General features: G+C 67.9%; 54 protein-coding genes and 1 riboswitch (1 of these 55 running past the window's edge). Of the genes, 25 read left to right on the top strand and 29 right to left on the bottom strand.

Going from position 1 to position 53,931, the window contains the following annotated elements; all coding sequences use genetic code 11:
• Positions 1–806: the 3' portion of an adenosine deaminase gene (locus ACF8O7_RS09025; RefSeq protein WP_277849559.1), read on the top strand. The gene continues 244 nt to the left of window position 1, outside the view; only the last 806 of its 1,050 coding nucleotides appear in the window; the start codon falls outside the window, past its left edge; its stop codon occupies positions 804–806.
• Positions 807–812: 6 nt separating this feature from the next.
• On the opposite strand, the gene ACF8O7_RS09020 is transcribed toward ACF8O7_RS09025, so the two are convergent.
• Entirely contained in the window at positions 813–1,253 is a 441-nt protein-coding gene (locus ACF8O7_RS09020) for an HIT family protein (RefSeq protein ID WP_046241129.1), read from the bottom strand.
• Positions 1,254–1,714: 461 nt separating this feature from the next.
• Between ACF8O7_RS09020 and ACF8O7_RS09015 the strand changes: the two genes are divergently transcribed.
• The 3 genes from ACF8O7_RS09015 (at position 1,715) to dcd (ending at position 4,866) form a co-directional block, all read left to right on the top strand.
• On the top strand, positions 1,715–2,821 hold the full coding sequence (locus ACF8O7_RS09015) for a BMP family ABC transporter substrate-binding protein (RefSeq protein WP_392443153.1): 1,107 nt from the start codon (positions 1,715–1,717) through the stop codon (positions 2,819–2,821).
• A 111-nt stretch (positions 2,822–2,932) separates the two neighbouring features.
• Complete coding sequence (gene guaD / locus ACF8O7_RS09010; protein ID WP_151020264.1) at positions 2,933–4,225, top strand: guanine deaminase; 1,293 nt, start codon at positions 2,933–2,935, stop codon at positions 4,223–4,225.
• A 68-nt stretch (positions 4,226–4,293) separates the two neighbouring features.
• On the top strand, positions 4,294–4,866 hold the full coding sequence (dcd, locus tag ACF8O7_RS09005) for a dCTP deaminase (protein WP_013803686.1): 573 nt from the start codon (positions 4,294–4,296) through the stop codon (positions 4,864–4,866).
• Between the two features lie 307 nt (positions 4,867–5,173).
• On the opposite strand, the gene nadB is transcribed toward dcd, so the two are convergent.
• From nadB to ACF8O7_RS08985, 4 genes are all read right to left on the bottom strand, one after another.
• A complete protein-coding gene (nadB, locus tag ACF8O7_RS09000) occupies positions 5,174–6,676 on the bottom strand; it encodes an L-aspartate oxidase (protein ID WP_392443150.1) in 1,503 nt (500 codons plus the stop codon).
• A gap of 10 nt (positions 6,677–6,686) precedes the next feature.
• On the bottom strand, positions 6,687–7,820 hold the full coding sequence (gene nadA, locus ACF8O7_RS08995; protein ID WP_392443148.1) for a quinolinate synthase NadA: 1,134 nt from the start codon (positions 7,818–7,820) through the stop codon (positions 6,687–6,689).
• A 144-nt stretch (positions 7,821–7,964) separates the two neighbouring features.
• Positions 7,965–9,716: a sensor domain-containing diguanylate cyclase gene (locus tag ACF8O7_RS08990; protein ID WP_016449011.1), complete on the bottom strand. Its 1,752-nt coding sequence runs from the start codon at positions 9,714–9,716 to the stop codon at positions 7,965–7,967.
• Between the two features lie 15 nt (positions 9,717–9,731).
• Complete coding sequence (locus ACF8O7_RS08985; protein ID WP_392443145.1) at positions 9,732–10,679, bottom strand: delta(1)-pyrroline-2-carboxylate reductase family protein; 948 nt, start codon at positions 10,677–10,679, stop codon at positions 9,732–9,734.
• A 101-nt stretch (positions 10,680–10,780) separates the two neighbouring features.
• On the opposite strand from ACF8O7_RS08985, the gene ACF8O7_RS08980 reads away from it, so the two are divergent.
• The 3 genes from ACF8O7_RS08980 to ACF8O7_RS08970 all read left to right on the top strand — a co-directional run bounded on the left by ACF8O7_RS08980 (position 10,781) and on the right by ACF8O7_RS08970 (position 13,809).
• A complete protein-coding gene (locus ACF8O7_RS08980) occupies positions 10,781–11,137 on the top strand; it encodes a hypothetical protein (RefSeq protein ID WP_392443143.1) in 357 nt (118 codons plus the stop codon).
• A 108-nt stretch (positions 11,138–11,245) separates the two neighbouring features.
• Positions 11,246–12,127, top strand: coding sequence for a neutral zinc metallopeptidase (locus ACF8O7_RS08975; RefSeq protein WP_016449008.1), 882 nt, complete (start codon positions 11,246–11,248; stop codon positions 12,125–12,127).
• A 185-nt stretch (positions 12,128–12,312) separates the two neighbouring features.
• On the top strand, positions 12,313–13,809 hold the full coding sequence (locus ACF8O7_RS08970) for a DEAD/DEAH box helicase (RefSeq protein ID WP_016449007.1): 1,497 nt from the start codon (positions 12,313–12,315) through the stop codon (positions 13,807–13,809).
• A 78-nt stretch (positions 13,810–13,887) separates the two neighbouring features.
• Here ACF8O7_RS08970 and ACF8O7_RS08965 read toward each other — a convergent pair whose 3' ends face one another.
• Positions 13,888–14,733 carry a symmetrical bis(5'-nucleosyl)-tetraphosphatase gene (locus tag ACF8O7_RS08965; RefSeq protein ID WP_016449006.1) on the bottom strand — a complete coding sequence of 282 codons (846 nt, stop codon included), beginning with the start codon at positions 14,731–14,733 and terminating at the stop codon, positions 13,888–13,890.
• A gap of 24 nt (positions 14,734–14,757) precedes the next feature.
• On the opposite strand from ACF8O7_RS08965, the gene ACF8O7_RS08960 reads away from it, so the two are divergent.
• The 3 genes from ACF8O7_RS08960 (at position 14,758) to ACF8O7_RS08950 (ending at position 18,049) form a co-directional block, all read left to right on the top strand.
• A complete protein-coding gene (locus ACF8O7_RS08960) occupies positions 14,758–16,071 on the top strand; it encodes a hemolysin family protein (RefSeq protein WP_016449005.1) in 1,314 nt (437 codons plus the stop codon).
• A gap of 100 nt (positions 16,072–16,171) precedes the next feature.
• A complete protein-coding gene (locus ACF8O7_RS08955) occupies positions 16,172–16,465 on the top strand; it encodes an H-NS histone family protein (protein ID WP_016449004.1) in 294 nt (97 codons plus the stop codon).
• Positions 16,466–16,840: 375 nt separating this feature from the next.
• Positions 16,841–18,049: an FAD-dependent monooxygenase gene (locus ACF8O7_RS08950; protein ID WP_343740274.1), complete on the top strand. Its 1,209-nt coding sequence runs from the start codon at positions 16,841–16,843 to the stop codon at positions 18,047–18,049.
• 18 nt (positions 18,050–18,067) lie between these two features.
• Here the strand turns inward: ACF8O7_RS08950 and ACF8O7_RS08945 are convergent, their stop codons facing one another.
• Positions 18,068–19,369 carry a nitrate/nitrite transporter gene (locus tag ACF8O7_RS08945; RefSeq protein ID WP_160853130.1) on the bottom strand — a complete coding sequence of 434 codons (1,302 nt, stop codon included), beginning with the start codon at positions 19,367–19,369 and terminating at the stop codon, positions 18,068–18,070.
• A gap of 91 nt (positions 19,370–19,460) precedes the next feature.
• Entirely contained in the window at positions 19,461–20,336 is an 876-nt protein-coding gene (gene kynA / locus ACF8O7_RS08940; protein WP_126312428.1) for a tryptophan 2,3-dioxygenase, read from the bottom strand.
• A 163-nt stretch (positions 20,337–20,499) separates the two neighbouring features.
• Here kynA (ACF8O7_RS08940) and ada point away from each other — a divergent pair, with 163 nt between their 5' ends.
• Positions 20,500–21,408, top strand: a complete 909-nt coding sequence (gene ada, locus ACF8O7_RS08935; protein WP_126312445.1) for a bifunctional DNA-binding transcriptional regulator/O6-methylguanine-DNA methyltransferase Ada — start codon at positions 20,500–20,502, stop codon at positions 21,406–21,408.
• Positions 21,405–22,415 (top strand): DNA-3-methyladenine glycosylase, encoded by a 1,011-nt coding sequence (locus ACF8O7_RS08930; protein ID WP_126312429.1) that lies wholly within the window; start codon positions 21,405–21,407, stop codon positions 22,413–22,415. Before ada ends, ACF8O7_RS08930 begins: the two co-directional genes overlap by 4 nt.
• Positions 22,416–22,432: 17 nt before the next feature.
• On the opposite strand, the gene kynU is transcribed toward ACF8O7_RS08930, so the two are convergent.
• The 9 genes from kynU to ACF8O7_RS08885 all read right to left on the bottom strand — a co-directional run bounded on the left by kynU (position 22,433) and on the right by ACF8O7_RS08885 (position 31,576).
• Complete coding sequence (kynU, locus tag ACF8O7_RS08925) at positions 22,433–23,737, bottom strand: kynureninase (protein ID WP_016452599.1); 1,305 nt, start codon at positions 23,735–23,737, stop codon at positions 22,433–22,435.
• Positions 23,738–23,789: 52 nt separating this feature from the next.
• A complete protein-coding gene (gene kynB / locus ACF8O7_RS08920; protein WP_126312430.1) occupies positions 23,790–24,419 on the bottom strand; it encodes an arylformamidase in 630 nt (209 codons plus the stop codon).
• A gap of 4 nt (positions 24,420–24,423) precedes the next feature.
• A complete protein-coding gene (locus ACF8O7_RS08915; protein ID WP_016448996.1) occupies positions 24,424–25,821 on the bottom strand; it encodes an amino acid permease in 1,398 nt (465 codons plus the stop codon).
• 99 nt (positions 25,822–25,920) lie between these two features.
• Positions 25,921–26,706: an AraC family transcriptional regulator gene (locus tag ACF8O7_RS08910; protein WP_126312431.1), complete on the bottom strand. Its 786-nt coding sequence runs from the start codon at positions 26,704–26,706 to the stop codon at positions 25,921–25,923.
• A gap of 12 nt (positions 26,707–26,718) precedes the next feature.
• The gene (locus ACF8O7_RS08905; protein WP_126312432.1) at positions 26,719–27,339 is read right to left on the bottom strand and encodes a LysE family translocator; all 621 of its coding nucleotides are present in this window, start codon (positions 27,337–27,339) and stop codon (positions 26,719–26,721) included.
• Positions 27,340–27,444: 105 nt separating this feature from the next.
• Complete coding sequence (locus ACF8O7_RS08900) at positions 27,445–27,822, bottom strand: RidA family protein (protein ID WP_013803668.1); 378 nt, start codon at positions 27,820–27,822, stop codon at positions 27,445–27,447.
• 176 nt (positions 27,823–27,998) lie between these two features.
• Positions 27,999–28,859: a tryptophan 2,3-dioxygenase gene (kynA, locus tag ACF8O7_RS08895; RefSeq protein WP_126312433.1), complete on the bottom strand. Its 861-nt coding sequence runs from the start codon at positions 28,857–28,859 to the stop codon at positions 27,999–28,001.
• Positions 28,856–30,061 carry an amino acid aminotransferase gene (locus ACF8O7_RS08890; RefSeq protein ID WP_193615988.1) on the bottom strand — a complete coding sequence of 402 codons (1,206 nt, stop codon included), beginning with the start codon at positions 30,059–30,061 and terminating at the stop codon, positions 28,856–28,858. The genes kynA (ACF8O7_RS08895) and ACF8O7_RS08890 overlap by 4 nt, the downstream gene beginning before the upstream one ends.
• A 75-nt stretch (positions 30,062–30,136) precedes the next feature.
• A complete protein-coding gene (locus ACF8O7_RS08885; protein WP_126312435.1) occupies positions 30,137–31,576 on the bottom strand; it encodes an amino acid permease in 1,440 nt (479 codons plus the stop codon).
• Positions 31,577–31,714: 138 nt separating this feature from the next.
• On the opposite strand from ACF8O7_RS08885, the gene ACF8O7_RS08880 reads away from it, so the two are divergent.
• Complete coding sequence (locus ACF8O7_RS08880) at positions 31,715–32,185, top strand: Lrp/AsnC family transcriptional regulator (protein WP_016448991.1); 471 nt, start codon at positions 31,715–31,717, stop codon at positions 32,183–32,185.
• A gap of 24 nt (positions 32,186–32,209) precedes the next feature.
• Here the strand turns inward: ACF8O7_RS08880 and ACF8O7_RS08875 are convergent, their stop codons facing one another.
• Positions 32,210–32,530: a YkgJ family cysteine cluster protein gene (locus ACF8O7_RS08875; protein ID WP_026062772.1), complete on the bottom strand. Its 321-nt coding sequence runs from the start codon at positions 32,528–32,530 to the stop codon at positions 32,210–32,212.
• 195 nt (positions 32,531–32,725) lie between these two features.
• Between ACF8O7_RS08875 and ACF8O7_RS08870 the strand changes: the two genes are divergently transcribed.
• Genes ACF8O7_RS08870 through ACF8O7_RS08860 form a run of 3 tightly spaced genes read left to right on the top strand, consistent with a single transcriptional unit; the run spans position 32,726 to position 35,231 of the window.
• A complete protein-coding gene (locus ACF8O7_RS08870) occupies positions 32,726–33,082 on the top strand; it encodes a FeoA family protein (protein WP_016448989.1) in 357 nt (118 codons plus the stop codon).
• Positions 33,079–35,022: a ferrous iron transporter B gene (locus ACF8O7_RS08865; RefSeq protein WP_074921604.1), complete on the top strand. Its 1,944-nt coding sequence runs from the start codon at positions 33,079–33,081 to the stop codon at positions 35,020–35,022. Before ACF8O7_RS08870 ends, ACF8O7_RS08865 begins: the two co-directional genes overlap by 4 nt.
• A 14-nt stretch (positions 35,023–35,036) precedes the next feature.
• Positions 35,037–35,231 (top strand): hypothetical protein, encoded by a 195-nt coding sequence (locus ACF8O7_RS08860; protein ID WP_047474007.1) that lies wholly within the window; start codon positions 35,037–35,039, stop codon positions 35,229–35,231.
• A gap of 62 nt (positions 35,232–35,293) precedes the next feature.
• Here ACF8O7_RS08860 and ACF8O7_RS08855 read toward each other — a convergent pair whose 3' ends face one another.
• From ACF8O7_RS08855 to ACF8O7_RS08840, 4 genes are all read right to left on the bottom strand, one after another.
• Positions 35,294–35,641 carry a YkgJ family cysteine cluster protein gene (locus tag ACF8O7_RS08855; protein ID WP_016448986.1) on the bottom strand — a complete coding sequence of 116 codons (348 nt, stop codon included), beginning with the start codon at positions 35,639–35,641 and terminating at the stop codon, positions 35,294–35,296.
• A gap of 94 nt (positions 35,642–35,735) precedes the next feature.
• Complete coding sequence (locus ACF8O7_RS08850) at positions 35,736–35,954, bottom strand: hypothetical protein (RefSeq protein ID WP_016448985.1); 219 nt, start codon at positions 35,952–35,954, stop codon at positions 35,736–35,738.
• Positions 35,955–35,995: 41 nt separating this feature from the next.
• Positions 35,996–36,928 (bottom strand): ornithine carbamoyltransferase, encoded by a 933-nt coding sequence (gene argF / locus ACF8O7_RS08845; RefSeq protein WP_016448984.1) that lies wholly within the window; start codon positions 36,926–36,928, stop codon positions 35,996–35,998.
• Between the two features lie 10 nt (positions 36,929–36,938).
• The gene (locus ACF8O7_RS08840; protein WP_034365360.1) at positions 36,939–38,135 is read right to left on the bottom strand and encodes an aspartate aminotransferase family protein; all 1,197 of its coding nucleotides are present in this window, start codon (positions 38,133–38,135) and stop codon (positions 36,939–36,941) included.
• A gap of 349 nt (positions 38,136–38,484) precedes the next feature.
• Between ACF8O7_RS08840 and ACF8O7_RS08835 the strand changes: the two genes are divergently transcribed.
• Complete coding sequence (locus ACF8O7_RS08835; RefSeq protein ID WP_012204103.1) at positions 38,485–38,802, top strand: DUF3579 domain-containing protein; 318 nt, start codon at positions 38,485–38,487, stop codon at positions 38,800–38,802.
• A gap of 235 nt (positions 38,803–39,037) precedes the next feature.
• On the opposite strand, the gene rpsT is transcribed toward ACF8O7_RS08835, so the two are convergent.
• Positions 39,038–39,337 carry a 30S ribosomal protein S20 gene (rpsT, locus tag ACF8O7_RS08830; RefSeq protein ID WP_016448982.1) on the bottom strand — a complete coding sequence of 100 codons (300 nt, stop codon included), beginning with the start codon at positions 39,335–39,337 and terminating at the stop codon, positions 39,038–39,040.
• A gap of 181 nt (positions 39,338–39,518) precedes the next feature.
• Here rpsT and murJ point away from each other — a divergent pair, with 181 nt between their 5' ends.
• Together murJ and ACF8O7_RS08820 are read left to right on the top strand one after the other, a co-directional pair.
• Positions 39,519–41,084 (top strand): murein biosynthesis integral membrane protein MurJ, encoded by a 1,566-nt coding sequence (gene murJ, locus ACF8O7_RS08825; protein WP_126312436.1) that lies wholly within the window; start codon positions 39,519–39,521, stop codon positions 41,082–41,084.
• Positions 41,085–41,134: 50 nt separating this feature from the next.
• Positions 41,135–41,980: a SirB1 family protein gene (locus ACF8O7_RS08820; protein ID WP_016448980.1), complete on the top strand. Its 846-nt coding sequence runs from the start codon at positions 41,135–41,137 to the stop codon at positions 41,978–41,980.
• A 19-nt stretch (positions 41,981–41,999) separates the two neighbouring features.
• Here ACF8O7_RS08820 and ACF8O7_RS08815 read toward each other — a convergent pair whose 3' ends face one another.
• Positions 42,000–43,058, bottom strand: a complete 1,059-nt coding sequence (locus tag ACF8O7_RS08815) for an AI-2E family transporter (RefSeq protein WP_016448979.1) — start codon at positions 43,056–43,058, stop codon at positions 42,000–42,002.
• A gap of 17 nt (positions 43,059–43,075) precedes the next feature.
• Positions 43,076–44,128: a phosphoribosylformylglycinamidine cyclo-ligase gene (purM, locus tag ACF8O7_RS08810; protein ID WP_016452588.1), complete on the bottom strand. Its 1,053-nt coding sequence runs from the start codon at positions 44,126–44,128 to the stop codon at positions 43,076–43,078.
• A 323-nt stretch (positions 44,129–44,451) separates the two neighbouring features.
• Between purM and hda the strand changes: the two genes are divergently transcribed.
• The 4 genes from hda (at position 44,452) to folK (ending at position 48,010) form a co-directional block, all read left to right on the top strand.
• Positions 44,452–45,150, top strand: coding sequence for a DnaA regulatory inactivator Hda (gene hda / locus ACF8O7_RS08805; protein WP_026062235.1), 699 nt, complete (start codon positions 44,452–44,454; stop codon positions 45,148–45,150).
• Between the two features lie 88 nt (positions 45,151–45,238).
• On the top strand, positions 45,239–45,940 hold the full coding sequence (locus tag ACF8O7_RS08800) for an HAD family phosphatase (RefSeq protein ID WP_016448977.1): 702 nt from the start codon (positions 45,239–45,241) through the stop codon (positions 45,938–45,940).
• Positions 45,937–47,520: a polynucleotide adenylyltransferase PcnB gene (gene pcnB / locus ACF8O7_RS08795; protein ID WP_126312437.1), complete on the top strand. Its 1,584-nt coding sequence runs from the start codon at positions 45,937–45,939 to the stop codon at positions 47,518–47,520. The genes ACF8O7_RS08800 and pcnB overlap by 4 nt, the downstream gene beginning before the upstream one ends.
• Complete coding sequence (gene folK / locus ACF8O7_RS08790; protein ID WP_016448975.1) at positions 47,495–48,010, top strand: 2-amino-4-hydroxy-6-hydroxymethyldihydropteridine diphosphokinase; 516 nt, start codon at positions 47,495–47,497, stop codon at positions 48,008–48,010. Before pcnB ends, folK begins: the two co-directional genes overlap by 26 nt.
• Positions 48,011–48,094: 84 nt before the next feature.
• Here folK and ACF8O7_RS08785 read toward each other — a convergent pair whose 3' ends face one another.
• Positions 48,095–49,063 (bottom strand): tripartite tricarboxylate transporter substrate binding protein, encoded by a 969-nt coding sequence (locus tag ACF8O7_RS08785; RefSeq protein ID WP_193615987.1) that lies wholly within the window; start codon positions 49,061–49,063, stop codon positions 48,095–48,097.
• A 100-nt stretch (positions 49,064–49,163) separates the two neighbouring features.
• On the bottom strand, positions 49,164–50,216 hold the full coding sequence (locus ACF8O7_RS08780; protein ID WP_016448973.1) for a CDP-6-deoxy-delta-3,4-glucoseen reductase: 1,053 nt from the start codon (positions 50,214–50,216) through the stop codon (positions 49,164–49,166).
• Positions 50,217–50,284: 68 nt separating this feature from the next.
• Between ACF8O7_RS08780 and ACF8O7_RS08775 the strand changes: the two genes are divergently transcribed.
• Entirely contained in the window at positions 50,285–51,304 is a 1,020-nt protein-coding gene (locus tag ACF8O7_RS08775) for an SDR family oxidoreductase (RefSeq protein ID WP_016452584.1), read from the top strand.
• A 1-nt stretch (position 51,305) separates the two neighbouring features.
• Here ACF8O7_RS08775 and ACF8O7_RS08770 read toward each other — a convergent pair whose 3' ends face one another.
• Entirely contained in the window at positions 51,306–51,980 is a 675-nt protein-coding gene (locus tag ACF8O7_RS08770) for a DUF4124 domain-containing protein (RefSeq protein WP_126312438.1), read from the bottom strand.
• Between the two features lie 96 nt (positions 51,981–52,076).
• Complete coding sequence (locus ACF8O7_RS08765; RefSeq protein WP_016448970.1) at positions 52,077–52,718, bottom strand: hypothetical protein; 642 nt, start codon at positions 52,716–52,718, stop codon at positions 52,077–52,079.
• 278 nt (positions 52,719–52,996) lie between these two features.
• Positions 52,997–53,165: riboswitch (FMN riboswitch) on the top strand.
• 109 nt (positions 53,166–53,274) lie between these two features.
• Between ACF8O7_RS08765 and ACF8O7_RS08760 the strand changes: the two genes are divergently transcribed.
• The gene (locus tag ACF8O7_RS08760) at positions 53,275–53,817 is read left to right on the top strand and encodes a 6,7-dimethyl-8-ribityllumazine synthase (protein WP_016448969.1); all 543 of its coding nucleotides are present in this window, start codon (positions 53,275–53,277) and stop codon (positions 53,815–53,817) included.
• Positions 53,818–53,931 lie beyond the last annotated feature (114 nt).

The raw sequence follows: 53,931 nt of genomic DNA, 5'->3' as shown, positions 1-53,931 counted from the left end.
AGCAGGATTTCTACGACATGGGCCGCGCCTACCTGACGCGCGCCGCGCAAGACAACGTGGTCCATGCCGAGATCTTCTTCGACCCCCAGACCCACACCCAGCGCGGCGTGGGCATGGAGACCGTGATCAACGGCCTGTACCGCGCCTGCCGCGATGCGGAGATAGAGCAGGGCATCTCGTCGGCGCTGATCCTGAGCTTTCTGCGCCACCTCAGCGAGGAGGACGCCTTCGCCACGCTGGAGGCCGCGCTGCCGCTGCGCGACCGCTTCATCGGCGTGGGGCTGGACAGCAGCGAGGTCGGCAACCCGCCCGAGAAGTTCGCCCGCGTGTTCGCGCGCTGCCGCGAGCTGGGCCTGCACCTGGTCGCGCATGCGGGCGAGGAGGGACCTCCCGCCTATATCTGGGGCGCGCTGGACGTGCTGCATTCCGAGCGCATAGACCACGGCGTGCAGGCCGCGCGCGACGAGGCCCTGATGCAGCGCCTGGTGCGCGACGGCGTGCCGCTGACCGTGTGCCCGCTGTCCAACCTCAAGCTGTGCGTGGTGGCCGACCTGGCGCAGCACAACCTGCCGCAGTTGCTGGAGGCGGGTCTCAAGGTCACGGTCAATTCCGATGATCCGGCCTACTTCGGCGGCTACGTGAACGAGAACTACCTGCAGCTGTTCGCCGCCACGGGCATGAACTCGCAGCAGGCCTGGCAGTTGGCGGTCAACAGCTTTGACGCCAGCTTCGTCACGCCCCAGCAGCGCGCCCACTGGATGCGCCAGCTGGAGGCCGTGTTCGCCAAGTACGCAGCCCTGGCCTGAGTCCGCTCAGGCCAGCGCCTTCCTGAGGCGCTCGGCATGGTCCTGCAGCGCCTGCATGCCGGGCTCCTTGCGCGGCCAGCCCAGGCCCACGCCGTCGCCCTCGTGGCGCGGCAGCACATGCAGGTGGAAGTGGAAGACGGTCTGCCCGCCCGCCGCGCCATTGGCCTGGAACAGGCTGATGCCTTCGGGGTCGAACGCTGACTGCACGGCCTGCGCCACGCGCTGGGCCGTGCGCATCACGGCGCCGGCCTCGTCGGGCGTGAGGTCCAGCAGGGTCACGGCATGGCGCTTGCTGGCCACCAGCACATGGCCGGGATTGACCTGGCCGATGTCCATGAAGGCGATGGTCTGCTCGTCCTCGAACACCTTGGCGGACGGGATCTCGCCCGCCACGAGGCGGCAGAAGATGCACTGGCCCGGGGGCGAGGTATCGACGAACATCGGCATGGTCTTGTACTCCTTGGTGGTTGCTTGGGGGTGGAATTTGCCGACGATCTTAGAGCGTGTTAAGCACTTTTAAGTACCCGCGTTGGTTCTGCGCGCTGGTGATCGCAAGGCGCAGTGCGCCGCCAAGGCTGGAGCCTTGGCAAGCGCTGCAACGCCGCGAGCGCCTGCGCGCAGAGCCAACCCTTCGGGAAAGCCGGGAAATGGGCCCGGCCCTTCGTTGCAGCACACTTGCGGTATGGCAACCGCGGCGCGCGCTGCGCCTCGTTCCGGGCCCATTTCCCGGCTTTCGCGGGCACTTAAAAGTGCATAACACGCTCTAGTAGACGGTATCTGCCGCCCCTTATGGAGGCCATAAGCGCAGGCCCAGGCAGCCCCCGGGGCCGCTGCCTATAATCGCGCCCCGCACCGGCCGCTGCCCACGGCAGGTGCGTTTTCATTTCCGGGCCATGTAGAGGAACACCATGTACAAAAACCTCGCAGCCGCAGTCGCGGCCGCAAGTCTTGTATCCACGGCCTTGTCCCAAGGCCATCCCGCCCCTTCATCCCCCGCAGGTTCCGCGCCCCTCAAGGCCGCCTTCGTCTATCTGACGCCCGTGCTCGACGCCGGCTGGACGCGCCAGCACGACGAGGGCCGGCGCGCATTGCAGGCGGCCCTGGGCCCGCGCGTGCAGACCCGCGCCGTGGACAGCGTGCCCGAGGGCCCCGACGCCGAGCGCGTGCTGCGCGACCTGGCCGCCAGCGGCAACCAACTGATCTTCACCACCAGCTTCGGCTACACCGAGTCCGTGATGCGCGTGGCGCGCGACTTCCCGCAGGTGAAGTTCGAGTCGGTCACGGGCTTCAAGCGCGCCGACAACGTGGCCACCTCGAATGCGCGCTACTACGAGGGCCGCTATCTGTCGGGCATTGCCGCAGGCCGTGCCAGCAAGACGGGCGTGGCCGGCTTCGTGGTCGGCTTTCCGATTCCCGAGGTGCTGCAAGGCATCAACGCCTTCACGCTGGGCATGCGCTCGGTCAATCCCAAGGCCACGGTCAAGGTGGTCTGGCTGGATACCTGGTTCGACCCGCCGCGCGAGCGCGATGCGGCCATGGCACTGTTCAACGGCGGCGTGGACGTGGTGTCCTTCCAGGTCGCATCCACCGCCGTGATGCAGGCCGCCCAGGAGCGCGGCCGCATGGCGATTGCCTACCACTCCGACATGCGCAAGGACGGGCCCGACGCCCAGTTGCTGGCCGTCACCCACCAGTGGGGTGACTACTACACGGCGCGCGCCCGCGCCGTGCTGGGCGGCAGCTGGAAGAGCCAGGACACCTGGGGCGGCGTGCGCGAGGGCATGATCCGCGTGGAGGGCTTCGGCCCCAGGCTGCCGCCCGCCGTGCGCGAGGAAGTGCTGCAGCGCCAAAAGGACATGGCCCAGGGCCGCCTGCAGCCCTTCAAGGCCGGCGACCAGCCGGTGCGCGACAACCAGGGCCAGGTGCGCATTCCAGCCGGCAAGCAGCTGGACGATGCGCAGATCCTGCAGATGAACTGGCTGGTGGAAGGCGTGCAGGCCACCCTGCCCAAGTGAGATGTATCCCCTGGCTGCCGCCCTGGCGTAAACCCTAGGGTGGCGCCTGCCGATGGCGCCTATAGCGCTGCGGATATGGCATCTGCCTGTCCGCCCGCTAAGCTTGGCGGCATGCAAATCTACCGTTCCTCATTGCTGCGTTTTGCCGACGATGGCCAGGCGCTCTACGACGAAGACGGCCTGCTGGCCGTCGCCCCGGATGACAAGGGGCAGCAGCGCGTGGTCGCCGCCGGCAGCTGGCAGGCGCTGCAGGCACAGTTCACCGGACAGCCGGGCGCTGAAGTCACCCATCTGCCGGGCCGCATCCTGGCGCCAGGCTTCATCGACCTGCACATCCACTATCCGCAGACCGATGTGATCGGCGCGCCCGCCGCCGGCCTGCTGCCCTGGCTGGAGAAATACACCTTTCCGCACGAGTCGGCCTTTTGCGAACGCGCGCATGCCGACAGCGTGGCCGAGTTCTTCCTGGACGAGCTGCAGCGCAACGGCGTGACCACGGCGCTGGCCTTTGCCACCTCGCACCCGGGGTCGGTCGATGCGCTCATGGGCGCGTCGCAGGCGCGCGGCATGCGCATGATCACGGGCAAGGTGCTGCAGGACCGCCACAGCCCCGACGGCGTGCGCGACCAGACCGAGCAAAGCCTGATCGACACCGAAAACCTGATCCAGCGCTGGCATGGCGTGGACCGCCTGGGCTACGCCATCACGCCGCGCTTTGCCCCCACCAGCACGCATGAGCAGCTGCGCGGCGCGGGCGAGCTGGCCGCACGCTACGCCGATGTCTGGATCCAGTCGCACGTGGCCGAGAACCTGGACGAGGTGCGCTGGGTGGCCGAACTCTTTCCGAAGGCCCGCAGCTATCTGTCGGTCTACGACGACTTCGGCCTGATGCGCGAGCGCGCCGTCTACGCGCACTGCATCCACCTGGACGATGAAGACCGCGCCCTGATGCGTGAACGCAGCACCGCCGCCGCCGTGAGCCCCACCAGCAACCTGTTCCTGGGCAGCGGCTTCTTCGACTTTGCGCGGGCCGACGCCGCGCAGTTCCTCTACGGCCTGGCCAGCGACGTGGGCGGCGGCATGAGCTTCAGCCCTTTCCGCACCATGCAGGCCGCCTATGTGGCGGGCCGCGAGGGCCAGACCAAGCAGGGCCTGAGCCTGTCGCCCGGCAACCTGTGGTGGCAGCACACGGCGGGCGCGGCGCGCGCATTGGGGCTGGCCGGCCAGGTGGGCAATCTGCAGCCGGGCTGCGAAGCCGACTTCGTGGTCATCAACCCGGCCTGCACGCCGCTGCTCGAGCGCAAGACCCGCCAGGCCGAGAGCCTGGACGAGCTGCTGTTCGCCATGATCATCCTGGGCGATGACCGCCTGATAGAGCGCACCGTCGTTTCTCAAGCAAAATAGCGCCTTTGCGCCAGTGCCCGGCCGGGTGCTGGCGCCTGACAAGGACAGCTAGGGAACGAGGAATTGCCATGAGCATCAAGAGCGACAAGTGGATCCGTCGCATGGCCGAGGATCACGGCATGATCGAGCCTTTCGAGCCGGCCCAGGTTCGCAACGTCGATGGCCGCAAGATCATCAGCTACGGCACCAGCAGCTATGGCTACGACATCCGCTGCGCACCCGAATTCAAGGTGTTCACCAACATCCACAGCACCGTGGTGGACCCCAAGAACTTCGATGAGAAAAGCTTCGTCGATTTTGAGGGTGACAGCTGCATCATCCCGCCCAACAGCTTCGCGCTGGCGCGCACGGTCGAGTACTTCCGCATCCCGCGCAACGTGCTGACCATCTGCCTGGGCAAGAGCACCTACGCGCGCTGCGGCATCATCGTCAACGTCACGCCGTTCGAGCCCGAATGGGAAGGCTATGTGACGCTGGAGTTCTCCAACACCACGCCGCTGCCCGCCCGCATCTACGCCGGTGAAGGCTGCGCCCAGGTGCTGTTCTTCGAGAGCGATCCCGACGATGTCTGCGAGGTCAGCTACCGGGACCGTGGCGGCAAGTACCAGGGGCAGGTGGGCGTGACGCTTCCCAAGGCCTGACGGCTTTGGCCCGGCAGACAAGGCCCGCAGCGAAAGCTGCGGGCCTTTTTCATCGCCGGGCCGCCCCAAGATGAAAAGCGGCCCCCTTGGGGGGCAGCGGACCTTGCGCAGCAAGGGTAGCGTGGGGGGCATTTTTCATCGCCGGGCCGCCCCAAGATGAAAAGCGGCCCCCTTGGGGGGCAGCGGACCTTGCGCAGCAAGGGTAGCGTGGGGGTCATTCTTCATCGCCGGGCCGCCCCAAGATGAAAAGCGGCCCCCTTGGGGGGCAGCGGACCTTGCGCAGCAAGGGGAGCGTGGGGGTCATTCTTCATTCCACCAGCGCCGGGGCGGCGTCGATGCGCGAATGCGCGCCGCAGCTCTCGCGCCGTGCGGCGGCGGCCGTGGCCATGAGCCAGCAGACATCGAGCTGGTTGCGCAGCGCATGGCCTGCGGCAGGTGCCAGCCTTTCCCGCCATGCCGCAATGCGCTGCACGGCCTGTGCCAGGCCCTGGTCGCTGCGCTGTATGCCCACGCAGTCCTGCATGAGCTGGCGCAACTCCTGCGCGACGGCTGCCGTGTCCTGCTCCTGTGCGCCGGCCTGCAGGGTTTCGGTCGGCCGGGCCGGCGCCGGGGCAGCAGCCGGCTGCTGCGCGATGGCCCGGGCGGCCGCGCGGCCCATCACCACGCATTCGAGCAGCGAATTGCTGGCCAGCCGGTTGGCGCCGTGCAGTCCGGTGCGCGCCACCTCGCCGATGGCGTGCAGGCCATCGACATCCGTGCGCCCGTCGATATCGGCCAGCACGCCGCCGCAGGCGTAGTGGGCGCAGGGGGCCACGGGAATCGGCTGCGTCGCAATGTCGATGCCATGGCTGGCGCACAGGGCCATCACGCCCGGGAAATGCGACTGCAGCCAGGCGCGGGGCCTGTGGCTGATGTCCAGGTGCACGAAGGCCAGGCCATGGCGGTCCATCTCGTGCCGGATGGCCCGGGCCACGATGTCGCGCGGCGCCAGTTCGGCCCGCTCGTCATGGGCAGGCATGAAGCGCGTGCCGTCCGGCAGGCGCAGCAGGGCGCCTTCTCCGCGCAATGCCTCGGAGACCAGGCCGGCCGCACGGCCGCCCACCTGCAGGGCCGTGGGATGGAACTGCATGAACTCCAGGTCGCCTACGCGGCAGCCTGCGCGCCAGGCCATGGCCACGCCATCGCCCGTGGCGGTGGCCGGGTTGGTGGTGGCGGGATAGACCTGCCCCAGCCCGCCGGTGGCCAGCACGGTATGCGCGGCATGCCAGCGCTGCTGGCGGCCATCGGGCAGGCGCACCAGCGCGCCTGTGCAGTGCGCAGGCTGTCCTTCCGTCAGCAGGTCCAGCGCGCTGGTGTGCTCATGCAAATCGATGTTCGCGCGCTCCCGGCAGGCACGCAGCAGGGCGGCGTGCACGGCCTGGCCGGTGCAGTCGGCGGCATGCACGATGCGGCGGCGGCCGTGGCCGCCCTCGCGCGTGAGGTGCAGGCCACCGCTGTCGTCGCGCGTGAAAGGCACGCCGTGGGCCACCAGCCAATCGATGGCGGCAGGCGCCTGCTCAAGGATGGCGCGCACGGCCTGTGCATCGCACTGGCCTGCGCCCGCGACCAGGGTGTCCGCCACGTGTTCGTCGATGCTGTCCTGTGCATCCAGCACGGCGGCAATGCCGCCCTGGGCCCAGGCGCTGGCACATTCCTCGGCCGCGCCCTTGCTGAGCAGGGCCACGCGCAGATGCGGCGGCAGCGACAGGGCGGCGGCCATGCCTGCCAGGCCGGCGCCGATGATGAGTACGTCTGTGCAAGGCTGTGTCATGGCGCTGTCCTCAGGCGGGACCGAAGTGCTGGAAGAGCGCCGCATCGCGCGCAAGGTCGCCGCTGGCGCGCACGGGCTGGCGGTGGCCGGCCGCGAAAGCCAGCATGCGTTCTATAGGGCGGCGCGCGGCCTGGGCGATGGCGGGATCCACCTCGATGGCGCACAGGCCCTGCTCCAGGGCCAGCTCCACGCCCTGCAGGCTGTTCATCGCCATCCACGGGCACATGGCGCAGCTCTTGCAGGTGGCGCCCTGGCCGGCCGTGGGCGCGGGCAGGAAGGTCTTGCCCGGGTAGCGCATGCGCATGTCGTGCAGGATGCCCTGGTCGGTGGCGACGATGAAGGTGTCGGTGGGCAGCCGGCCAGCCGCGTTGATGAGCTGGGTGGTGGAGCCCACCACGTCCGCCTGGGCGACCACGGCGGCCGGCGACTCGGGATGCACGAGGATGGCGGCCTGCGGATACTCCAGTGCCATGGCGGCCAGTTCGTCGGCCTTGAACTCGTCATGGACCAGGCAGGAGCCATGCCACAGCAGCATGTCGGCGCCGGTCTGGCGCTGGATGTGGGCGCCCAGGTGGCGGTCGGGCGCCCAGAGGATCTTCTCGCCGCAGGCATGCAGGTGGGCCACGATGTCCTGTCCCACCGACGATGTGACCACCCAGTCGGCACGCGCCTTCACCGCCGCGCTGGTATTGGCGTAGACCACGACCGTGCGGTCCGGGTGGGCGTCGCAAAAGGCGCTGAACTCGTCTGCCGGGCAGCCCAGGTCCAGTGAGCAGCTGGCGTCGTCGTCGGGCATGAGCACGCGCTTTTCCGGGCTGAGGATCTTGGCGGTCTCTCCCATGAAGCGCACGCCGGCCACGATCAGGGTGCTGGCCTGGTGCTGGGCGCCGAAGCGCGCCATCTCCAGCGAATCGCCCACGCAGCCGCCGGTCTCGCGCGCCAGGTCCTGCAGTTCGCCATCCACGTAGTAGTGGGCCACGAGCACGGCATCGCGCTCGTGCAGCAGGGCGCGTATGCGCTCGGTGGTCCGAAGGCGCTGGGCGCGGTCCAGTTCAGGGGGAATGCGGGCCCATGCCTCGCCGATGCCGCACTGGCCGGCGTGGGAGAAATGGGGCTTGTCGTACTGCACGGATTTGAGCTGCATGGTGGCCGTCCGGGACTGTGGAAAAGGTCTGGTGATGGCTGCGAATAATATGCTCAATTTGAGTATTAGTGTGATGTTTTTTCCCGCACTGGTGTTTTGCGGCAGGCGGCAAGCCGAGGGGGCAGAAAGCGGCGCGGGGCCGTCTCAGCGCTGAAGCTGCACGTTGTTGCGGCCTGCGCCCTTGGCCTCGTACAGCGCTTCGTCGCCACGGCGCAGCATGGCGGCGGCCGTGTCCGTGGTGCCGCGCAGCGTGGCCACGCCCACGCTGGCGGTGACGGGCTCGCCGTGGGCCATGGGCGTGGAGGCCAGCAGTTCGCGCAGTTGCTCTGCAATGGCCACGGCCGCGTCGGCCGTGGTGTCGGGCAGCAGGGCCAGGAATTCCTCGCCCCCCATGCGGGCCAGCACGTCGGACTCGCGCAGCCGCATGCGGAAGGCGCGCGCCAGGGTGCGCAGCACGGCGTCGCCCATGTCATGGCCATGCTGGTCGTTGATGCGCTTGAAGTGGTCCACGTCGATGACGAGCACGCTCAAGGGGCGGCCGCTGCGGCGCGCCAGCGCCATGGCGAAGTCCAGCTGGAAATCGAAGCCCCGGCGGTTGAGCAGGCCCGTGAGCGGATCGCTGCGCGCCTGGTGCTCCAGCTCGGCATTGGCCTGCTGCAGCTGCAGGGTGCGCTCGCGCACCTGGCGCTCCATGGCCTCGTTGGCCGAGCGCAGCTGGGCAATGCTGCCGCGCAGCGCCTGCGAGAGGCGGTGCACTTCGCGGCTGCTGTGCAGCTGCGGAATGTCCGGCGCCGCGCCGCTGCCATCGATGCCGTTGGCCGCGCGGGCCAGGCGCTTGAGGTCCTGGCTGAGCCTTCGTGCCACCAGCCAGGCGATGACGGCGGCCACCAGCGCCGCCGCCAGGCCGCCGGCCAGCACCTGGTGCATGGCCTGGCGCGCGGGCGCATAGGCGCTGTCGTGCGGCTGGCGGGCCACGATGTGCCAGCCCATGGCCGTCACCCGGTTGTGGGCCTGCAGCGGCACGGTGGCCGTCAGAAAGCTCTGCGGGCTGTCCTGCCAGCGCGCCACCTGCACGGGCAGCAGCGTGGCATCGGACGTATCGGCAGACACGGTATGGGCCACCGGCAGGCGCTGGTCCAGCGCCTGCAGCGGCTCCAGGCTGTCGCCCGGGGCGTGGATGATCTTGCCGTGGCGGTCAAAGATGAAGAGGCCGATCTGGCGATCCCCGCTGTCGGCCTGCTGCAAGGTCTGCATGGTCTCTCGCACCCATTCCCAGCTGCTGTGCATGCACAGCACGCCCTGCGTGAGTCCGCCCACGCGGATGGGCGCTGCAAAGTCCATGAACCGGCGCGGCGCGCCGTCGGCCGGGGGCGCAAGCAGCGCGGCCATGCGCGGCGAGGAGGCACGCACGTCGCCCACATGCACGCGCTGCAGCCCCGGCTCGAACCAGGGCCGGTCGCTGACATCGTGGCCCACCAGCAACTGGTCGGTGGCGCTGCGCACCGTGCCCTCGGCGTCGGCCACGCCTATCCAGAGGTTGGACGGCGTCAGCGAACGGGCGCGGTTGAGCAGCGCTCCCACGCCCGGGGAATCCAGCCCTTGCACCCACAGCTCCGGCGAAGCGGCCAGCACCTCCACGGTATGGGCACGGCTGAACAGCCCTTCAGACAACTGCCGCGCCGCGTTGGAGGCCATGGCATGCAGCGAGGCGCTGACCTCGCGCTCCATGCGCCAGCGCAGCAGTTCGCCGAAGGCCAGTGACATCAGCACCGTCACGCCCACCAGCAGCGAGCCGAAGACCAGGGCCAGTTGCGTGCGCAGGCCCAGGCGCTGCCAGCGGCCGGGCTCGGTGCTTGGGGGCGGGGCGGGGGAATCCGGGGGGGAAAGCTCGTTCAACGCAGAAATCCGTCGTCAACTGTTCTGAAGCGCAGCCCGGCGCATTGCCAGGCGGGTGGCCGCAAGGTCCCAGCCCCCCCATCCGCAGGATTTGAACAGCACCGGCACCTGCGGGCGAAGCCATTGCTCGCGCACCACCTGCTCCAGCGTGGGCAGGGCGGCCACGTCCATGCCCGCCTGCAGCAGATCACCCGCTTCGTGCAGCGCATCTGCGGTATCGACGACGACGCGGCCCGCCTGCGCAAGGTCCAGGCACAGGCTGGGCGCCAGCTCCACCATCTGCGGCGTGAAGGCGCCCACGGCCGAGACAAAGGCATCGGCGCGCGGGGCTGCATGCAGCACCACGGCGCGGGCCGGCGTGCAGGTCACGATCAGCGGGCAATGGCGCGCGGCGGCCTCCAGATCCTGCACGGCACTGGCCTGCAGGCCCATGGCATGCGCCTGGCTGACCAGTGACTTGGCGCTCTCGGCGCTGCGCGATGCCACCTGGACCTCGCGCACGCCCAGGCCTGCTGCAAAGGCCTGCATATGGGCCAGGCCCTGCACGCCGGCGCCCACGATCAGCAGCGGGCCCTGCGGATTGGGAGCCAGCCTTTGCGCGGCCAGCAGCGATACGGCGGCCGTGCGCCGCGCCGTGACCGTGGGGCCGTCCAGGATCAGGCGGCGCTCGCCCGTGGCCACATCGAAGACCACCACATCGCCCTGGATGGTGGCGCGCGGCGTGCCGGAATTGCCGGGCGTGAGGCTGATCAGCTTGGTCATGGCCACCTGCCCATCGGTGGCGGGCATGCAAAACAGGCTGCCTCCTGCGGGCAGCGGCATCACGATGCGCGGCGGCACCTGCACTGCCCGGGGCTGCAGCAGTACAGCCGCGATCTCTTCGGCCAGCTCCTTCCAGGGCAGCAGGGCGGCCGTGGCCTGCGCGTCTAGGGCGGCGGAGGAGTGCGTGCTGGAATGGCTCATGGCCGCGACTGTACACAGTAGGCGCGCGCAGGCCAATGCGCGATGTGTCCGGTGGTGCACCCAGGCCCGCGCAGGCCTGCGCAGGCACTACGATGTCGCCTATGTCACAAAAGCCTTCTTATCCGCGCGAGGAGCCCAGCTGGGACGGTTCGGCGCGGCCCGAAGCTCCCCGCAAGGAATCGGCCCCGCGCTACGAGCAGCAGCGGCGCGGGCCCGCGCCCGAACCGTGGCAGCGCGAGGAGCCTCCCAGCGAACAGGCACCTGCGCCCCGCAGGCCCGGCGAGCCTGCACGCGAGCGGCGCAGGCACGGCGGATGGGGGCTGGGCCTGGCGGTCGTCGTCGGCCTGTGCATCGTCGCCGCGCTGCTGGCCGGCATGGTGCTGGTGGCGCGCGAGCAGGTACTGCGCAGCCAGGCGCCGCCGGTCACTGCCCCCATGGCGGTGCAGCCCGTGCGCTGATACACGCCGTATCATTGCCGGGACTGCGGACGCTGCGGCCCCGCAGGTTCCGACGTAATATCGCCGCCCGATGCTGCAGGCCGCAGCACAGATCCAGGAGCGAACACCATGAGATGGGAAGGCAACCGCGAGTCGGACAATGTGGAGGACCGCCGTGATGACGGTGGTGGTGGCGGTGGTGGTCCCGTCTTTGGCGGGCGCAGCATCGGCATCGGCACCATCGTCATCGCCCTGGTCGGTGGCTGGGTGCTGGGCATCAATCCGCTGACCATCCTGGGGGCGCTCAGCGGCGGCGCGCCGGTGCAGGTGCAGCAGCCCCAGGGGCCGGCCCACAAGCCGCCGGCCGACGACCAGCTCGCCCGCTTCGTCTCCACCGTGCTGGCCGATACCGAGGATGTGTGGCGCGAGGTGTTCCGCCAGGGCGGAGCCCAATATGCCGATCCCAAGCTCGTGCTGTTCCGCGGCGCCACGCCCACGGCCTGCGGCACGGGGCAGTCCGCCATGGGGCCGTTCTACTGCCCTGCCGACCAGAAGGTCTATATCGACCTGGGCTTCTACGAGACGCTCAAGAACCAGCTCGGCGCGCCCGGCGATTTCGCCCAGGCCTATGTGATTGCCCACGAGGTGGGCCACCACGTGCAGAACCTGCTGGGCATCAGCGCCCAGGTGGACCGTGCGCGGGGCCGCGTCAGCAAGGTCGAATACAACCATCTGTCGGTCAAGCTGGAGCTGCAGGCCGATTGCCTGGCCGGCGTCTGGGCGAACCGCGCGCAAAGCGCACGCCAGATCCTGGAGCAGGGCGATGTGGAGTCGGCCATGAATGCCGCTTCCAAGATCGGCGACGACGCCCTGCAGCGCGCCGGTGGCGGCGCCGTCGTGCCCGACAGCTTCACGCATGGCACCAGTGCCCAGCGCCAGCGCTGGTTCAGCACCGGTCTGCGCACCGGCAGCGTCAAGTCCTGCGACACTTTCTCGGCCGCTTCGCTTTGAAAAATGCCCCCCGAGGGGCGCTTTCCCATCTCGAGGCGGCGGCCCGGCGATGAAAAAATGCCCGCATAGCGGGCCCTCGTACCGGGTTTTTGCGGGTTGCGCTCACGCAACGCCATGCTTGTCCAGGTGCCAATTGGCGTTATTGCAACGCACAAATCGCGCTAGGTGCGACAATAGCGTCCTCAATGACAAGCTCTTTCTCCAATCTCCAACTGGCCGAGTCCCTGGCGCGCGCCGTGGCCGACATGGGCTACGAGTCCATGACGCCCATCCAGGCGCAGGCCATTCCGGTTGTTCTGACCGGCAAGGATGTCATGGGCGCAGCCCAGACCGGCACGGGCAAGACGGCAGCGTTCTCGCTGCCGTTGCTGCAGCGGCTGATGCGCCACGAAAATGCCTCCGCTTCGCCTGCACGGCACCCCGTGCGGGCGTTGGTGCTTTTGCCCACGCGCGAACTGGCGGACCAGGTGGCTCAGCAGATCGCCCAGTACGCCAAGTACACCAAGCTGCGCAGCACCGTGGTGTTCGGCGGCATGGACATGAAACCGCAGACGCTGGAACTGAAAAAGGGCGTCGAGGTGCTGGTGGCCACGCCGGGCCGGCTGCTTGACCATATCGAAGCCAAGAACGTGGTGCTCAACCAGGTCGAGTACGTGGTGCTCGACGAGGCGGACCGCATGCTGGACATCGGCTTCCTGCCCGACCTGCAGCGCATCCTGTCCCATCTGCCCAAGACACGCACCACCTTGCTGTTCAGCGCCACCTTCTCGCCCGAGATCAAGCGCCTGGCCGGCAGCTACCTGCAAGACCCCGTCACCATCGAAGTGGCCCGTCCCAACGAGACGGCGTCCACGGTGGAGCAGCGCTTCTACAGCGTCAGCGACGACGACAAGCGCTATGCGCTGCGTTCGCTGCTCAAGCAGCGCGAGATCCGCCAGGCCTTCGTCTTTTCCAACAGCAAGCTGGGCTGCGCCCGCCTGACGCGGGCGCTGGAGCGCGACGGTTTGCGCGCAACGGCGCTGCACGGCGACAAGAGCCAGGACGAGCGCCTGAAGGCGCTTGAAGCCTTCAAGCGCGGCGAGGTCGATCTGCTGGTGTGTACCGATGTCGCGGCCCGCGGCCTGGACATCAAGGACGTGCCGGCCGTCTTCAACTACGACGTGCCCTTCAACGCCGAAGACTATGTGCACCGCATCGGCCGCACGGGCCGCGCAGGCGCCTCCGGCATTGCCGTGACCCTGGTGACCAGCCACGATGCGCGCCTGGTGGGCGAGATCGAGAAGCTCATCAAGAAGAAGATCAACGTCGAAACCTGCCCCATGGAAGATTTCCGCGGCAGCGCACCGCGTGGTCACCGTTTCGACGAGCTGCCGCGCCAAGGCGCTGGCGGCGGGTACGGTCGTGAACGGGATCGCGGTGGCGAGCGTGGCGATCGCGGTGCCGATGCAGCACGGGGCAGCACGGGCTTCGGCCATCGCGGCTCGCGCATGGCCCAGCGCCCGGCGCATTCCGACCCCTTCTTCGACAAGCCCTATGAGCCTTCGGCCAGCGCCGACGCCAACTGGGAAAGCCAGCGCGCTGCGCCCAAGGCCGGCGGCAACATCAAGCCCAAGCGCAAGCTGGCGGCGCTGTTCAAGGCACCGGTCGCGCCCGCCGCGCCCGTCGCCACCTCCGAGGTCTGAGCGCCGCACACGCGGCCTGCCTCCCGAATAACGCCTGCCTTGCAGGCGTTTTTTCATGGGTGCACGGGCTGCTCCCGATCAGCCTGGGGCCTGGGCCTGCGGGCAATCCACCTGGATCAGCTCCCTGTCCGCCAGATGGTCGCCGAAGCGCATCATGCTCAGGCAGCCACCCCAGACGCAGCCCGTGTCCAGCGCCACCAGATCGGGCCGGTTGATATGGCCCAGCGTGGACCAGTGGCCAAAGGCAATGGGCACGCCCGCCGTGGCGCGGCCCGGCACATCGAACCAGGGCATGAGTCCTGGCGCCGCCTGCTCTGCCGACTCCGTGCTGTCGAAATCCATGACCCCCTGAGCGCTGCAAAAACGCAGCCGGGTCAGCGCGTTGACGATGACACGCAGCCGTTCCCAGCCCTGCAGATCCGGCGACCAGCGATCGGGCTGGTTGCCGTACATGGCTTGCAGGAAATCCGGCAATTGCGCGCTGCGAAGTACCGTGTGCACCTCGCCTGCAAGGTCCATCACTTCCTGGGCGGTCCACTGCGGCAGCACGCCTGCGTGGACCATCAGCAGCTCATCGCCATGCACCGTGCGGTGGCTGCGCGCCAGCGGCTGCTGTCGCAGCCAGTCCAGGAGTTGGTCACGATCGGGCGCTTGCAGCACCTGGGCCAAGGTGTCGCGGCGGCTGTTGCGGCGCACGCCGTGGGCGGCGGCCAGCAGGTGGAGGTCATGGTTGCCCAGCAGGGCGCGCATGGAGTCGCCGGCGGCCATGCAGGTGCGCAGTACCTTGTCCGATGCCGGGCCGCGATTCACCAGGTCGCCGAGGATGTACAAGGTATCGCGGCTGGCGGAGAAATCCACGCGTTGCAGCAGGCGCTCAAAGGCGTCGTGGCATCCCTGGATATCACCGATACAGTAAAGTGCCATGGTCTTCTTTCTGATATACGAACCATGGATTTTCTGCTGATCGCGTTGCTTACGCTGCTCAATGGGGTGTTTGCAATGTCCGAATTGGCACTGGCCTCCAGCCGCAAGGCTCGGTTGGTGGCACTGGCTGAAACAGGCGACAAGGGGGCGGTGGCGGCACTGGCCTTGCTCGACAACCCCACGCAATTTCTTTCTTCGGTGCAGGTGGGCATCACCTCCATCGGCCTGCTCAACGGTATCCTGGGTGAGGCGGCCTTCAGCGACGGACTGGCCGCATGGCTGCTGGGCCTGGGCGTTCCAGAGCGCGCAGCCAGCATTTCGGCAACGGCAGTCGTCGTGACCGTGATCACCTTCGTCACCATCGTTTTCGGCGAGCTGGTGCCCAAGCGCATCGGCCAGCTCTATCCCGAAACCGTGGCCATCGTGGTCTCGCGGCCCATGACGTGGGTGGCGTCGGCAGCCAAGCCTTTTGTGCGGCTGCTGGCCTTCTCCACCCGCGCCATGCTGACCTTGCTGCGCATCAATGAATCGGCGGCACGCTCCGTGACCGAGGAGGAGATCGCGGCCAGCCTTGCCGAGGGCCGCGATGCCGGCGTCATCGAGGCCAGCGAACACCAGATGGTGCAGAACGTCTTCCATCTCGATGACCGCTCGCTGACGTCGATCATGGTGCCGCGCGGCGATGTGCAATGGCTGGATGCCGACATGACCGTCACCGAGGCATTGCAGGCCTCGGCCGATGACCACGCAAAGGGCGGCCATTCCTGGTATCCGGTGTGCCGCAATTCCCTTGATGACGTGGTCGGCATCATCAGCGTGGCGCGCCTGCTGGCATTGGGTCCCGATGCGGCGGGCTCCACGCTCTACGAGCATGTACTGCCGGCCTCGTTCCTGCCCGAGACGCTCAGCGCCATGGAACTGCTGGAGCAATTGCGTGCCCGATCCGGGCGCATGGTGTTCGTGGTGGATGAATATGGCGTGGTGCAGGGCATCATGACGCCGCGCGATTTGCTGGAGGCGATTACCGGCGAGTTACAGCCTGTGACCGAAACGGAAGCATGGGCCATGCAGCGTGGGGATGGCTCCTGGTTATTGGACGGGCTGATGCCCATATCGGAGCTGAAGGCGCGCCTCGATATTCGTGACCTGCCCGATGAGCACCGTGGCCGATACAACACCGTTGCCGGCCTTCTCATGGCGGAAAGCGGTCATTTGCCGGTTCTGGGAGAGCGGATCAGCTGCGCGGGCTGGATCTTCGAGGTGATTGATCTCGATGGCAAACGCATTGACAAGGTGCTTGCCATTTCGGAATTATCCGAAGGCTCCTCGCTGCAATAGGCAACTGCGATATTGTGGATTTTGCTTACATGCGTCTTGCCCTGTAGGGCGATTATGTTTTTATAATGAAAGCTCTTAAACAACTTTCAAGGCGCACACCATGAGCTCTTACAAGGAATTGCTGAAGCAGCGACAGGAACTGGAGCAACAGATCCAGGAAGCGCGCAAGCGTGAACTGTCTGACGCCGTGGGCAAGGTTCGCAATTTGATTGCCGAATATGGCCTGACTGCGGATGACGTCTTTCCTTCGGCTCGTGGTCGCGGCAATGCGGGTGCAACGGGCACCAAGGTGGCGCCCAAGTACCGTGATCCCGCCACTGGCCAGACCTGGACCGGACGCGGCAAGCCGCCGAAGTGGATTCAGAATCAGGACCGCGAAAAGTTCGTCATCTGATTTTTCCATCGCGCATGTTGAAAGAGCCCGCCTTGTGCGGGCTTTTTTCATTGGCACGGCCATTTGTCAAAAATTGACTCGGTTGAGAATGACTATCATGCGCTGTGCAAAGCGTGGGCCTGTGCACGGACATTGCGCGGCGGCGATGCCAGGGGCGATTTCTGGCGGTAACGCAAAATGCACGGTGCCAGTGATGCACCTTGCGGCAGTTTGGAGCATGCGAGGTGGGTGTTTCCGGGTCTTGGCGTCTCAACGCATGGCGGATGCATGCGTGTTTCAGACAAATCCGATGATTTTTTGATTTTCTTCAGTGGTGGCCGACTTGAATATCCAGGCACCAGCCACCATGGGCGAAGGCAGGGGCACAATACGCGCATGAACAAGCAGGTGTTGATTGCCGGCGGCGGCATTGGTGGCCTGGCCGCCGCCATCGGTGCGTCGCGGGCGGGTTGGGAAGTGCGTCTTTTCGAGCAGGCGCCCGCGCTCAGTGAAGTGGGCGCCGGAATCCAGATCGGTCCGAATGTCGTGCGGCGGCTTCAGGCCTGGGGCCTGCAAAAACCGCTGCAGCAGGTGGTGGCATTGCCGGGCAGCCTGCGCGTGCGCAGCGCAGTCACCGGGCAGGAATTGGCGCATATGCCCTTGGGCAGCGAGTCCGTGCAACGCTATGGCGCGGCCTACGCCACCATCCACCGGGCCGATCTGCAGCAGCTGCTGAAGGAAGCCGCTCAGACTTATCCGGGCATGCACCTGAACCTGGGCCAGCCCATTGAAGGCTTTTCCGAAACGGACGGCGTGGTCACCGTGCGAACCCAGGCCGGCAAGCTGATCGAAGGCGATGCTCTGGTCGCCGCCGACGGCGTGCGCAGCGTCCTGCGCCAGCAGCTGCTGGGCGACGGCCCGCCTCGTGTCACCGGGCACCTGGCCTACCGCGCCCTGGTGCACCAGGCCCAGTTGCCCAAGCGGCTGCGTGCCACTGATGTCACGGCCTGGCTGGGCTCGCGCATGCATGCCATCCAGTACCCCGTGCGCCGGGGCGAGCTGCAGAACCTGGTGGTCATCGTCCAGGGCCCGGCGCCCGAGGACCTGGCGAACTGGGACCACGCGGGCAATCTCGATGATCTGGTGCGGGTGCTGCAGGGCAGCTGCCCGCAGCTGCTGGACCTGGTCCAGCATGTGCCTGCCGCTGGCGGTGACTGGCGGCTGTGGCCGGTGGGCGATCGCCCGCCCGTGCAATCGGCCGCGCAGATGGCGCGCGGCGTGGTGGCGCTGCTGGGCGATGCCGCCCATCCCATGCGCCCCTATCTGGCCCAGGGCGCCGGCATGGCGATTGAAGATGCAGCGGAGCTGCAGCGCGCCCTGTCCATGCATGACCTGGATGTGAACATGCGCCTGCGCCGCTACGCGCTCAATCGCTGGCAGCGCAATGCGCGCGTGCAGGCGCGCTCGCAGCGCAACGGCCGCATCTTCCATGCCACGGGTCCGGTGCGCTGGGGGCGTGACCTGTCACTGCGCCTGCTGGGCTCCCGGCTGATGGATCTGCCTTGGCTGTACCGTGGCGATGGCTCGGCCGCCAACGCCTTGTAGAGGCACAGACTCCGGCCGCTAGGCGGCGGATGCCTGGCGCAGCAGCGGCGAGGAGGGCAGGAAACGGAACGCGGTTGACGCACCGACGAGGGTGGCCGCAATCGAGATCATCACGGCCTTGTAGGGCTCCACGCCCCAGGCTTCGGCCCAGGCGGCGACCCAGCCCGTGAACCATTGCACCAGGGCCACGCCCAGGAACATGGCCATGGTGAACAGCGACAGTGCGCGGCCGGTCATCTCTGGGGGGTAGGAAGCGCGCACATCGGCGTACTGCAGCACCGAATAGCCCGACAGCAGGCCCATGGCGAAGATCAGCGCCACATTGGTCCAGCCATGGTGCAAAAAGGCCATGAGCATGAACAGGCTGCCCATGAGCAGCGAGTAATTGGTGAGCCAGCGCCGGCGCCGTCCTGGGCCGGGGTCCATGCGCCCGAAAATCGCGGGGCTGAACAGCGAGATCATCGATACGACCAGCGCCACATTGCCGCTTTCCACCAGCGAAAAGCCATAGCGATGGATGAGCAGCGGCCCCAGCCACAGGCCGCGCAGCGCCAGAAACGATGCATAGCAGGCCATGGCCAGCAGGACGATACCCAGGGTGTGCGGCAGCGTGAACAGCTCGGCCATGCGGCGTGCCGCCACGCCCCAGCTTTCCCGTGCGGCGGTCTGTGCTCCGCGGCGGGCGGGCTCGTGCACGCGCCACCAGATCAGCAGCCACGACAGGGCCGACATCACGGCCAGCAGCGCAAAGCCCGAGCGCCAGCCGAAATGCTGGACCAGCCAGGCCAGCGGCGTGCCTGTGAACAGCAGCCCCAAGCCGCCCACGCCCATGCCCACGCCCGACAGAAAGGCGAAGCGGTCCATGGGAAAGTGGCGCGAGATGAACATGGTGCAGGCCAGGAAGGCCGGCGAGCAGCCCACGCCGATCAGCAACTGGCCCACCATCAGCCAGCCGTAATTGGGTGCGGCGGCGGACAGTGCCGATCCCGCGATCGCCAGCGGAAACGACAGCAGCACCGTGCGGCGCAGGCCGTAGAGATCCATGCCGATGCCCATGAGCAACTGGGCCACGCCGAAGGACAGTCCGAACAGGCCCGCAAAGGCCCCCAGCGACTGGGCCGTAAGCCCGAAATCCTGCTGCAGGCCGGTCGCCATGACCGAGGTCGTGGTGCGAAAGGCCTGGCTCAGCGCAAAGGCCGAGAGCAGGGCAAGCAGCATGGCCCACAGCAGCTGGCTGCGTGGCGGCGGTGCTGCGGTGGAGGTCTGCGAAGCCTCTGTGTGTGTGTTGTTGTGTGGGGGCTGTTGCGGCGCTGCGGACACGGTATTTCTCCTGGCGCCGCAGCTTACCCGTTTGCGCGCATGCGCGTTGTCGCCACCGCAGCGGTCTGCCTTCGGTGGCGCCCGCCAGTTCTTATAGCTCGGTGCGCAGCGCCCAGATTTCGGGGAACAGCACCACGTCCAGCATCTTGCGCAGGTAGCTGACGCCGCCGGTGCCGCCCGTGCCGCGCTTGAAGCCGATGACGCGCTCCACCGTGGTCAGATGGCGGAAGCGCCAAAGTCGGAAGGCGTCCTCGATGTCGGCCAGCTTTTCGCCGAGCTGGTACAGGTCCCAGTGCTGGTGGGGATCGCGGTAGACCGTGATCCAGGCCTGCTTGACGCCTTCGCTGGCCTCGTAGGGTTGGGTCCAGTCGCGCTCCAGCCGGTCGGCGGGCACCTCGATGCCCTCGCGCGCCAGCAGTTGCAGGGACACGTCGTAGAGCGAGGGCGAGCGCCATGCCGCCTCCACCTGGGCCAGCAGATCGGGCCGGTGGGCATGGGGCTGGAGCATGGCGGCATTCTTGTTGCCCAGGGAGAACTCGATGCAGCGGTACTGGTAGCTCTGGAAGCCGCTGGAGTTGGCCAGGTAGGGACGCATGGCCGTGTACTCGGGCGGCGTCATGGTGGACAGCACGGTCCAGGCGCTGACCAGTTGCTCCATGATGCGGCTCACGCGGGCCAGCATCTTGAAGGCGTCGGAACGCGTGCCGCCTGCGATGGCGGCCGTGGCGGCTCGGACCTCATGCAGCATCAGCTTCATCCACAGCTCGCTGGTCTGGTGCTGGATGATGAACAGCATCTCGTCATGCGCGGGCGACAGCGGGTGCTGGGCCGTGAGGATCTGGTCCAGGTGCAGGTAATCGCCATAGCTCATGGACTGGCTGAAGTCCAGCTGGGCGCGCTCCTCTTTGACGATGGATTCGGTGCGGCCGGGGTTGTTCATGGGACAGCCGGAGTGTTCGGTGGTCATGTGGGAGTCTCGCAAGTCTCGATGCGGAAAATGCAGGGCGCAGCGTAACCGAATCCCGCGCAGCAATCCTGCGGGTTGCAAGAAGCGGGATGCGCGTCCGCGCCGGGCTGCGTAGAGTAGGGCATCCGATGACCCTGAAAGACATGCCGTGTCCCACCAAGCCATGAATCAAGCCAGCGATGCCTCTGCCAACCCCGCTGCCCTGGTGGCCCGATGCTGCCGCTGGCTGGAGACCGAGGAGCCGCCCCCCGCCCTGGGCGCGCTGGCAGAACGCTCGGGGCTGAGCCCCTGGCAGCTGCACCGATTGTTCAAGCAGGCCACGGGCCTCACGCCCAAGGCCTATGCCAAGGCGCACCGCGCGCGTGCGCTGCGCCAGGCGCTGCAGCCAGGCCAGAGCGACTCGGTCACCGATGCCGCCTACCTCAGCGGCTATGCGGCCAGCAGCAGTTTCTACCGTGACGCAGGCGCCATGCTGGGCATGGCGCCCGGCGACTACCGGCGCGGCGGCATGCGCCAGACCATCCGCTTTGCGGTGGCCGAATGCACGCTGGGCAGCATCCTGGTGGCCAGCACCGATCGCGGCGTGTGCTGCGTGCTGCTGGGCGACGATGCCGAGGCCCTGGTCCAGGACCTGCAGCAGCGCTTTCCGCTGGCCGAACTGGTGGGCGGCGATGCCGGATTCGAGCACACCGTGGCCCAGGTCGTGGCCCTGGTCGAGCAGCCGCGCCGGGGCCTGGCACTGCCGCTGGATGTGCAGGGCACGGCCTTCCAGCAGCGCGTATGGCAGGCGCTGTGCGCCATTCCCGCCGGGCAGACGCTGAGCTATTCGGAACTGGCCCTGCGCCTGGGCATGCCCACGGGTGCCCGGGCCGTGGCCAGCGCCGTCGCGGCCAACCCCATTGCCGTGGCCGTGCCCTGCCACCGCGTGGTGCGCAACGACGGCAGCATCTCCGGCTACCGCTGGGGCGTGGAGCGCAAGCGCGCCTTGCTGCTGCGCGAGGCGCGCCAGGCGCAGGAGGCCGCTGGCAAGGACGCTGGGCACGCACCGCTGCGCCAGGCAGGAAGCGCATGAGCGGGCAAGGACAAGGACAAGGGCAAGGGCGTGGCACCGGCCAGATCCATCAGGCGCAGCAGCAACTGACGCTGCCGGCCGGCTACCGCATGACCGAGTTCTGGGGCTTTCACCGGCGCGATGCCCAGCGCCTGTCCGAATGCGATCTGCAGGATGGCGGCACCATCCGCATGCACAAGGGCCTGATGTGGAAAGGCCTTCCCACGCTGCTCACCCTGGAGCTGACGCCGCAGTGCGAAGAGGCGGCCGTGGTGCAGGCCCGATGGCGCCTGCCCGCCGGTGCAGGCGCAATCACCGGCATGGACGATGTGCTGGCCGCCATGCTGCGGCGCATGTTCGGACTGTCCCAGGATGTGGGCGAATTCGAGCGCCGCTTTGGCCGCCATGAGCGGCTGGGACCGCTGCTGGCGCGCCAGCGGGGCCTGCATGTGCCCGCGGCCTGCACGCCCTGGGAGGCGCTGAGCTGGGCCGTCACCGGGCAGCAGATCAGCGTGGCGGCAGCCGTGTCGCTGCGCCGCCGCCTGATCGCTGCAGCCGGCCAGCCGGTGGCGCTGCACGATGGCCATGCCGACGCGCCGCAGCAGCTGTGGTGCATGCCGGAGGCCGCGCAGGTGGCGCAGCTGAGCGAGGACGACTTGCGCGCGGCCGGCTTTTCCCGGAGCAAGACCCATACGCTGCGCCTGTTGGCGCATGCCGTGCAGGCGGGCGAACTGCCGCTGGACGATTGGGCCGCCATGCCCGAGCTGCCCGCCAGCGAGATCAGCCGGCGGCTGCTGGCCCTCAAGGGCGTCGGCCCGTGGACGGTGAACTACATGCTGCTGCGCGGCTATGGCCACCTGGACGGCCCGTTGCACGGCGATGTGGCCGTGCGCCGCGCCCTGGCGCGGCTGCTGGAGACGGAATCCGTGGACGCCGCGCAGACCGAGTTGTGGCTGCGGGACTTCGCGCCTTGGCGAGCCCTGGTCGCGGCCCATCTCTGGGCCTCGCTGTCGTCCACGGCGTTCTGAAGGGCTGGCTCCAGGCTTCAGGTCACCGCATTGACGCGGTTGAACTCCGGCTTGCGCCATTCGCCCGATTCCAGTACCTGGCGCAGGTGCTCCACGGCATGCCAGACATCTTCGAATCCCACGTACAGCGGCGTGAAGCCGAAGCGCAGGATGTCCTTGTGCAGGCCCGTGCCGTCGCCCTTGCGGAAGTCGCCGATCACGCCGCGCGCGATCAGCGCCTGCACGATGGCATAGGCGCCGCTGTCCTTGCCGTCCACGCCCAGCCCCTCCTCGCGCGTGAGGCAGACCTGGGAGCCGCGCCGGCCGTGCTCGCGCGGCGTGGCCAGGCCCAGGCCGTGGCCCTGGCAGCGTTCCTCGACCAGGGCGATGAACAGGTCGGTCAGCGCCAGCGACTTGTTGCGCAGCGCGTCCATGCCGCCCAGCGGCTCCACGGCAGTGAACACGTCCAGGCCGCACTGCAGCACGCTCAGGCTGACCATGGGCTGGGTGCCGCACAGGTAGCGCTGTATGCCCTGGGCCGGGTGGTAGTCCGGCACAAACTTGAAAGGCTCGGCATGGCCGAACCAGCCCGACAGCGGCTGCCAGAAGCGGTTGATCAGGCGTGGATGGGCCCAGACAAAGGCCGGCGCACCGGGGCCGCCGTTGAGGTACTTGTAGCTGCAGCCGATGGCGAAGTCGGCATTCGCGCCCTTGAGATCGACAGGCACGGCGCCCGCGCTGTGGCACAGGTCCCAGACGCAGAGAATGCCCTTGCCCTGCGCGGCAGCCGTCACGGCAGCCATGTCGTGCATGGCACCCGTGCGGTAGTTCACATGGGTGAGCATGCAGATGGCGACCTCGTCGGTCAGCGCATCGGCAATCTCCTCGGGTTCGAGCAGCACCAGCTCCAGGCCGTATTCCTGGCAGACCGACTGGGCGATGTAGAGGTCGGTGGGGAAGTTGCTGCGCTCGCTGATCAGGCGCTTGCGCTGCGGAGCGTCCTCGCGCGCGATGCGGGCCGCAGCCGTCAGCACCTTGTAGAGGTTGATGGAGGCCGTGTCGGTGAACACCAGCTCGCCCGCGCCCACGCCCAGCCAGGGGGCGAACTGGTCGCCCAGGCGCTGGGGCAGACTGATCCAGCCGGCGTCGTTCCACGAGCGGATCAGGCCCTGGGCCCATTCCTGCTGCACCACCTCGGCCACGCGCGCGGCGGCGGCGCGGGGGCTGGCGCCCAGCGAATTGCCGTCAAGGTAGATCACGCCTTCGGGCAGCGTGAATTGGTCGCGCAGGGCGCGCAGCGGGTCTTGCGCATCGAGGGTGAGGCAGTCTTGCAGGCTCGTCACGGGGTCTCCTTGGGTATGGAAAAGGCGAAAGGCGAAAGGTGCGGCCCGGGAATCAGGCCAGGGCACGCAGCACGGCGCGCACGGGCGAGGCATCGGCCTCGACCAGCTTGAGCGGCAGGGCGATGAGCTCGTAGTCGCCCTCGGGCACCTCGTCCAGCACCAGGTTCTCCAGCACGCGCAGGCCGCGCCGGCGGATCACCTGGTGGCTGTCCAGGCTCTTGCTGCTGGCCGGGTCGATGCTGGCCGTGTCTATGCCGATGAGCTTCACGCCCAGGTCGGCCAGGCGTTCTACCGTAGCTGGCGCATAGGCTGCCAGTTCCTGGTCCCAGGTGGTGGGGGCGCGCTCGTAGGTGCGCACCAGCACGCGTGCCGGAAGATGCTCCACGGCGTGGGCGATGTGCTCCCATTCGACCAGCGGTCCCTTGCCGATGGCGTGGATCACGCGGCAGGGGCCGAGGAAGGCGTCCAGGTCCACATGGCCGATGCTGGCGCCGTCCGCGTCATAGTGCAGCGGTGCATCGGCATGCGCTCCCACATGGGGCGACAGCGTGATGGCGCTGACATTGACCGGGCAGCCCGGCCCGATGGTGGCGCACCATCGCTGGCTGTAGGCCGTGTCGCCGGGAAAGACGGGGCTGGCGGCCTGCACGGCCGGGGAGATGTCCCAGAGTCTGCGGGTCATGGTTTCACTCCTTCGGGGCGGTTCGGGCGGCCTGTGCGCGCGGCCGGTACCACAGCGCATACACCAGGGCCAGCAGGCCCAGGAAGGGCAGGCCCGTGAGCAGCGTCATGTGGAAGACCTCGGTGAAATAGGTGGTGACGATCACGCCCAGCATCAGCGCGGCGCCGGCCAGTGTGAACAGCGGATAGCCCCACATGCGGAACTGCAGGCGCTGGCCCGGATGCTCGCGCGACCAGCGCGCGCGGAAAAACAGATGGGTCACGAAGATCATGAACCAGGTGAACATGGCGCCGAACATGGACACGGACATCATCCACAGCAGCGAGCCTTCGGGCTTCCACAGGTTCACGGCCACGGCCACGGCAATGCCCAGGCAGGAGATGGCAATCGCCGCCACGGGCACGCCGCGGCTGTTCAGCCGCCCGAACACCGAGGGCGCATAGCCGCCGCGCGACAGGCTGAACATCATGCGCGAGGTCACATACAGCTGGCTGTTCATGGCCGACAGCGCGGCCACCAGCACCACGAAGTTGATGATGCTGGCAGCGCCCGGGATGCCGATGATCTCCATCACCTTCACGAAGGGGCTCTTGTCCGTGCCGGCCTGCTGCCAGGGCACGATGGCCAGCATCAGCGCCAGCGTCAGCAGGTAGAAGATCACCAGGCGCGCCATGGTGGTGCGAAAGGCCCGGGTGATGGCGCGCTTGGGGTCCTCGGCCTCGCCGGCCGCCACGGCCACGGCCTCCAGGCTCAGGTAGCTGAAGATGGCGATGATCACGGCCACCCAGGTGCCCCACAGGCCCTTGGGGAAGAAGCCGCCATCGGCCGTGTAGTTGAAAAAGCCGATGCCCTGGGGCTGCGAGCCGAACACCACCCAGGCGCCGATCAGGATGAAGGCCACGATGGCGATGATCTTGACCATGGAAAAGCCGTACTCCACCTGGCCGAAGGCCTTGACGCTGCTGGCGTTGACGGCCACCAGCGCGCCCGAGAACACCACCACCCAGATCCAGCGCGGCACGTCGGGGAACCAGTAGCCCATGTAGATGCCTATGGCCGTCACCTCCATGCCCACGGCCAGCACCACGGCGGCCCAGTAGGCATAGCGGACCATGAAGCCGGCCATCGGGCTGATGTAGTGCTCGGCATAGGCGCCGAACGAGCCCGAGGTCGGATGGGCCACCGTCATCTCGGCCAGGCAGCCCATGAGCAGCAGCGAGATCAGCGCGCCGATGGCGTAGCTGACCAGCACGCTGGGGCCGGCGAAGCCGATGGCGAAGGCGCTGCCCATGAAAAGGCCGGTGCCGATGGCGCCTCCGATGGCGATCATCACCATCTGGGCGGCGGACAGCTGCTGGCGCAGGCCGGTTTCTCGTTGCTGAATGTCTTGGAAGGCGGCCATGGTGCGCGGCGGTTGGGGGCTGAAAGCGGAAGGCGTAAGTATCTGCGCTTTCACCGCCGGCCCCGGGCTGGCCGCTGCAAAACCATGGGAGGGTCCGGCTCAGGCTCCGCGTGCGTAGCAGCCCGGCGTCAGCGCATGGTGGGCCTTGAAGGCGCGCTGCAGGTGGGCCTGGTCGGCAAAGCCCATGGCATAGGCCGCATCGGACAGCGCCGCCCCCGCGGCCAGCAGGCGGCGCGCGCCGTTGATGCGCAGGTTCAGGCGGTAGCTGCCGGGCGTCATGCCCGTGGCCGCCTTGAAGCGGCGGATGAAGCGCGTGGCGCTCATGCCGCATTCCTGGGCCAGGGACTGCACGGTCAGGCCTGCATCGGGTCCTGCATGCAGGCGCTGCAGCGCGGGGGCCAGGGCCGCCGCATCGCCGGGCAGGGGCAAGGCTGCGGGCTGGGCACAGCGGTCCAGCAGGTGCTCCAGGCCCAGGGCCAGGCGGTCGGCGGCGGCCGCGCCATCGACGGGGCGGCACAGGCCATCCACCAGGCGGGCGATGTCCGCATCCGTGAGCGTGCGCCGGGGAAAGCGCAGCGCGGCCACGCCCAGCCGCGCGTGCAGCCAGTCGGCATCGACAAACAGCATGCGGTAGGACCATGGCGCGCCGGGGTCGGGATTGCAGGCATGCCAGGCGCCGGGCTCGATCAGCACAACGCCGCCCGCCTCCACGGGCTGCGGGCCGTGGGCATGGTGGAACACGGTGCGGCCCGCGTCCACGATGCCGATCGAGTACTCGGCATGCATGTGCAGCCGAAAGCAATGCGGCGAGCGCGCGCTGTCGCGCAGCTCGGCCCAGGGAGCGGCCGGATGGCGGTGGAATCGGTGGGGAGAGGCTGAAGTCATGGCGGCCAGCCATCATGCCAGCATGGCCGCCACGCTGGCGACCAGCAGCAGGGCCAGCAGGCGGTGGAACAGGCGCTGGCGGCGTTCGGTGCGCAGCCAGCCCGAAAGCAGCTGGCCCAGCAGCGCCCAGCTGCCGACCCCCACCAGGCAGGCCAGCAGCGAGATGGCGCAAAACTGCAGCAGCGCCCACGGCGCATTCGCGTGGGGCAGCACGAACAGGCCCACGCCGGCCAGCGCCACCAGCCAGGCCTTGGGGTTGAGCGTCTGCACGGCCGTGCCCTGCAACAGCGCTTGCAGCAGGGCCTGCAGCGGGCGCTGCGATCCGGCCTGCTGCTGCGCACCGGCCTGGCCCACAGGCGCGTTGGCCAGCCGCCAGGCCAGCCACAGCAGATAGGCGGCGCACAGCCACTGTGCGGCCGCAGACAGTTGCGGCAGCGTCTGCAGCAGCCACTGTGCGCCCTGGCCCATGACCCAGACCACGGTCGCATAGCTGGCGCTGGCGCCCAGCACATAGGCGGAAGAGACCAGGCGCGAGCGGGCTGCGCCGTGGCGCAGGGCCAGCACATTGACGGGGCCGGGCGTGATGGCGCCCACGAGGGTGAAGACGCCCATGGCGAGCAGCGAGGAGGACATGAGATTTCGCGCGGACGCAGGACTGCACAAGGCACGCAGTCTCGTCCCGCACGCCGCCCCTGTATTGAACGCAATTGCGGGGCGCCGGCATGTCCGTCACAGCCTCTAGGGGAGCATGGCGTAGGCCACGATCTCCAGCTTCATGCCCGGCACCACCAGCGCCGAAATCCCCATGCTGGAGCGGTTGGGATAGGGCGCCTCGAAGAACTCGCGGTACACGGCGTCGATGGCCGGCATGTCGGCCACGTCGGTCATGTAGATCAGCACCTGGGTCACATGCGCCAGCGTGCCGCCTGCGGCCTGCAGCGCGTTGCGCAGGTTGGTGAAGGTCAGGCGCGCCTGCTGTTCGATGGGGCCGGTGTCGATGCTGCCGTCGGGCCGCACGGGGCCGTGGGCCGTGAACAGCATCTGGCCGCTGGCCTTGACGGCCCAGGAGAAGGGCTGCTTGAGCGGCGGTAGTCCCACGTCGATGATTTGCTTCATGGATTTCCTTGTGTTTTGACTACATGCGAAGGCATGGTGTTCTTGCGCCGGAAACTTGGCGCGGCCCATCGGCGGACGCCGAGCAAGGGCCTAGGCCGGCCGCGCCGCCCCGCAGCGATAGTGTCGTCCCGCGCCCGCGCAGCGAGAGCGGGGGAAGCGGCAAAGCCGCTCAGGGGTCACAGTTTCGTTCTCACGGACCAGATTTCGGGGAACAGCACCACGTCCAGCATCTTGCGCAGGTAGCTGACGCCGCCCGTGCCGCCCGTGCCGCGCTTGAAGCCGATGACGCGCTCCACCGTGGTCACATGGCGAAAGCGCCACAGGCGGAAGGCGTCCTCGATGTCGGCGAGCTTTTCGCCGAGCTGGTACAGGTCCCAGTGCGACTGCGGGTCGCGGTAGACCTGGGCCCAGGCGGCCTCGACCTCGGGGCTGGCCGTGTAGGGCTGGGTCCAGTCGCGTTCCAGGTGCCCGGCAGGAATGGCCAACCCCTGGCGTGCCAGCAGGCGCAGGGCCTCGTCATAGAGCGAGGGCGAGCGCCATGCCGCCTCCACCTGGGCCAGCAGATCGGGCCGGTGGGCATGGGGCTGGAGCATGGCGGCATTCTTGTTGCCTAGCGCGAACTCGATGCAGCGGTACTGGTAGCTCTGGAAGCCGCTGGAGCTGGCGAGATACGGGCGCATGGCCGTGTACTCGGTAGGCGTCATGGTGGCCAGCACGGACCAGGCGCCGACCAGCTGCTCCATGATGCGGCTCACGCGGGCCAGCATCTTGAAGGCATCTGCATGGCGGTCGGCCGCCACGGCGGCCGTGGCGGCGCCCAGCTCGTGCAGCATGAGCTTCATCCACAGCTCGCTGGTCTGGTGCTGGATGATGAACAGCAACTCGTCATGCGTGGGCGACAGCAGTTGCTGTGCGCCCAGGATGGCGTCCAGCTGCAGGTAGTCGCCATAGCTCATGGACTGGCTGAAATCCAGCTGCGCCCTTTCCTCGGCGACGATGCGCTCGGTCAGGCCGCCATGGACGGGGCAGCCGCTCATTGCGGCGACTCCAGCACCGTGGCAATGGCGTCGGCCACGTACTGCACGTTGGCGCCGGACAGGCCCGACATGCACATGCGGCCCGAGCGGATCAGGTACACGCCATGCTCGTCGCGCAGGCGGTGGACCTGGGGCTCGGTGATGCCTGTGTAGCTGAACATGCCGCGCTGGGTCAGCAGGAAGCCGAAGTCGCGCCGCTCGCCAAAACGCTCCTGCAGCGCGCTGTGCAGCTGGGCGCGCATGTCCTTGATGCGCCCGCGCATCTGCGCCAGCTCCTGCGCCCATTGGGCGCTCAGCTCGGGCGATGCCAGCACCTGCTGCACCAGGCGTGCGCCACGGGTGGGTGGCGAGGAATAGTTGCTGCGCACCGTGGCCTTGAGCTGGCCCAGCACATTGCCGGCCGTGGACGCGTCGTTGCAGACCACGCTGAGGCCGCCCACGCGTTCGCCATACAGCGAGAAGTTCTTGGAAAACGAATTGGCCACGAAGGCCTGGGCGCCCGCATCGGCCAGGGCGCGCACGGACCAGGCGTCTTCATCGAGCCCATCGCCAAAGCCCTGGTAGGCCATGTCCACGAAGGGGATCAGGCCGCGCTCCACGATCACCGGGATCAGTTGCTGCCACTGCTCGCGCGACAGGTCCACGCCCGTGGGGTTGTGGCAGCTGGCATGCAGCAGCACCACGCTGCCCGAGGGCAGTTCGCGTAGCGTCTGCAGCATGGCGTCGAAGCGCAGGCTGCCCGTGGCCGCGTCGTAGTAGGGATAGCTGTGGGTGCGCAGTCCCGCGCCCTGGAAGATGGCCAGGTGGTTGTCCCAGGTGGGATCGCTGAGCCAGACCTCGGCGTCGGGGAAATAGTGCTGGATGAAGTCCGCGCCCAGCTTGAGCGCGCCCGAGCCGCCCAGGGTCTGCACGGTGGCGATGCGCTGACTGCGCACGGCCTCATGACCGGCGCCGAACACCAGGTCCTGCACCAGCTGGCGGTAGGGGGCTATGCCTTCGATGGGCAGGTAGCCGCTGGGGCTTTGCTCGCGGGCCAGGGCATCGCCAGCCTGGCGCACGCAGTCCAGCACGGGCAGGCGGCCGGCCTCGTCGAAATACAGGCCGATGCTCAGGCTGACCTTGTCGGCGCGTGGGTCCTGCTGGAAGGCCTCCATCAGCGACAGGATGGGATCACCGGGGTAGGGAGGGACGTGGCTGAACATCGAGGCGCGGGCGGTATCGAGGGGGGCAAGAGTCGTCATGTGTCTAAGGCAGAGAGAGAAACGCGAGGCCGGATGTCACCGGGCGGGAACCTGGGCTTGGGTGGATGTTGGGGTCTGGGTTGAGGTTGGGGTCTGAGGGGAGGGCTGGCCGGCCGGCCGGCGATACCAGATGGCGTAGACGGCGGCCAGCAGCAGCAAAAAGGGCAGGCCCGTGAGCACGGTCAGGCGGAATACGTCGGTGAACAGCGTGGACACCAGGGCGGCCAGCATCAGCGCCGCGCCCAGCAGCGTCAGCACCGGAAAGCCCCACATGCGAAAGGCCAGCGGCTTGTTGCCCTGGCGCACCCAGTGGATGCGGAAGAACAGGTGGGTCACGAAAATCATGAACCACGTGAACATGGCGCCGAACATGGCCACGGCCATCATCAGCATGAAGGACTGCTCGGGATTGATGATGTTGAACAGGGTGGCCACGGCAATGCCCAGGCACGACAGCAGCAGCGCCGGCAGCGGCACGCCGCGCGAGTTCACGCGGCCCAGCACGGCGGGCGCATGGCCGGCGCGCGAGAGGCTGAACATCATGCGGGTGGTGATGTACAGCTGGCTGTTCATGGCCGACAGGGCGGCCACCAGCACCACGAAATTGACCACGCTGGCCGCGCCGGGCAGGCCGATGATCTCCATCACCTTGACGAAGGGGCTGCCCTCCTTGCCGGCGGCCGACCACGGCACGATGGCCAGCATCAGCGCGATCGTGGCCAGGTAGAACACCACCAGGCGCACCATGGTGGAGCGGAAGGCGCTGGTGACGGCGCGCTGCGGGTCCTTGGCCTCGCCGGCGGCCACCGCGATCATCTCGATGCTCAGGTAGCTGAAGATGGCGATGATCACGCCCACCCAGGTTCCCCACAGGCCGTTGGGGAAGAAGCCGCCGTTGTTGACGTAGTTGGCAAAGCCCACGCCGTCCGGACGGGCGCCGAACACCACCCAGGCGCCGACCACGATGAAGGCCGCGATGGCGATGATCTTGATCATGGAGAAGCTGTACTCCACGGCGCCGAAGGCCTTGACGCTCATCATGTTCACGCCGATGAGCGCGCCCGAGAAGATCACCACCCAGGCCCAGCGCGGCACCTCGGGGAACCAGTAGCCCATGTACAGGCCCACGGCCGTCACCTCGGTGCCCACGGCCAGCACCACGCAGGCCCAGTAGGCATAGCGGACCATGAAGCCGGCCATCGGGCTGATGTAGTGCTCGGCATAGGCGCCGAACGAGCCCGAGGTCGGGTGGGCCACCGTCATCTCGGCCAGGCAGCCCATGAGCAGCAGCGAGATCACTGCGCCGATGGCATAGCTGATCAGCACGCTGGGCCCGGCAAAGCCGATGGCAAAGCCGCTGCCCAGGAACAGGCCGGTGCCGACGGCACCGCCGATGGCGATCATGGTCATCTGTCCGGCGGACAGCTGCTGTTTGAGTCCGGCTTCGCGCTGGACGATGTCTTCGAAGGCTGGCATGGGTTGTTGTCTCCGTTGCTGTGGGGGGCTTCGGAGGCGGATGCTATGGACGGCCTTCGCGGGGCGTTTAGTAGTTATCCCTAAATCGACTTGATCTTGGATAAGTTATTCTGTGAAACATGAATTCATAGGTGGTTTATGCCAATCGACATCGACAGAACGGACCGGCTGCTGATCCGCGCCCTGCAGGACAACGCGCGGCTGACCTCGGGTGAGCTGGCGCAGCGTGTGCATTTGTCGCAGTCACCGTCATGGCGGCGCATCAAGCGGCTGGAGGACGAGGGCGTGATCACCGGCTACCACGCCGCGCTGAGCCGGCGCGCCATAGGCTTTGGCGTGCTGGCCTTCGTGATGGTGGGCATAGACCACCAGAACGAGGAGTCCTCGCGCCATTTCCAGGAAGCGGTCTGCGCAATTCCCGAGGTCGTGATGTTCCACGGCATCTCGGGGCCGGAGGACTTCCTGCTGGTCGTCGTGGCGCGCGATCTCGACGCCTATTCCGATCTGCTGCTCAGCCGCCTGCACCGGCTGCCCGGCGTGCGCCAGGTGCACACGCATTTCTCGCTGCAGGAATTCAAGGGACAGCTGGCGGGGCTGCCGGTGGAATGACGGCTGGTGGCGCCTGGCAGGCTGCTAGAGCAGGCCGCTGTCCAGCGCCTGCATGCCATGGCGCACGCGCACGCGGTTGCAGGCATCGCTGCCGGCGGCGAACTCGCGGCAGGGCGAGGGGCGCCATTCATAGATGCCGCAATGGGCCTTCTCGCCCACCTTGCCGACCAGGGCCGCGCAGCGGGGACGCGCCCAGTCGGTTCCGCGCATGCGGCAGGTGTGGTCGGTGACTTCCTCGGCCAGCCCGGCTGGCACGCGGCCGCCCTGCGCCTGCGACTCGTGCACGGAAAAGTCCACGCGAAACGATGCGCAGCAGGCGCCGCAGCTCAGGCAGGGATGGGTCATGGCGTGGGGAGGGGAGTGCGCAAAGGCCGTGTCGGCGTCGGCCGCCATTGTGCCGCGCGCCGCTCGCCTGGGCCCGCCCGGGGGCAAAGCCGGGAACGCAAAACCCTGTCCCGCACTCCGATACCATGCGCGGTCCCGCCGCCCGGGTTCGATCAAAATCAAAATGAGAATAAAAATCAATTGATACAACACGCCATGCATTCGATGAACCCCGCGACGGACGCTGCAGCTCCGTCCACGCTGTCCGCGCCTCCCATGTCCTCCTCTGCTGCCGTTGCCGCCGTTGCTGCCACCACGGCCATCACCCTTGATGCCCTGCCCCGCCAGGTATCGGCGCGCGTGGTCGAGCTCCATGCCGCACGCGATGCCAGCGAGCAGGAACTGCTGCTGCGGCTCATGGAGATCGGCTTTCTGCCCGGCGAGCCCGTGCGCATCCTGGCCGCGGGCTTTCCGGGCGACGACCCGCTGGCCGTGCGCGTGGGCCAGACCACGTTCGCTTTGCGCCGCCATGAGGCGGCCCTGGTGCGCGTGGCGCCGGAGGCGGTGGCATGAGCGCGTCGTCCTCTCCCAAACTCATTCAGCCGCTGCAGCCTGCCCAGGGCGGCGGCGGCAGCGGTGATTCCGCACTGCGCCTGGCCCTGCTGGGCAATCCCAACTGCGGCAAGACGGCGCTGTTCAACCTGCTGACCGGCGCACGCCAGAAGGTGGCCAACTACGCGGGCGTGACCGTTGAGCGCAAGGAAGGCTGGCTGAGCACGGCCAGCGGCCGGCGCGTGCGCGTGCTGGACCTGCCGGGCACCTACAGCCTGCATGCGCACAGCGAGGATGAGCGCATCACGCGCGACATCGTCTCGGGTCGCCATGCGCGCGAGGCGCCGCCCGAACTGCTGGTCTGCGTCACCGACGCCACCCATCTGCGCCTGAACCTGCGCCTGGTGCTGGAGGCCCAGCGCCTGGGCCTGCCCATGCTGCTGGTGCTCAACATGAGCGACATGGCCAGGCGCCAGGGCATCGATATCGACCGCGAGGCGCTGTCACGCGCCCTGGGCATGCCCGTGCTGTCCACGGTGGGCGTGCGCCAGGACGGCGCGCGCGAACTGCTGCAATGGCTGGACGGCCCCGAAGCCCGCGCCCTGGCGGCGCCGCAGCTGCAGGCCTCGGCCCGCCCGGGCGATGCGCGCGAGCAGGTGCTGGCCCTGCACCAGCAGGTGGCCCGCATCATGGCCGACTGCGTCAAGGAGCCCGTGGTGGATACCCGGCGCGACGACCGCATCGACGCCGTGGTGCTGCACCCGCTGTGGGGCATGCTGCTGCTGGCGGCCACGCTGTTCCTGATGTTCCAGGCCGTGTTCAGCTGGGCACAGCCGCTGATGGATGGCATCGAGGGCGGCGTTTCGGCCGTCTCGGCCCTGGTCAACGAGCACATGCCTGAAGGCGCGCTGCGCAGCCTGCTGGCCGATGGCGTGATCGCCGGCACGGGCGCCGTGCTGGTCTTCCTGCCGCAGATCCTGATCCTGTTCCTGTTCATCCTTGCACTCGAGGATTCGGGCTACCTGCCGCGTGCCGCCTTTTTGCTGGACCGCATCATGGGCAAGGTCGGCCTGTCGGGCCGCTCCTTCATTCCGCTGCTGTCCAGCTTCGCCTGCGCCGTGCCCGGCATCATGGCCACGCGCTCCATCACCAGCTGGCGCGACCGCCTGGTGACCATCATGATCGCGCCGCTGATGACCTGCTCGGCGCGCCTGCCGGTCTATGCGCTGCTGATCAGCGCCTTCATTCCCGAGCGCACGGTGGGCGGCATCTTCAACCTGCAGGGCCTGGTGCTGTTCGCGCTGTACGTGGCCGGCATCGCCAGTGCCATGGCCGTGGCCGGCGTGGCCAAGCTGGTGGGCCGCAGCGCCGGCCCCACGCCGCTGCTGATGGAGCTGCCCTCCTACCGCTGGCCCAGCCCGCGCAGCCTGGCCCTGGGCCTGTACGAGCGCGCCATGATCTTCCTGCGCCGCGTCGGCGGCATCATCCTGACCGTGAGCATCGTGCTGTGGTTCCTGGCCAGCTACCCGGCGCCGCCCGATGGCGTCACCGAAGCGGCCATCCGCTACAGCTTTGCAGGCCGCATCGGCGGCTGGCTGGAGGTGGTCCTGGCGCCGATCGGCTTCAACTGGCAGATCGCCATCGCCCTGGTGCCCGGCATGGCTGCGCGCGAAGTGGCCGTCAGTGCCATGGGCACGGTCTATGCGCTGTCCGCTGCCAGCGACGAGGCCATGGCCGAGCAGCTGGGGCCGCTGATCGCCCATACCTGGTCCCTGGCCACGGCGCTGTCGCTGCTGGCCTGGTTCGTGTTCGCGCCCCAGTGCATTTCCACGCTGGCGGCCGTGCGGCGCGAGACCAATGGCTGGCGCTATCCGCTGCTGATGACGGGCTACCTGTTCGCGCTGGCCTACCTGGCCAGCTTCATCACCTACCGCGTGGCCCTCGCGCTGGGCGCGGGCTGAGGAGGGCCTTGAGCATGTGGCAAAACATCATCGTGGGCGTGATCGTGATGGTGGCGGCCGTGTCCCTGGTCTGGCGCTACCTGCCGGCGCGTTGGCGGCTGAAGGCCGGTCAGCTGCATCCGTCGCTGGCGCCCAAGGACGGGGGAGGCTGTGGCGGCTGCAGCGCCTGCGGCGGAGACAGCTGCGCACCGGACAGGCGCCAGCCATAGCGCCAGATCGGTCGCCAGGCCGGTCGCCAGGCCGGTCGCCGGGCCTCCGGCCGGTTGCACGCTCAGGCAGCGGCCAGCCAGATGCGGGCGCCGTCATCCAGCGCAGGCAGGCCATGCGCCAGGCGCGCAGCGTTGCAGCGGTCCGTGCCCATCTCGAATTCCCGGCAGGTCGATGAGCGCTGCTCGTAGATGCTGCATGCCACCTGTTCGCCGCAGCGGCCCGTGAGGGCCGTGCAGCGCACGGGGCGGCGCTCGGTGCCGTTCATGCGCCAGCGGTTGCCGTGGACCTCATGGGCCAGTTCATCGGGAACGGTGCCGCCCATGGAGCGCAGCTCGTAGACGGAAAATTCGACACGGAAGTGTTCGCAGCAGACGCCGCAGTTCAGGCAGGGATGCAGGGCTTCGGACATGGAAGTTCTTCTTCGGGAGACAGCAGGGCACGCACAGGCTTGCCGCGCCCGGTGCCCGGGGCGGCGCATAAGGCTGGGAAGAGGGGGTGCGGCCCTAGGTATGGCCCTGGAGGAACTTCAGATAGAAGGTGTGGATGCGCACGAACAGCGCACGCACCCGGGCCGCGAAATGCCGGCGCGGCCCGAAGAAGGAGGGCACGCGCGTATGGCGTGCAATGTGCGGATGGCGCAATGCGCAGCCGCCCAACGGAAACACCGCCTGAGGGCGCTTGGCCTGCAGGCGGTGTCTGGAGTGTTCGTGGCTCAGGTGCATGGGTGTGGGGGAATGCGCCTAGGCCAAAGGAGTGGGCGTGATCAGCCCGGCTGGCGGCCCAGCAGCAGGTACTCCATCAGTGCCTTTTGCACGTGCATCCGGTTCTCTGCCTCATCCCAGACCACGGACTGCGGCCCGTCGATGACCTCGGCCTGCACTTCCTCGCCACGGTGGGCGGGCAGGCAGTGCATGAACAGGGCGTCGGCACGCGCGGCGGCCATCATCTCGGCATCCACGCACCAGTCGGCGAAGGCCTTCTTGCGGGCCTCGTTCTCGGCCTCGTAGCCCATGCTGGTCCACACGTCGGTGGTCACCAGGTCGGCGCCCTTGCAGGCATCCAGCGGGTCCTTGAAGACCTTGTAGCAGCCCTCGCGCGGCGCCTTGCCGCCAAAGGCCAGCTTCTCGTCCACTTCGTAGCCGCCCGGCGTGCTGACGTGGACGGTGAAGCCCAGCAGGTCGGCAGCCTGCAGCCAGGTGTTGGCCATGTTGTTGCCGTCGCCGACCCAGGCGACGGTCTTGCCCTGGATGGAGCCGCGGTGCTCGATGAAGGTGAAGATGTCGGCCAGGATCTGGCAGGGGTGGAACTCGTTGGTCAGGCCGTTGATGACGGGCACGCGCGAGTACTCGGCAAAGCGCACGATCTTGTCCTGGCCGTAGGTGCGGATCATCACCAGGTCGGTCATGCGGCTGATGACGCGCGCGCTGTCCTCGATGGGCTCGGCGCGGCCCAGCTGGCTGTCGCCCGTGGTCAGGTGGACCACCGAGCCGCCGAGCTGGTACATGCCGGCCTCGAAGCTCACGCGGGTGCGCGTGCTGGCCTTCTCGAAGATCATGGCCAGCGTGCGGTCGCTGAGCGTGTGGTGCTTTTCGTAGTTCTTGAACTTCTTCTTGATCAGGGCCGCGCGCTCGAGCACATAGGCGTACTCGTCGGCCGTGAAGTCGGAAAACTGCAGATAGTGCTTGATGGCAGTCATAGGCAGGTCCTCATTCGGACAGGAATTGCACGATCAGGGGCTTGAGCTTGGCGACCACTTCGTCGGCCTCGGCCTCGGTCATGATCAGCGGCGGCACCAGGCGCACCACGGTGTCGGCGGTCACGCTGAACAGCAGGCCGGCTTCGGCGCCACGGCCCAGCAGGGCGCCGCAGGGCTTGTTCAGCTCGATGCCGATGATCAGGCCCTGGCCGCGAACATCGACCACGCCCTTGACGTCGGCCAGCTCCTTTTGCAGCGTGGACTTCAGGCGGTCTCCCACCTTGGTGGCATGGGCCAGCAGGCCGTCTTCTTCCATGATGCGGATGGTTTCGATGCCCGCACGCATGGCCAGCGGATTGCCGCCGAAGGTGGAGCCGTGGTTGCCCGGCTGCAGCACGGTGGCCGCCTTGCCATGGGCGACGACGGCGCCGATGGGCACGCCCGAGCCCAGGCCCTTGGCCAGGGTCATCACGTCGGGGATGATGCCGGCCCACTGGTGGGCGAACCACTTGCCCGTCCGGCCCATGCCCGCCTGGACTTCGTCGAACATCATCAGCCAGCCGTTGGCATCGCATAGTGCGCGCACCTGCTGCATGTACTCGATGCGCATGGGATGCAGGCCGCCTTCGCCCTGGATGGGCTCCATCATCACGGCCACCACGTCGGGGTTGCCGGCCGTGGCCTGCTGCAGCGCTTCGAAGTCATTGACCGGCACGCGCAGGAAGCCGTCGAGCAGCGGGCCGAAGCCGTCGCGCACCTTGGGGTTGCCCGTGGCCGTCATGGTGGCGATGGAGCGGCCGTGGAAGGCATGCTCGTAGACCACGATCACCGGCTTGGCGATGCCCTTGTCCACGCCGTACTTGCGCGCGATCTTGATGGCGGCCTCGTTGGCCTCCAGGCCCGTGCTGCAGAAGAAGACATTGGTCATCTTCGCGCGCTCGGTCAGCAGCTTGGCCAGCGTTTCCTGGCCAGGCACATGGTAGTAGTTGGAGGTGTGGATGAGCTTGGCCACCTGGTCCTGCAGCGCAGGCACCAGCTTGGGGTGGTTGTGGCCCAGCGTGTTCACTGCAATGCCGCCCAGCGCATCGAGGTACTGCTTGCCGTTGACGTCCCACACGCGGCAGCCCTGGCCTCGCTCCAGAGCGATCGGTACGCGGCCATAGGTGTTCATCACGTGGGGCGAGGCAGCCTCGATGAAAGCGGTCATTGCAAAAATCTCCTGAGCTGGAAAGTAAACGGCATCCGGGCGTTGCCGCCGCAGATGCCTGAAAAACAGCGAAGCCCGATTCTAGGGGCCGCGCAATGGCCTACCGTTGCGGTTTGCGCATCACAGCCATGCAATGAACCTACGCCACACTTGGTTAGTGCGCTGCACAACGGTCCAGCTCTTATATAAGAGATAAAATGCCTGCTTGGCCTGCCGGCAGCGATCCTGTCTGCGGGCTCTGACTTTTTTGAAGGACTTGCGCAAACAGGAAGTGGCAAGGTGCTGGGCCCCTTGGCAAGCCGCCTGTTTTGCTCCTTTTTGCACAAGTCGTATTTTGGTGCGCATCCTGATGGTCTCTCCCTCCAGCAAAGAACTGTTCATCCAGGGCATCACCCACGAAGGCAAGACTTTCCGGCCCAGCGACTGGGCCGAGCGGCTGGCAGGCGTCATGAGCCAGTTCCGCCCCGGTGGCGCCCAGCGCGGCAGCCACCTGAGCTACTCGCCCTGGTGTGTTCCCACAACGCTCAACGGCGTCAAGTGCGTGGTCGTGCATCGCGACCTGCGCGACTACGAGCCCATGGCCTGGGATTTCTGCCTGAATTTCGCCAAGGACAACAACCTGCAGGTTGCCGAAGCCTGCCTGATACCGGACGAGCCGGCCCGCTGAGGCCGGCTTCTTTTTTTGCGGGGCCGGTTCCCGCCCGATGTGAAGCGCGCCTGGGGTGCGTTTTTTTTCGGCTGCGCTTTGCTGGAGCCGGGCTTTTCCTTCGGTGCGATTGCCGATGGCGGCGCTTTTGTCCAGGCGCAAAAAAACCGCCCGAAGGCGGTTTTCTCGTTCGCTGACAGCGCACCCGTTACAAACGGCAGATGGCCGGGGCCATCCGTGCGGTTGCCTAAGTGGATTAGGCGGCGGGGGCTGCCAGGGCCTTGACCTTGGCGGACAGGCGGCTCTTGTCGCGAGCGGCCTTGTTCTTGTGGAAGATGCCCTTGTCGGCGATCGTGTCCAGAACGGATTGGGCTGCGGCAAACAGTTCGGTTGCCTTGGCCTTGTCGCCAGTCAGAACGGCCTTCTCGACCTTCTTGACGGCGGTGCGGTACTTGGAACGCAGCGAAGTGTTGGCTGCGTTGAGCTTGACGTCCTGGCGGGCGCGCTTGCGGCCGGATGCCAGGCGGGGGTTCTTCTTTACGGGCTTGGATGCCATGATATGTATTCCTAGTGTCTGAGGATGTTGTCGGCGAAGCGCGGGATTATAGCATGCAGTCCCTCCAGGGCCTGTGGGCCCCAGGCCGCGCAATCGGGCCTGTTGCAACGGAGTGCAAGAGCCGTCCGGCCCGCCCTGGCACGCAACTGCGGTGGCCGTGCCAGCGCATACACTCCCCACGGTGTCACTGTTCAAAGCCGCCTCCACCGTTTCCCTGCTGACGCTGGCCTCCCGTATCACCGGGCTGGTGCGCGATCTGCTCATGGCCTCCATGTTCGGAGCCAATGCGCTGACCGATGCGTTCAATGTCGCGTTCAGGATTCCCAATCTCTTCCGGCGCCTGTTCGCCGAAGGCGCCTTCAGCCAGGCCTTTGTGCCGGTGCTGGCCGCCAGCAAGGCCAAGGAGGGGGAGGAGGCCACGCGCAGGCTGATCTCCCATGTGGCCACGCTGCTGTTCTGGGTGCTGCTCGTGACCTGCGTGCTGGGCGTGGTCGGCGCGCCACTGCTGGTCTGGCTGCTGGCCAGCGGCCTGCGCCAGTCGCCCGAAGGCTATGACGCAGCCGTGCTGATGACGCGCTGGATGTTCCCCTACATCGGCTTCATGTCGCTGGTGGCGCTGTCGTCCGGCGTGCTCAATACCTGGCGGCGCTTTGCCGTCTCGGCCGCCACGCCCGTGCTGCTGAACCTGGCCATGATTGCCGCCGCCTTCTGGGGTGCACCCTGGCTGCAGGCGCGCGGCATAGAGCCCATCTATGCCATGGCCGGCGGTGTGATGCTGGGCGGCGTGCTGCAGCTGGCGGTACAGCTGCCGGCGCTGGCAGGCCTGGGCCTGCTGCCGCGCATCGGGTTTTCTCCAGCCGCCTTGCGCCAGGCCTGGCAAGAGGCCGGCGTGCGCCGCATCCTCAGGCTGATGGCGCCGGCGCTGCTGGGCGTGGGCGTGGCCCAGGTCTCGCTGATGATCAACACCCAGATCGCCTCCTATCTGCAGCCGGGCAGCGTGACCTGGCTGTTCTATGCCGACCGGCTCATGGAATTTCCGACGGCGCTGCTGGGCGTGGCGCTGGGCGTGGTGCTCACGCCCCAGCTGGCCGCGGCCAAGGCGGCCGACGACTCGGAGCGCTACTCGGCCATGCTGGACTGGGGGCTGCGCCTGGTGGTGCTGTTTTCCGTGCCCTGCGCGGTGGGGCTGCTCACTTTCGCCGAGCCGCTCGTGGCCACGCTGTTCCACCGTGGCGCGCTGCAGGACGGCGATGTGGGCCAGATCGCGCTGGCGCTGGTGGGCTACGGCGCCGGCCTGGTGGGCCTGGTGGCCATCAAGGTGCTGGCGCCCGGCTACTACGCAAGCCAGGACATCCGCACGCCCGTCAAGATCGCCATCGTGGTGCTGATCATCACCCAGCTGCTCAACCTGGTGCTGGTGCCCTTCATGGCGCATACGGGTCTGGCGCTGTCCATCGGCCTGGCGGCCCTGGTCAATGCGGGCTGGCTGCTGTGGGGGCTGCTGCGCCGGGGCGTCTACCGTCCCAAGCCCGGCTGGGGGCGGCTGGCCTTGCAGGTGATTGCGGCCAGCAGTCTGCTGGCCGTGCTGCTGACCTGGGGAAGCCAGCATTTCGACTGGATTGCGCTGCGTGCCAACGGATGGCAGCGCGTGGGCCTGCTTGCCGGCCTGATGGCGGCCTCGGCCCTGCTGTACTTTGGCGCGCTGTGGGCGGCCGGGCTCAAGCTGCGGGCACTGCTGCGGCGCTAGCCCGAACCCGCATAATTGCAGGCCTGGGCGCTGCAAATTCACAAGGCATCATGAGCTGGAGCTACGACGACACGCCAACGGCCCTGCAATACTTTGCAGCGCTGGTGCAAAGCGATGAACACCTGCCGCTGATGGAGGCGGCAATCAGCATCGCCCAGGATGCCGTGCCCGATCTCGACCTGCAGGCGGCCAGCGCCGAACTGGACCGGCTGCAGGTGCGCCTGGTCCAGCGCCTGGCCGGCGAAACCGATCCGCTGCAGTGCCTGCGCGGACTCAACCAGTTCTTCTACGGCGAGCTGGGCTTTGGCGGCAATCTCAACGACTACTACGACCCCGCCAACAGCTACATCCACCATGTGCTGCAGACGCGGCGCGGCATTCCCATCAGTGTGGCGCTGATCTGGCTGGAGCTGGCTGCGGCCATCGATCTGCCGGCGCAGGGCGTGAGCTTTCCCGGCCATTTCCTGGTCAAGATGCGCCTGCCCCAGGGGCAGGTGGTGATGGACCCGTTGAGTGGCGAGTCCTTTTCGGCCAACAGCCTGGCCGAGCGGCTGGAGCCCTTCTGGCAGAGCGCGGGCCTGTCGGCCGAAGAGGCCGCTCCGCTGGGCATGTACCTGCAGGGCGCCTCGCCGCGCGACGTTCTGGAGCGCATGCTGCGCAACCTGCAGGAGATCCACCATGCCCGGCGCGACTGGCCGCTGCTGGTGGCCGTGCTCAACCGGCTGGCCGTGCTGCGGCCCGACATGCCCGAGATCCTGCGGGACCGGGGGCTGGCCTATGCGCAATGGGGGGTGACCGAGCGTGCGCTTGAAGACCTGGAGCGCTTCCTGCAGTCCCAGCAGGGCGCGCAGGCCGTGGCCGTGCGCGAGGTGATCCGGCGGCTGAGAGGGCTGTAGCCGCCCGCGCGTGGGCTGATCAGACCAGCCGGACGGCTTCCAGCTCTTTCTTGAGATAGGCGTAGAACAGCGGAGCCGCCACCAGGCCTGCAGGGCCGAACACCGATTCGGCCACGAACATCACCGCCAGCAGCTCCCATACGCCCATGTGCGTGCGCTGGCCCACGACCTTGGCGTTGATCACGTACTCGGCCTTGTGGATCAGGATCAGAAAGCCCAGGCAGGCGGCGGCGGCCACAGGGGACACCGACAGGCCCACAATGGTGATCACCGCATTGCACAGCAGGTTGCCCACGATGGGCACCAGGCCTGCAATGAAGGTCAGCGTGATCAGGGCTGGCGTATAGGGCAGGGTCAGGTTCCAGTGCGGCAGCACGCCCAGAAGGAAGATGGCCGTCAGGAAGGTATTGAAGGCCGCAATCCAGAACTGGGCCGCCACGATCTGGCGGAAGGCCAGTCCCATGAGCCGGATGCGCTCGCGCAGCGCTGCCACCAGGGGCGGGCGGCGCGTGACCATGGGACGCACGGCGGCCAGGGCGCCGATGATCAGGCCCACGTAGGCATAGAGCAGGCCGGTGAGCCAGGCGCGGCCCGCATGGGCCAGGGCGCCGGCCTTGGCGGCCAGGTAGCTGGCCAGCAGGTGCTGGATTTCCTGTGCGCCGTCCGGCAGCTGGTCGGCCATGTCGGCCGGCAGCTTGTCACGCAGCTCCAGCACCGTGTGCGCCAGATAGTCGAGCAGCTCGCGGTACTGCTGCGGCGCGTCGGTGATGTAGGTGCGCGTGTGCGACAGCGCGCCGCTGAGCAGGGCCAGCGGCGCAAGAATGACGATGGTGGCTGCCACCAGTTGCGTCCAGCGCGGCAGCGAGCCGCGCCGGGACTTGGGCTGGGCGCGTGACAGCAGCCCGGCAAGCGCGCGCGTGACCAGAAAGCCCACGCAGACGCACAGCATGCCCGGCAGCAGCCCCTGCCACATGATCAGCAGCAGGGCGCCGGCCATCAGCACATAGCTGGACAGCGTCACGCCGCGCGTGGGCGCGGGCTGCGGGGAGATGATGGGCGAGGGCAGGTGCTGGGTCATGCGCTGCGGGCCCGTGGTCAGCGGACCTCGACAGGCTCGCCCTCGCCGCGTGCGGCGATGCGTCCGATGGTGTGGACCGTCTCGCCCAGCTTCGCGAGCGTGGCGGCCGTGGCTTCGGCAGCCTCGGCGGGCACGACAACGACCATGCCGATGCCGTTGTTGAAGGTGCGGTTCATTTCCACGGCGTCGATGCCGGCCGTCTTCTGCAGCCAGGCGAACAGCTCGGTCTGGGGCCAGCTGCCGGCATCCAGGTGGGCGGCCAGGCCTTCGGGCAGCACGCGGGGGATGTTCTCCAGCAGGCCGCCGCCCGTGATGTGGGCCAGCGCCTTGATGGGGTGCTGCTCCAGCGCCGCCAGCACGTTCTTCACGTACAGGCGCGTGGGTTCCATGATGGCCTGCTTGAACGGCTTGCCGTCCAGCGTTTCGGGCAGGCTGCCCTGGCTTTCGGCGCGCTCGATGCACTTGCGCACCAGGGAGAAACCGTTGGAGTGCACGCCGGCCGAGGCCAGTCCCAGCACCACGTCGCCAGCAGCAACGCTCTGGCCCGTGAGGATCTTGGACTTTTCGACGGCGCCGACGGCAAAGCCGGCCAGATCGTATTCGCCGGCCGGGTACATGCCGGGCATTTCGGCGGTTTCACCGCCGATCAGTGCGCAGCCCGACAGTTCGCAGCCGCGCGCAATGCCGCCGACCACGGCAGCGGCCGTGTCCACGTCCAGCTTGCCGCAGGCGAAGTAGTCGAGGAAGAACAGGGGCTCGGCGCCCTGGACCAGCACGTCGTTGACGCTCATGGCCACCAGGTCGATGCCGACGGTGTCGTGCATGTTCCACTCGAAGGCCAGCTTGAGCTTGGTGCCCACGCCGTCGGTGCCCGAGACCAGCACGGGCTCCTTGTAGCGCTTGGGCACCTCGAACAGTGCGCCGAAGCCTCCGATGCCGGCCATCACGCCTTCGCGCATGGTCTTCTTGGCCAGCGGCTTGATGCGCTCGACCAGCGCGTCGCCAGCGACGATGTCGACGCCGGCGTCTTTGTAGGAGATCGGGGTAGAGGAGGGGGCAGAAGAGCTCATGGATGGGTACGGTGCGGTAGGCCCGAGGCCGGGCTGGAACCCCGGGATTCTACGGCGCCGGCCGCCGGCAGGCGCGCGCGCCAGTGGGCTTCGAGGGGGCTTTCGTTGCACAAGCGGGCCGGCTGCCGCCGTGCCGTGCGCCGCGCAGACTAAAATCCCTGTTGCGCCCGGGAACGCCCCGGCGTCGCCCGCCTTGCCGCAGCGCTGCGGCAGGGCGGGCCTGTCTTTGCTATCAACCCAATGCCGTTGCCGATTCCTTTGCCTGCTTTTGCCGCATGGACCCGCCTGGACACAGGAAAGGGGGCGCTGCGCGTATGTCGCAGATGAAGCAGCTGGCTCTGGATATCAGCATGGCGTCGAGCCCGACGCTGTCGCGCTTTTTCGTCGGCCCCAATGCCGCGGTGATCGATCATTTGCGCCATTGGGTGGGCGATGGCCGCATGCAGACGGCCCGCACGCCAGTGCCCACTTATCTTTGGGGCGAATCGGGCTCGGGCAAGACCCATCTGCTCAAGGCCGTGCGCGAGGCCCTGCGCGAGCAGGGTGCCATGGTGGGCTGGATGGATGCCTCCACCCTGTTCCCGCCGCCCTTCGACGAGCGCTGGGCGGCGGTGCTGATGGACGATGTGGACATCTACACTCCGCTGCAGCAGGCGCGGGCCTTCAACTGGTTTGTGAATGCGACGAGCCCGGCCACGGGCTCGCCGCGCTGGGTGCTGGGGGCCGGCCCGCTGCCGCCGGCAGACCTCAAGCTGCGCGAGGATCTGCGCACGCGGCTGGGCTGGGGCCATGTGTTCCAGCTGCAGCTGCTCGACGAAACCGCGCGCCGCGCGGTGCTGCGCCAGGAGGCCGATGCCCGTGGCGTTTTTCTGGGCGACGATGTGATGGACTACATGCTCAAGCGCTTCTCGCGTGACCTGGGCAGCCTGATGCAACTGCTCGACATGCTCGACGGCTTTGCGCTGCGCAACAAGCGCGCCATCACCATTCCGTTGCTCAAGACGATGCTGGAAACCGAATGAGCCCGCATTTTCTTGTGGGCAGGGACTGCGGGAGCCGGCGGAGCCTGCGTTGCAAGGGCAGCGCGGGACCCATTTTTTTAGGATATGCATGACCTCTGATCAGAAGCAACTCCGGCCCCGGCTGGCGTTGTTCGACCTGGACCACACGCTGCTGCCGCTCGATTCGGACTATGAGTGGGGCGAGTTCACGACGCGCATCGGCTGGACCGATCCGGTCGAGTTCGGCCGCCGCAATGCCGAGTTCTTCGCGCACTACCAGGCGGGCACGCTCGACGTGCACGACTATGTGCGCTTTGCCACCGAGGCCTTCTGCGCCCGTGGCGCGCAGCAGGCCGCCGAGGCGCACGAGCGCTTCATGCGCGAGGTGATCACCCCCGCCATCCGTCCCCAGGCACTGGAGCTGCTGCGCACGCACCAGCAGGCGGGCGACCAGATCATCATCGTCACGGCCACCAACGAGTTCGTGACGCGCCCCATCGCCGCCGCCCTCGGCGTGCAGGAATTGATCGCGGTGGAACTGGAGCGCGACGCGCAGGGCTGGTTCACGGGCGAGATCCGTGGCACGCCCAGCATGCGCGGCGGCAAGGTGCAGCGCATGCAGCAGTGGCTGGATGCGCGCGGCCTGCAGTGGAGCGGCGTGGAGACCTTCTTCTACAGCGACTCCTGGAACGACGTTCCCCTGCTCGAGCGCGTGGACCACCCCGTGGCCACCAACCCCGACACTCGGCTGCGCGCCCTGGCCCAGGAACGTGGCTGGCGCATTCTGGACCTGTTTGGCGAAGCACCATGATCAAGAACATCATCGACAAGCTGCTGGGCAAGGCCTCGGCCGCTCCACGGGCGCGCAAGTCGCCCTTCGGCAAGCGCCAGGAGGTGCCCGTGCAGGTGCACGGCATCGACCCCAACCTGGTGGACCGGCGTGCCATCGACGTGGTCGAGACGCTGCAGGATGCGGGCTACGAGGCCTACATCGTCGGCGGCGCCGTGCGCGACCTGCTGCTGGGCCTGCGCCCCAAGGACTTCGACGTGGCCACCAATGCCACGCCCGAGCAGGTCAAGGGCCTGTTCCGCCGCGCCTTCATCATCGGCAAGCGCTTTCGCATCGTGCACGTGGTCTATGGCCGCGGGCGCGAGAACGAGGTCATCGAAGTCTCCACCTTCCGCGCCTTCCTGGACAACAGCGCGGCCGAGGCCGTGAGCGGCAACGAGCGCACCAGCAAGGCCCAGCTCGCCGGCATGCACCATGCGGTGGACGCCAGCGGCCGCGTGCTGCGCGACAACGTCTGGGGTCCGCAGGACCAGGATGCCACGCGCCGCGACTTCACGATCAACGCCATGTACTATGACCCGCGCACGCAGATCGTGGTCGACTATCACAAGGGCATTGACGACGCCAAGAAGCGCATGCTGCGCATGATTGGCGACCCGGCCACGCGCTACCGTGAAGATCCGGTGCGCATCATCCGCGCCGTGCGCTTCGCCGCCAAGCTGGCGGGCAAGGGCTTCAAGCTCGAGCCCAAGACGGCCAAGCCCCTGGTGGAGTGCGAGCCGCTGCTGGCCGATGTGCCGCAAAGCCGCCTGTTCGATGAAATGCTCAAGCTGCTGCAGACCGGCCATGCGCTGGCTTCGGTGGAGCAATTGCGCGGCCTGGGCCTGGCGCGCGGCATCTACTCGCTGCTGGATGTGGTGGTCGAGCGTGCCGAGCAGCCCTTTGTGCAGGCCGCGCTGACCGATACCGATCGCCGTGTCGAGGAAGGCAAGCCCGTGGCGCCCAGCTTTCTGCTGGCCTGCGTGCTGTGGCATGACGTGAAGACCGGCTGGGAGCGCCGCCTGAACCAGCGCCAGCACCCGTTTCCCGCGCTGCAGGAATCCATCGACGAAGTGTTCGACCAGCGCATCGGCGATGTCTCGGGACGCGGCAAGCTGGCCGCCGACATGCGCGAGATCTGGGTCATGCAGCCGCGCTTCGACAAGCGCACGGGCGCCACGCCGTTCAGCCTGGTGGCCCAGCCGCGCTTTCGCGCGGGCTTCGATTTCATGCGGCTGCGCGCCGACATCGGCGAGGTCGAGGAAAGCCTGGCCAGCTGGTGGCAGGAGTTCCAGAATGCCGACGACGCGCGCCGCGACGACCTGATCGCCCAGGCGCGCGACGAGCAGCGCGCCCGCCAGCGCAGCGCCGAACCCAAGGTGCACCGCGTGCCCAAGGTCCGCCAGCCGCGCGATGGCGTGAACCTGGCGGAAGGCGTGCAGCCTGAGGATCCCGCACCGGCACAGGCTGGCAGCGAGGAGGCTGCAGCGCCCAAGAAGCGGCGGCGCCGCCGCCGCAAGCCCCAGGGCGGGGGCGATGGCGGCATGGGCGGTGATGACTGAGCCAGGCCACTGGGTCGCCATCGGCCTGGGTGCCAACCTCGGTGACTGCGGCCAGGCCCTGGGCCAGGCCTTGAAGGCCATCGGCGGCCTGACGGGCACGCGCCTGCTGGCCGTCTCCTCGCTCTACAGCACGGCGCCCATCGATTCCAGCGGTCCCGACTATCTGAACGCCGTGGCCGCTGTGCGCACCACGCTGCAGCCGCTGGCGCTGCTCGATGCGCTGCAGGCCATCGAACTGGCGGCCGGGCGCGAGCGCCCCTACCGCAATGCGCCGCGCACGCTGGACCTGGACATCGAGCTGTGGGGCGACGAGCGCATCGCGCTGCCGCGCCTGAGCGTGCCGCACCCGCGCATGCACGAGCGCGCCTTCGTGCTCGTGCCGCTGGCCGAGATCGCGCCTGAGCGCGTCACGCCCGCGCAGCTGCAGGCCGTGGCGGGGCAGGGCATCTGCCTGGCGCACAAGCCTGGCTGGCATCTCCGGCAAGCCTGAATCCCGACAGTGGCCTGAATGAAAAAGCCGCAGCGCCCTGAGGGCGGCTGCGGCTTTTTGCCAGGCGGGACGCGATGGATCGGCTCAGTCCACCTTCGCTCCGGAGGCCTTGACGATGGCCTGGTACTTGGCGCGCTCGGCCGCCATGAACCTGTCGAACTCGGCGGGCGTGGAGGACACGGGCTCGGCCATCAGGGTCTCGAAGCGGGTCTTGGTCTCGGGCGCGGCCAGTGCGTCGGCAAAGGCCCGGCTCAGCTTGTCCAGCACGGGCTTGGGCGTGCCGGCCGGGGCGACCAGGCCCCACCAGGTATCGATGGCAAAGCCGGGGAAGGTCTTGGACAGCGCGGGCACGCCGGGCAGCAGCGTGGTGGGGTTCAGCGAGGTCACGGCCAGCGCCTTGAGCTTGCCCGAGCGGATATTGGGTGCAGCGGCAGCCAGGTTGTCGATGTTGAAGTCCACCTCGCCCGACAGCAGGGCCAGCTGGGCCGGGTTGGCGCCACGGTAGGGCACGTGCAGGGCGAAGATGCCGGCTTTTTGCTTGAGCATTTCGCCCGCCAGGTGGCCTGCGCTGCCGTTGCCGCCGCTGCCGTAGTTGAGCTTGCCGGGGTGGGACTTGGCGTAGGCGATCAGGTCGGCCACGCTGTGGATCTTGAGCTGCTCGGCACGGGTCGCATTCATCACCAGCACGTTGGGCACGCGCACCATCTGGGTGATGCCCGCGAAGTCCTTGCCCGCGTCGTAGGGCATCTTGGTGTACAGCCAGGGATTGACGGCATGGGTGGCCGTGGCGGCCAGGCCGATGGTCATGCCGTCCGGCGTGGCGCGGGCAATGGCGTCGGCGCCGATGTTGCCGCCGGCGCCGGCCTTGTTGTCGATGATTACCACCCCCAGGGAGTCACGCACCCGCTCGGCCAGCGCGCGCGCGGTGATGTCCAGCGGACCGCCGGGCGCATAGGGCACGATCAGGCGGATGGGCTCTTGCGCCAGGGCAAGCGGGGAGGCCAGGGCAGCAGCGGCCGCCATGACCGAGAGAAGGCTGTTTCTACGGTTCATAGGGGCGCTATTGTGCAAAAAAATTGCGACACCTGGCTGCGCGCAGGTATGGGAAGCAGTTTTTCTGCGTATTGCTTGATCCGTGCCACCTTCTGCGCACTCAGGAAGCCTTGTCGGCCTCGGAGGTGAACGCGTCCGCGTAGAACTCTTCCGCCGGCAGGCCGCGTTGCTCCACATAGGCATGGCGTGCCGAATCGACCACGATGGGCGCACCGCAGGCATAGACCTGATGGCCGGACAAGTTGGCAAAGTCGTCCAGCACGGCCTGGTGCACGAAGCCCGTGCGGCCGGTCCAGCCGTCTTCCGGCAGCGCGTCGGAGACCACGGGCACATAGCACAGCTGGGGCATGGCCTCGGCCTGCTCGCGCACCCAGGCGTCGAGGTAGAGGTCCTCGGGCCGGCGTCCTCCCCAGTACAGGGTGACGGAGCGGGTGATGCCCTTGTGGCGGATGTGCTCCAGCAGCGCCTTGATGGGGGCGAAGCCCGTTCCCGAAGCCAGGAAGATGAGGGGCTTGTCGCTGTCCTCGCGCAGGAAGAAGCTGCCGAACGGGCCCTCCACGCGCAGGATTTCCTTTTCCTTCATGGCGCCGAACACGTGGTCGGTGAACTTGCCGCCCGGCATGTGGCGGATGTGCAGCTCCAGCCCCGGTGCCGTGTCCTGCACATGGGGGGCCGTGGCCATGGAGTAGGCGCGGCGGGCGCCGTCGCGCAGGATGAATTCCACGTACTGGCCTGCGTGGTAGCGGAACTTGTCTGCAGCGGGCAGCTGCAGGCGCACCTGCATCACGTCGTGCGACTTCTTCTCCAGCGTGGCCACGCGCACGGGCATCTTCTTGATCGGGAAGGCGCTGGCATCGGTCACCTGGCGCGACTCCAGCACCACCGAGGTGCTGGGCGTGGCGCAGCAGGTCAGCACATAGCCGTCGGCCTCTTCCTGGGCGGTCAACGCTTTTTCCGAGTGGGCGCCATGGGTGACCTCGCCGAGCAGCTTCTTGCACTTGCAGGAGCCGCAGGCACCGTCCTTGCAGCCATAGGGCAGGCCCACGCCGCAGCGGATGGCGGCGGCCAGGATGGTCTCGCTGCCCTGCGTGGCGAAGGCGCGGCCGCTGGGCTGTACGGTGATTTCGTGGGAAGCGTTGGCTATCTCGGTCATGTTCTCGGTATCCTCGGGGGCGCTGGCGGCGCGTGGAGCGCGCCGGCGATCTTCTTTCCCGGACGGACATGCCGCTGCCGCGACCGGCGGCGCGCGGGTGGCCGCCCTCGCAACAGGCCAGGATTTTGCCCTCAAACCAAAACCCATTGGGCGCGCTGCCGGCGCGCTTTCGACGCGAACGCGTGCTCATCGTCGGCTGCGGCGACGTGGGGCTGCGCGTGGCTGGTGCATTGGCGGGCGCGCCCGTCGCCCGTTCGGGTGCCGCACGACGGGGCCCGCGCGTGCTGGCCCTGACGCGTGGCGCCGAGCGCCTGCAGGATCTGCGCGGGCGCGGCATCACGCCGCTGCTGGGCGATCTGGACGCGCCTGCCACGCTGCGCCGTATGGCCGGCCTGGCCACGCGCGTCGTCCATTTGGCGCCGCCGCCCAATCCGCCTGCCGGCGAAGATGGCTGGTGGCTGGACCCGCGCACCACGGCTTTGCTGCGCGTGCTGCGCCTTCGCGGCCGGCCGGCCAGCCTGGTCTATGGCTCGACCTCCGGCGTCTATGGCAACTGCGAGGGCGCCTGGATCGACGAAAGCCGCCCGCCCGCACCGGCCACGGCGCGTGCCCAGCGCCGCGTGAACGCCGAGCGAGCCGTGCGCTTTGCCGGGCGCGGAGGCCTGCGCGCCAGCATTCTGCGCATCCCGGGCATCTATGCGCCGGACCGGGAAAACGGCACGCCGCGCGGGCGCCTGCTGCGAGGGACCCCCCTGCTGTGCGCCGCAGAGGATGTCTATACCAACCACATCCATGCCGACGACCTGGCCCGCGCCTGCGTGCGGGCGCTGTGGCTCGGCCGGCCGCAGCGCATCTACCACGCCAGCGACGATACGCAGCTGCGCATGGGCGACTACTTCGACCTTGCGGCCGATCTCTATGGACTGCCGCGCCCCGCACGCATCACGCGCGAGCAGGCGCAGCGCGAGCTGCCGGCCAGCCTGCTGAGCTTCATGGGGGAGTCACGCCGCCTGCGCAACCAGCGCCTGAAGGAGGAGCTGGGCCTGAGATTGCGCTACCCGACCGTGGAGCAGGGGCTGCGCGCCTGAATCAGCGCGGGTGGATGCCGCCGTTGGTGTCGTAGCAGCGGAACACGTTGCAGTGCGAGATGGGGGCCGAAGGCGGCAGCGGCTGCGGCGGCACGGGGCGCCCTATGATCCACGGCCGGTTGATGGCGTTGGGCTGCAATGCGCGCGATTGCTGCAGCTGTTCATAGGCCTTGGGGCCCAGGCAGGCCATCTCCATCTGCTGCTGGGCGGCCTGGCTGCGCGGGCCCCAGGTGGCAGGATCGGGATTGGCCTCGGCCAGGATGGTGTCCAGGCGGCGGCGCGCCTGCTGGCAGGCCGGGGAGTCGCCGCCGTCGCGCTGGGCCGAGTTCTCGCGCTCGCGCCGGCTGCGTGCCTCGCGTTCCTGCTGCTGGGCACGCGTGCGGCGCTCGGCCTCTTCGCGGGCCAGTTGCTGGTTCTTGCGCTCTATGGCGGCGGCGGACTGCGCGCGCTCGCGCTCCAGCTCTTCGGGGCTGGGGGCTTCCTGCACCTGCACGCGGTTTTCGCCGTCCTTGCAACTGCTGTTGGTGTAAGTGACTCGGCCGGTCTTGGCATCCGTGCAGCGGATGACCTGGGCCGAGGCCGGGCCTGCGATGAGCGCCGCCACCAGCGTTACAAGCATCGGTACAAGCATCGGCACAAGCGCAGGGCGCTGGCAAAGGTCTTGGGTACGGTGCATGGCGGTTTCCTTTCCCATCACAAGCGGCACAGGGATGCGGTGTATTGCCGATTATGGTGCGGCGCCCAGGGGCTGGAAATGCCGCCGGTCAGCCGTTCAGCGCCAGTGGCGCGGATCCTGGGTGGGGTAGGGGTTGCCACCGCCCTGGCTTTCGCGCTGCATGCGCTCGATGGCGCGTTGCTGCTGCTCGCGGTCACGCTGCTGCTGCTCCCGGTCCCGTTGCTGGCGTTCGCGCTCGCGCTGCTGCTGGCCCTGGTCGCGTTCGCGCTCCCGCTGCTGGCGCTCGGCTTCGCGGCGCTGCTGCTCCTGCATGCGCTCGCGCAACTGGCGGTCGCGGTCCTGGGCCTGGCGGTCACGGTCCCGGTCGCGCTCGCGCATTTCACGCTCGCGTTGTTGGCGGTCACGCCAGGCATCGCGGTTGCGTTCCTGCTGGATGCGCTCGCGCTCGTATTGCAGGCGCTCACGTTCGCGCTGCAGGCGCTGGCGCTCGTACCAGCCGTTGTCCGGATAGGCGGGTTGCGTGGGATACGAGGGGTAGACGACGCCGCCCGACGGATAGCTGGGATAGGACGGGTAGCTGGGATAGCTGGGGTAGCCGGAGCCCATGTCCGAATAGCCATCGGGCGGCACGGCGCAGGCGGTGACCAGGGCTGCAAGGCCAAGGCCGGCCAGCAGGCGCAGGGGGCGCAGGCCAGGCTGCGGGCGCTGCTGCGTGGGGGAGGCGTTGGTTCGGGTCATGGTGTGGTGTCCGGGCAAAGGCGTGTTTCCTGTCTGGATCTCTTCATATGACGTTTGACAGGCCTCGATGGTTGACCTGGATCGTCCTGGCGAGGCAACGACGGCGACAGCGGGACTTCTATTTTGATAGCAATTGGTCCATGCACTGTAGGTGCTTCCAGATGAAATCCGCAGGCACAGCGCGCAATGGCTGCGGTCGCCCCGATCGCCGCAATGGCATCTGCGCGGGACTAGAATGGCCGCTGTCTTTGGCGGCGCGCAGTCCGTGCGCCGCAAAGCAGCGTTCTCAGGGCGGGGTGAAATTCCCCACCGGCGGTATCTGGATCTGTCTTTCGGCATGTGTCCAGCAGCCCGCGAGCGCCCGGCTAGCCGCAAGGCCGGCCGGGGTCAGCAGATCTGGTGAGATGCCAGAGCCGACGGTCACAGTCCGGATGAAAGAGATCGCGCAGCACCTGCATGGCAGGCGCCATGCCCATGGTTGTCCCATGGGCTGCGCCGCGCCATGCGGCGCCATGGCGCGCGCCCTGATTCATTTGTCTCATCTCGAAAGAGCACCATGAATCAGACTCCTGTCTCCTTGAACTTCTCCGCACACGGCACGGCCTCGGGCACGCCGTGGAAGGCCGTCGCGGGCCGCAGCCGCGTGGCCGTGATCTGCGCGAGCTGGCATACCGATGTCGTGCACCAGGCGCGCGACTCCATGGCGGCCGAGCTGCAGGCCCAGGGAGTGGCCGCGCAGAACATCAGCCACTTCAACGTGCCCGGCGCCTTCGAGATCCCGCTGCTGGCCAAGAAGCTGGCCGACAGCGGCCGTTTCGACGCGGTCATCGCCTGCGCGCTGGTGGTCAACGGCGGCATCTATCGCCACGAGTTCGTGTCCTCGGCCGTGATCGACGGCCTGATGCGCGTGCAGCTCGATACCGAAGTGCCGGTGTTCTCGGCCGTGCTCACGCCGCGCGATTTCCACGAACATGGCGACCATGTGGAGTTCTTCCGTGCCCACTTCGTGAAGAAGGGCGTGGAAGTGGCGCATGCCTGCCTGGCGGCGCTGGACCAGCTGGCGCAGGTACAGGCACTGGGCCAGGCGCGCGCGGCCTGAGCCGGCCAGCCTCCCAGCACAGCTTTGGCTGGGGAAGGATTCTCGTAAACACTGAGTTGGGGCCGAGTGTCGCGGTCCCGTCACGCGGCGTGACGCGCCATTGCCAAGCCGCGA

It is taken from the genome of Delftia sp. WSY_16, assembly GCF_043104415.1.
GTDB classification, from domain to species: domain Bacteria; phylum Pseudomonadota; class Gammaproteobacteria; order Burkholderiales; family Burkholderiaceae_C; genus Comamonas; species Comamonas tsuruhatensis.
The sequence above is the reverse complement of the archived record's forward strand: the minus strand, read 5'-3'. Positions and strand labels throughout refer to the sequence as shown.

What these genes read in the sequence shown, in the direction of transcription:
- ACF8O7_RS09020 (WP_046241129.1), bottom strand. Translation starts at nt 1,253, where the DNA reads ATGCCGATGTTCGTCGATACCTCGCCCCCGGGCCAGTGCATCTTCTGC.
- ACF8O7_RS09015 (WP_392443153.1), top strand. Translation starts at nt 1,715, where the DNA reads ATGTACAAAAACCTCGCAGCCGCAGTCGCGGCCGCAAGTCTTGTATCC.
- guaD (WP_151020264.1), top strand. Translation starts at nt 2,933, where the DNA reads ATGCAAATCTACCGTTCCTCATTGCTGCGTTTTGCCGACGATGGCCAG.
- dcd (WP_013803686.1), top strand. Translation starts at nt 4,294, where the DNA reads ATGAGCATCAAGAGCGACAAGTGGATCCGTCGCATGGCCGAGGATCAC.
- nadB (WP_392443150.1), bottom strand. Translation starts at nt 6,676, where the DNA reads ATGACACAGCCTTGCACAGACGTACTCATCATCGGCGCCGGCCTGGCA.
- nadA (WP_392443148.1), bottom strand. Translation starts at nt 7,820, where the DNA reads ATGCAGCTCAAATCCGTGCAGTACGACAAGCCCCATTTCTCCCACGCC.
- ACF8O7_RS08985 (WP_392443145.1), bottom strand. Translation starts at nt 10,679, where the DNA reads ATGAGCCATTCCAGCACGCACTCCTCCGCCGCCCTAGACGCGCAGGCC.
- ACF8O7_RS08980 (WP_392443143.1), top strand. Translation starts at nt 10,781, where the DNA reads ATGTCACAAAAGCCTTCTTATCCGCGCGAGGAGCCCAGCTGGGACGGT.
- ACF8O7_RS08975 (WP_016449008.1), top strand. Translation starts at nt 11,246, where the DNA reads ATGAGATGGGAAGGCAACCGCGAGTCGGACAATGTGGAGGACCGCCGT.
- ACF8O7_RS08970 (WP_016449007.1), top strand. Translation starts at nt 12,313, where the DNA reads ATGACAAGCTCTTTCTCCAATCTCCAACTGGCCGAGTCCCTGGCGCGC.
- ACF8O7_RS08965 (WP_016449006.1), bottom strand. Translation starts at nt 14,733, where the DNA reads ATGGCACTTTACTGTATCGGTGATATCCAGGGATGCCACGACGCCTTT.
- ACF8O7_RS08960 (WP_016449005.1), top strand. Translation starts at nt 14,758, where the DNA reads ATGGATTTTCTGCTGATCGCGTTGCTTACGCTGCTCAATGGGGTGTTT.
- ACF8O7_RS08955 (WP_016449004.1), top strand. Translation starts at nt 16,172, where the DNA reads ATGAGCTCTTACAAGGAATTGCTGAAGCAGCGACAGGAACTGGAGCAA.
- ACF8O7_RS08950 (WP_343740274.1), top strand. Translation starts at nt 16,841, where the DNA reads ATGAACAAGCAGGTGTTGATTGCCGGCGGCGGCATTGGTGGCCTGGCC.
- kynA (WP_126312428.1), bottom strand. Translation starts at nt 20,336, where the DNA reads ATGACCACCGAACACTCCGGCTGTCCCATGAACAACCCCGGCCGCACC.
- ada (WP_126312445.1), top strand. Translation starts at nt 20,500, where the DNA reads ATGAATCAAGCCAGCGATGCCTCTGCCAACCCCGCTGCCCTGGTGGCC.
- ACF8O7_RS08930 (WP_126312429.1), top strand. Translation starts at nt 21,405, where the DNA reads ATGAGCGGGCAAGGACAAGGACAAGGGCAAGGGCGTGGCACCGGCCAG.
- kynB (WP_126312430.1), bottom strand. Translation starts at nt 24,419, where the DNA reads ATGACCCGCAGACTCTGGGACATCTCCCCGGCCGTGCAGGCCGCCAGC.
- ACF8O7_RS08915 (WP_016448996.1), bottom strand. Translation starts at nt 25,821, where the DNA reads ATGGCCGCCTTCCAAGACATTCAGCAACGAGAAACCGGCCTGCGCCAG.
- ACF8O7_RS08910 (WP_126312431.1), bottom strand. Translation starts at nt 26,706, where the DNA reads ATGACTTCAGCCTCTCCCCACCGATTCCACCGCCATCCGGCCGCTCCC.
- ACF8O7_RS08905 (WP_126312432.1), bottom strand. Translation starts at nt 27,339, where the DNA reads ATGTCCTCCTCGCTGCTCGCCATGGGCGTCTTCACCCTCGTGGGCGCC.
- ACF8O7_RS08900 (WP_013803668.1), bottom strand. Translation starts at nt 27,822, where the DNA reads ATGAAGCAAATCATCGACGTGGGACTACCGCCGCTCAAGCAGCCCTTC.
- kynA (WP_126312433.1), bottom strand. Translation starts at nt 28,859, where the DNA reads ATGAGCGGCTGCCCCGTCCATGGCGGCCTGACCGAGCGCATCGTCGCC.
- ACF8O7_RS08890 (WP_193615988.1), bottom strand. Translation starts at nt 30,061, where the DNA reads ATGTTCAGCCACGTCCCTCCCTACCCCGGTGATCCCATCCTGTCGCTG.
- ACF8O7_RS08885 (WP_126312435.1), bottom strand. Translation starts at nt 31,576, where the DNA reads ATGCCAGCCTTCGAAGACATCGTCCAGCGCGAAGCCGGACTCAAACAG.
- ACF8O7_RS08880 (WP_016448991.1), top strand. Translation starts at nt 31,715, where the DNA reads ATGCCAATCGACATCGACAGAACGGACCGGCTGCTGATCCGCGCCCTG.
- ACF8O7_RS08875 (WP_026062772.1), bottom strand. Translation starts at nt 32,530, where the DNA reads ATGACCCATCCCTGCCTGAGCTGCGGCGCCTGCTGCGCATCGTTTCGC.
- ACF8O7_RS08870 (WP_016448989.1), top strand. Translation starts at nt 32,726, where the DNA reads ATGCATTCGATGAACCCCGCGACGGACGCTGCAGCTCCGTCCACGCTG.
- ACF8O7_RS08865 (WP_074921604.1), top strand. Translation starts at nt 33,079, where the DNA reads ATGAGCGCGTCGTCCTCTCCCAAACTCATTCAGCCGCTGCAGCCTGCC.
- ACF8O7_RS08860 (WP_047474007.1), top strand. Translation starts at nt 35,037, where the DNA reads ATGTGGCAAAACATCATCGTGGGCGTGATCGTGATGGTGGCGGCCGTG.
- ACF8O7_RS08855 (WP_016448986.1), bottom strand. Translation starts at nt 35,641, where the DNA reads ATGTCCGAAGCCCTGCATCCCTGCCTGAACTGCGGCGTCTGCTGCGAA.
- ACF8O7_RS08850 (WP_016448985.1), bottom strand. Translation starts at nt 35,954, where the DNA reads ATGCACCTGAGCCACGAACACTCCAGACACCGCCTGCAGGCCAAGCGC.
- argF (WP_016448984.1), bottom strand. Translation starts at nt 36,928, where the DNA reads ATGACTGCCATCAAGCACTATCTGCAGTTTTCCGACTTCACGGCCGAC.
- ACF8O7_RS08840 (WP_034365360.1), bottom strand. Translation starts at nt 38,135, where the DNA reads ATGACCGCTTTCATCGAGGCTGCCTCGCCCCACGTGATGAACACCTAT.
- ACF8O7_RS08835 (WP_012204103.1), top strand. Translation starts at nt 38,485, where the DNA reads ATGGTCTCTCCCTCCAGCAAAGAACTGTTCATCCAGGGCATCACCCAC.
- rpsT (WP_016448982.1), bottom strand. Translation starts at nt 39,337, where the DNA reads ATGGCATCCAAGCCCGTAAAGAAGAACCCCCGCCTGGCATCCGGCCGC.
- ACF8O7_RS08820 (WP_016448980.1), top strand. Translation starts at nt 41,135, where the DNA reads ATGAGCTGGAGCTACGACGACACGCCAACGGCCCTGCAATACTTTGCA.
- ACF8O7_RS08815 (WP_016448979.1), bottom strand. Translation starts at nt 43,058, where the DNA reads ATGACCCAGCACCTGCCCTCGCCCATCATCTCCCCGCAGCCCGCGCCC.
- purM (WP_016452588.1), bottom strand. Translation starts at nt 44,128, where the DNA reads ATGAGCTCTTCTGCCCCCTCCTCTACCCCGATCTCCTACAAAGACGCC.
- hda (WP_026062235.1), top strand. Translation starts at nt 44,452, where the DNA reads ATGAAGCAGCTGGCTCTGGATATCAGCATGGCGTCGAGCCCGACGCTG.
- ACF8O7_RS08800 (WP_016448977.1), top strand. Translation starts at nt 45,239, where the DNA reads ATGACCTCTGATCAGAAGCAACTCCGGCCCCGGCTGGCGTTGTTCGAC.
- pcnB (WP_126312437.1), top strand. Translation starts at nt 45,937, where the DNA reads ATGATCAAGAACATCATCGACAAGCTGCTGGGCAAGGCCTCGGCCGCT.
- folK (WP_016448975.1), top strand. Translation starts at nt 47,495, where the DNA reads ATGGCGGCATGGGCGGTGATGACTGAGCCAGGCCACTGGGTCGCCATC.
- ACF8O7_RS08785 (WP_193615987.1), bottom strand. Translation starts at nt 49,063, where the DNA reads ATGAACCGTAGAAACAGCCTTCTCTCGGTCATGGCGGCCGCTGCTGCC.
- ACF8O7_RS08780 (WP_016448973.1), bottom strand. Translation starts at nt 50,216, where the DNA reads ATGACCGAGATAGCCAACGCTTCCCACGAAATCACCGTACAGCCCAGC.
- ACF8O7_RS08775 (WP_016452584.1), top strand. Translation starts at nt 50,285, where the DNA reads ATGCCGCTGCCGCGACCGGCGGCGCGCGGGTGGCCGCCCTCGCAACAG.
- ACF8O7_RS08770 (WP_126312438.1), bottom strand. Translation starts at nt 51,980, where the DNA reads ATGCACCGTACCCAAGACCTTTGCCAGCGCCCTGCGCTTGTGCCGATG.
- ACF8O7_RS08765 (WP_016448970.1), bottom strand. Translation starts at nt 52,718, where the DNA reads ATGACCCGAACCAACGCCTCCCCCACGCAGCAGCGCCCGCAGCCTGGC.
- ACF8O7_RS08760 (WP_016448969.1), top strand. Translation starts at nt 53,275, where the DNA reads ATGAATCAGACTCCTGTCTCCTTGAACTTCTCCGCACACGGCACGGCC.